Annotated in this window: 67 protein-coding genes and 1 pseudogene (2 of these 68 running past the window's edge); 22 read left to right on the plus strand and 46 right to left on the minus strand. The window is 42.2% G+C overall.

Annotated features, from left to right (window positions below):
• The 9 genes from IWA51_RS01390 to IWA51_RS01430 form a co-directional block, all read left to right on the plus strand.
• Positions 1-25, plus strand: partial view of a putative hydro-lyase gene (locus IWA51_RS01390; protein ID WP_198442873.1) — the final stretch only. 773 nt of this gene lie to the left of the window's left edge; the window shows 25 of its 798 coding nt (coding positions 774-798); its start codon lies beyond the left edge, outside the window; its stop codon occupies positions 23-25.
• Positions 26-46: 21 nt separating this feature from the next.
• Entirely contained in the window at positions 47-817 is a 771-nt protein-coding gene (locus IWA51_RS01395; protein ID WP_198442874.1) for a LamB/YcsF family protein, read from the plus strand.
• Positions 818-837: 20 nt separating this feature from the next.
• Entirely contained in the window at positions 838-3,030 is a 2,193-nt protein-coding gene (locus tag IWA51_RS01400) for a methyl-accepting chemotaxis protein (protein ID WP_198442875.1), read from the plus strand.
• A 225-nt stretch (positions 3,031-3,255) separates the two neighbouring features.
• Positions 3,256-4,422: an ABC transporter substrate-binding protein gene (locus tag IWA51_RS01405; RefSeq protein ID WP_198442876.1), complete on the plus strand. Its 1,167-nt coding sequence runs from the start codon at positions 3,256-3,258 to the stop codon at positions 4,420-4,422.
• Between the two features lie 109 nt (positions 4,423-4,531).
• Positions 4,532-5,446: a branched-chain amino acid ABC transporter permease gene (locus IWA51_RS01410; protein WP_198442877.1), complete on the plus strand. Its 915-nt coding sequence runs from the start codon at positions 4,532-4,534 to the stop codon at positions 5,444-5,446.
• 19 nt (positions 5,447-5,465) lie between these two features.
• Positions 5,466-6,536 (plus strand): branched-chain amino acid ABC transporter permease, encoded by a 1,071-nt coding sequence (locus tag IWA51_RS01415; protein ID WP_198442878.1) that lies wholly within the window; start codon positions 5,466-5,468, stop codon positions 6,534-6,536.
• Positions 6,529-7,302 (plus strand): ABC transporter ATP-binding protein, encoded by a 774-nt coding sequence (locus tag IWA51_RS01420; protein WP_198442879.1) that lies wholly within the window; start codon positions 6,529-6,531, stop codon positions 7,300-7,302. Before IWA51_RS01415 ends, IWA51_RS01420 begins: the two co-directional genes overlap by 8 nt.
• An 18-nt stretch (positions 7,303-7,320) precedes the next feature.
• Entirely contained in the window at positions 7,321-8,061 is a 741-nt protein-coding gene (locus IWA51_RS01425) for an ABC transporter ATP-binding protein (protein WP_198442880.1), read from the plus strand.
• 363 nt (positions 8,062-8,424) lie between these two features.
• Complete coding sequence (locus IWA51_RS01430; protein ID WP_198442881.1) at positions 8,425-9,165, plus strand: SDR family NAD(P)-dependent oxidoreductase; 741 nt, start codon at positions 8,425-8,427, stop codon at positions 9,163-9,165.
• 25 nt (positions 9,166-9,190) lie between these two features.
• On the opposite strand, the gene IWA51_RS01435 is transcribed toward IWA51_RS01430, so the two are convergent.
• Positions 9,191-9,976, minus strand: a complete 786-nt coding sequence (locus tag IWA51_RS01435) for a YhfC family intramembrane metalloprotease (protein ID WP_198442882.1) — start codon at positions 9,974-9,976, stop codon at positions 9,191-9,193.
• Between the two features lie 217 nt (positions 9,977-10,193).
• Entirely contained in the window at positions 10,194-10,703 is a 510-nt protein-coding gene (locus IWA51_RS01440) for a GyrI-like domain-containing protein (protein ID WP_198442883.1), read from the minus strand.
• Between the two features lie 288 nt (positions 10,704-10,991).
• On the opposite strand from IWA51_RS01440, the gene IWA51_RS01445 reads away from it, so the two are divergent.
• The 3 genes and pseudogenes from IWA51_RS01445 (at position 10,992) to IWA51_RS01455 (ending at position 12,969) form a co-directional block, all read left to right on the plus strand.
• The gene (locus IWA51_RS01445) at positions 10,992-11,243 is read left to right on the plus strand and encodes a site-specific integrase (protein WP_198442884.1); all 252 of its coding nucleotides are present in this window, start codon (positions 10,992-10,994) and stop codon (positions 11,241-11,243) included.
• A gap of 51 nt (positions 11,244-11,294) precedes the next feature.
• Positions 11,295-11,504 (plus strand): annotated as a pseudogene (locus IWA51_RS01450) (tyrosine-type recombinase/integrase); the annotation flags it as partial.
• Between the two features lie 208 nt (positions 11,505-11,712).
• Complete coding sequence (locus tag IWA51_RS01455; RefSeq protein WP_198442885.1) at positions 11,713-12,969, plus strand: hypothetical protein; 1,257 nt, start codon at positions 11,713-11,715, stop codon at positions 12,967-12,969.
• A 30-nt stretch (positions 12,970-12,999) separates the two neighbouring features.
• Here the strand turns inward: IWA51_RS01455 and IWA51_RS01460 are convergent, their stop codons facing one another.
• Both IWA51_RS01460 and IWA51_RS01465 read right to left on the minus strand, forming a co-directional pair.
• A complete protein-coding gene (locus tag IWA51_RS01460; protein ID WP_198442886.1) occupies positions 13,000-13,212 on the minus strand; it encodes a ribbon-helix-helix domain-containing protein in 213 nt (70 codons plus the stop codon).
• Positions 13,213-13,556: 344 nt separating this feature from the next.
• Complete coding sequence (locus IWA51_RS01465; RefSeq protein WP_198442887.1) at positions 13,557-13,757, minus strand: DNA-binding protein; 201 nt, start codon at positions 13,755-13,757, stop codon at positions 13,557-13,559.
• A gap of 437 nt (positions 13,758-14,194) precedes the next feature.
• On the opposite strand from IWA51_RS01465, the gene IWA51_RS01470 reads away from it, so the two are divergent.
• Positions 14,195-14,689 (plus strand): hypothetical protein, encoded by a 495-nt coding sequence (locus IWA51_RS01470; protein ID WP_198442888.1) that lies wholly within the window; start codon positions 14,195-14,197, stop codon positions 14,687-14,689.
• Here the strand turns inward: IWA51_RS01470 and IWA51_RS01475 are convergent.
• The 22 genes from IWA51_RS01475 to IWA51_RS01590 form a co-directional block, all read right to left on the minus strand.
• Positions 14,686-18,597 (minus strand): phage tail protein, encoded by a 3,912-nt coding sequence (locus IWA51_RS01475; RefSeq protein WP_198442889.1) that lies wholly within the window; start codon positions 18,595-18,597, stop codon positions 14,686-14,688. The genes IWA51_RS01470 and IWA51_RS01475 overlap by 4 nt on opposite strands.
• Positions 18,575-18,943 (minus strand): NlpC/P60 family protein, encoded by a 369-nt coding sequence (locus IWA51_RS01480; RefSeq protein WP_198441895.1) that lies wholly within the window; start codon positions 18,941-18,943, stop codon positions 18,575-18,577. Before IWA51_RS01480 ends, IWA51_RS01475 begins: the two co-directional genes overlap by 23 nt.
• Positions 18,943-19,404, minus strand: a complete 462-nt coding sequence (locus IWA51_RS01485; RefSeq protein WP_198441896.1) for a hypothetical protein — start codon at positions 19,402-19,404, stop codon at positions 18,943-18,945. Before IWA51_RS01485 ends, IWA51_RS01480 begins: the two co-directional genes overlap by 1 nt.
• Entirely contained in the window at positions 19,401-19,745 is a 345-nt protein-coding gene (locus tag IWA51_RS01490; RefSeq protein ID WP_198441897.1) for a hypothetical protein, read from the minus strand. Before IWA51_RS01490 ends, IWA51_RS01485 begins: the two co-directional genes overlap by 4 nt.
• Entirely contained in the window at positions 19,742-22,306 is a 2,565-nt protein-coding gene (locus tag IWA51_RS01495) for a hypothetical protein (protein ID WP_198442890.1), read from the minus strand. Before IWA51_RS01495 ends, IWA51_RS01490 begins: the two co-directional genes overlap by 4 nt.
• A 253-nt stretch (positions 22,307-22,559) precedes the next feature.
• Entirely contained in the window at positions 22,560-23,117 is a 558-nt protein-coding gene (locus IWA51_RS01500; protein ID WP_215905257.1) for a Gp15 family bacteriophage protein, read from the minus strand.
• 80 nt (positions 23,118-23,197) lie between these two features.
• Positions 23,198-23,719: a hypothetical protein gene (locus IWA51_RS01505; RefSeq protein ID WP_198442892.1), complete on the minus strand. Its 522-nt coding sequence runs from the start codon at positions 23,717-23,719 to the stop codon at positions 23,198-23,200.
• Between the two features lie 4 nt (positions 23,720-23,723).
• Positions 23,724-24,137 carry a hypothetical protein gene (locus IWA51_RS01510; RefSeq protein ID WP_198441901.1) on the minus strand — a complete coding sequence of 138 codons (414 nt, stop codon included), beginning with the start codon at positions 24,135-24,137 and terminating at the stop codon, positions 23,724-23,726.
• Complete coding sequence (locus IWA51_RS01515) at positions 24,124-24,483, minus strand: minor capsid protein (RefSeq protein ID WP_198441902.1); 360 nt, start codon at positions 24,481-24,483, stop codon at positions 24,124-24,126. Before IWA51_RS01515 ends, IWA51_RS01510 begins: the two co-directional genes overlap by 14 nt.
• Positions 24,480-24,821 (minus strand): hypothetical protein, encoded by a 342-nt coding sequence (locus IWA51_RS01520; protein ID WP_198441903.1) that lies wholly within the window; start codon positions 24,819-24,821, stop codon positions 24,480-24,482. Before IWA51_RS01520 ends, IWA51_RS01515 begins: the two co-directional genes overlap by 4 nt.
• Positions 24,821-25,207: a hypothetical protein gene (locus IWA51_RS01525; protein WP_198441904.1), complete on the minus strand. Its 387-nt coding sequence runs from the start codon at positions 25,205-25,207 to the stop codon at positions 24,821-24,823. Before IWA51_RS01525 ends, IWA51_RS01520 begins: the two co-directional genes overlap by 1 nt.
• Before the next feature lie 125 nt (positions 25,208-25,332).
• Positions 25,333-26,226 (minus strand): hypothetical protein, encoded by an 894-nt coding sequence (locus IWA51_RS01530; RefSeq protein ID WP_198441905.1) that lies wholly within the window; start codon positions 26,224-26,226, stop codon positions 25,333-25,335.
• A gap of 12 nt (positions 26,227-26,238) precedes the next feature.
• Positions 26,239-26,790, minus strand: coding sequence for a phage scaffolding protein (locus IWA51_RS01535; protein ID WP_198441906.1), 552 nt, complete (start codon positions 26,788-26,790; stop codon positions 26,239-26,241).
• 92 nt (positions 26,791-26,882) lie between these two features.
• Complete coding sequence (locus tag IWA51_RS01540) at positions 26,883-27,335, minus strand: hypothetical protein (RefSeq protein ID WP_215905252.1); 453 nt, start codon at positions 27,333-27,335, stop codon at positions 26,883-26,885.
• Between the two features lie 52 nt (positions 27,336-27,387).
• Complete coding sequence (locus IWA51_RS01545; protein ID WP_198441908.1) at positions 27,388-27,663, minus strand: hypothetical protein; 276 nt, start codon at positions 27,661-27,663, stop codon at positions 27,388-27,390.
• Positions 27,664-28,113, minus strand: coding sequence for a hypothetical protein (locus IWA51_RS01550; protein WP_198441909.1), 450 nt, complete (start codon positions 28,111-28,113; stop codon positions 27,664-27,666).
• A complete protein-coding gene (locus tag IWA51_RS01555; RefSeq protein WP_198441910.1) occupies positions 28,095-28,442 on the minus strand; it encodes a hypothetical protein in 348 nt (115 codons plus the stop codon). Before IWA51_RS01555 ends, IWA51_RS01550 begins: the two co-directional genes overlap by 19 nt.
• Positions 28,443-28,493: 51 nt before the next feature.
• Positions 28,494-28,769, minus strand: a complete 276-nt coding sequence (locus IWA51_RS01560) for a hypothetical protein (protein WP_198441911.1) — start codon at positions 28,767-28,769, stop codon at positions 28,494-28,496.
• A gap of 1 nt (position 28,770) precedes the next feature.
• A complete protein-coding gene (locus tag IWA51_RS01565; RefSeq protein ID WP_198441912.1) occupies positions 28,771-29,457 on the minus strand; it encodes a hypothetical protein in 687 nt (228 codons plus the stop codon).
• Positions 29,454-30,845, minus strand: coding sequence for a collagen-like domain-containing protein (locus tag IWA51_RS12770; protein WP_215905253.1), 1,392 nt, complete (start codon positions 30,843-30,845; stop codon positions 29,454-29,456). The genes IWA51_RS01565 and IWA51_RS12770 overlap by 4 nt, the downstream gene beginning before the upstream one ends.
• 3 nt (positions 30,846-30,848) lie before the next feature.
• Positions 30,849-31,235, minus strand: coding sequence for a hypothetical protein (locus tag IWA51_RS01585; RefSeq protein WP_198441913.1), 387 nt, complete (start codon positions 31,233-31,235; stop codon positions 30,849-30,851).
• A complete protein-coding gene (locus IWA51_RS01590) occupies positions 31,235-31,384 on the minus strand; it encodes a hypothetical protein (RefSeq protein WP_198442893.1) in 150 nt (49 codons plus the stop codon). The genes IWA51_RS01585 and IWA51_RS01590 overlap by 1 nt, the downstream gene beginning before the upstream one ends.
• Before the next feature lie 50 nt (positions 31,385-31,434).
• Between IWA51_RS01590 and IWA51_RS01595 the strand changes: the two genes are divergently transcribed.
• Entirely contained in the window at positions 31,435-31,740 is a 306-nt protein-coding gene (locus IWA51_RS01595) for a hypothetical protein (RefSeq protein WP_198442894.1), read from the plus strand.
• A gap of 220 nt (positions 31,741-31,960) precedes the next feature.
• Here the strand turns inward: IWA51_RS01595 and IWA51_RS01600 are convergent, their stop codons facing one another.
• From IWA51_RS01600 to IWA51_RS01685, 17 genes are all read right to left on the minus strand, one after another.
• Positions 31,961-33,649 carry a phage minor capsid protein gene (locus IWA51_RS01600; RefSeq protein ID WP_198442895.1) on the minus strand — a complete coding sequence of 563 codons (1,689 nt, stop codon included), beginning with the start codon at positions 33,647-33,649 and terminating at the stop codon, positions 31,961-31,963.
• A gap of 3 nt (positions 33,650-33,652) precedes the next feature.
• Positions 33,653-35,029 carry a phage portal protein gene (locus tag IWA51_RS01605; RefSeq protein WP_230402624.1) on the minus strand — a complete coding sequence of 459 codons (1,377 nt, stop codon included), beginning with the start codon at positions 35,027-35,029 and terminating at the stop codon, positions 33,653-33,655.
• A 53-nt stretch (positions 35,030-35,082) separates the two neighbouring features.
• Entirely contained in the window at positions 35,083-36,363 is a 1,281-nt protein-coding gene (locus IWA51_RS01610) for a PBSX family phage terminase large subunit (protein WP_198441920.1), read from the minus strand.
• On the minus strand, positions 36,363-36,794 hold the full coding sequence (locus IWA51_RS01615; RefSeq protein ID WP_198441921.1) for a hypothetical protein: 432 nt from the start codon (positions 36,792-36,794) through the stop codon (positions 36,363-36,365). The genes IWA51_RS01610 and IWA51_RS01615 overlap by 1 nt, the downstream gene beginning before the upstream one ends.
• A gap of 93 nt (positions 36,795-36,887) precedes the next feature.
• A complete protein-coding gene (locus tag IWA51_RS01620) occupies positions 36,888-37,199 on the minus strand; it encodes a hypothetical protein (RefSeq protein ID WP_198441922.1) in 312 nt (103 codons plus the stop codon).
• A complete protein-coding gene (locus tag IWA51_RS01625; RefSeq protein WP_198441923.1) occupies positions 37,189-37,530 on the minus strand; it encodes a DUF1064 domain-containing protein in 342 nt (113 codons plus the stop codon). The genes IWA51_RS01620 and IWA51_RS01625 overlap by 11 nt, the downstream gene beginning before the upstream one ends.
• A 22-nt stretch (positions 37,531-37,552) precedes the next feature.
• Complete coding sequence (locus IWA51_RS01630; protein WP_198441924.1) at positions 37,553-37,840, minus strand: hypothetical protein; 288 nt, start codon at positions 37,838-37,840, stop codon at positions 37,553-37,555.
• 27 nt (positions 37,841-37,867) lie between these two features.
• On the minus strand, positions 37,868-38,671 hold the full coding sequence (locus tag IWA51_RS01635; protein WP_198441925.1) for a helix-turn-helix domain-containing protein: 804 nt from the start codon (positions 38,669-38,671) through the stop codon (positions 37,868-37,870).
• The gene (locus IWA51_RS01640; RefSeq protein WP_215905254.1) at positions 38,664-39,320 is read right to left on the minus strand and encodes a hypothetical protein; all 657 of its coding nucleotides are present in this window, start codon (positions 39,318-39,320) and stop codon (positions 38,664-38,666) included. Before IWA51_RS01640 ends, IWA51_RS01635 begins: the two co-directional genes overlap by 8 nt.
• A 279-nt stretch (positions 39,321-39,599) precedes the next feature.
• On the minus strand, positions 39,600-40,691 hold the full coding sequence (locus IWA51_RS01650; RefSeq protein ID WP_198441928.1) for a DUF6291 domain-containing protein: 1,092 nt from the start codon (positions 40,689-40,691) through the stop codon (positions 39,600-39,602).
• 10 nt (positions 40,692-40,701) lie between these two features.
• Entirely contained in the window at positions 40,702-40,989 is a 288-nt protein-coding gene (locus tag IWA51_RS01655) for a hypothetical protein (protein ID WP_198441929.1), read from the minus strand.
• Between the two features lie 4 nt (positions 40,990-40,993).
• A complete protein-coding gene (locus IWA51_RS01660) occupies positions 40,994-41,422 on the minus strand; it encodes a hypothetical protein (RefSeq protein ID WP_198441930.1) in 429 nt (142 codons plus the stop codon).
• Entirely contained in the window at positions 41,364-42,200 is an 837-nt protein-coding gene (locus IWA51_RS01665; protein ID WP_198441931.1) for a hypothetical protein, read from the minus strand. Before IWA51_RS01665 ends, IWA51_RS01660 begins: the two co-directional genes overlap by 59 nt.
• Positions 42,197-42,349, minus strand: a complete 153-nt coding sequence (locus IWA51_RS01670; protein ID WP_198441932.1) for a hypothetical protein — start codon at positions 42,347-42,349, stop codon at positions 42,197-42,199. The genes IWA51_RS01665 and IWA51_RS01670 overlap by 4 nt, the downstream gene beginning before the upstream one ends.
• A 12-nt stretch (positions 42,350-42,361) precedes the next feature.
• The gene (locus IWA51_RS01675) at positions 42,362-42,739 is read right to left on the minus strand and encodes a single-stranded DNA-binding protein (RefSeq protein ID WP_198441933.1); all 378 of its coding nucleotides are present in this window, start codon (positions 42,737-42,739) and stop codon (positions 42,362-42,364) included.
• An 81-nt stretch (positions 42,740-42,820) separates the two neighbouring features.
• Positions 42,821-43,741, minus strand: coding sequence for a DUF1351 domain-containing protein (locus tag IWA51_RS01680; protein WP_198442896.1), 921 nt, complete (start codon positions 43,739-43,741; stop codon positions 42,821-42,823).
• A 143-nt stretch (positions 43,742-43,884) separates the two neighbouring features.
• A complete protein-coding gene (locus IWA51_RS01685) occupies positions 43,885-44,055 on the minus strand; it encodes a hypothetical protein (protein ID WP_198441935.1) in 171 nt (56 codons plus the stop codon).
• 256 nt (positions 44,056-44,311) lie between these two features.
• On the opposite strand from IWA51_RS01685, the gene IWA51_RS01690 reads away from it, so the two are divergent.
• The 8 genes from IWA51_RS01690 (at position 44,312) to IWA51_RS01720 (ending at position 52,942) form a co-directional block, all read left to right on the plus strand.
• Positions 44,312-44,509 carry a type II toxin-antitoxin system HicA family toxin gene (locus tag IWA51_RS01690; RefSeq protein WP_198442897.1) on the plus strand — a complete coding sequence of 66 codons (198 nt, stop codon included), beginning with the start codon at positions 44,312-44,314 and terminating at the stop codon, positions 44,507-44,509.
• 7 nt (positions 44,510-44,516) lie between these two features.
• The gene (locus IWA51_RS01695) at positions 44,517-44,942 is read left to right on the plus strand and encodes a type II toxin-antitoxin system HicB family antitoxin (RefSeq protein ID WP_198442898.1); all 426 of its coding nucleotides are present in this window, start codon (positions 44,517-44,519) and stop codon (positions 44,940-44,942) included.
• Between the two features lie 59 nt (positions 44,943-45,001).
• Positions 45,002-45,145, plus strand: coding sequence for a hypothetical protein (locus IWA51_RS01700; protein WP_198442899.1), 144 nt, complete (start codon positions 45,002-45,004; stop codon positions 45,143-45,145).
• A gap of 238 nt (positions 45,146-45,383) precedes the next feature.
• On the plus strand, positions 45,384-49,352 hold the full coding sequence (locus IWA51_RS01705; RefSeq protein ID WP_198442900.1) for a phosphoribosylformylglycinamidine synthase: 3,969 nt from the start codon (positions 45,384-45,386) through the stop codon (positions 49,350-49,352).
• Between the two features lie 15 nt (positions 49,353-49,367).
• On the plus strand, positions 49,368-50,381 hold the full coding sequence (locus tag IWA51_RS01710) for a thioredoxin family protein (protein ID WP_198442901.1): 1,014 nt from the start codon (positions 49,368-49,370) through the stop codon (positions 50,379-50,381).
• Between the two features lie 6 nt (positions 50,382-50,387).
• Positions 50,388-51,146: a CNNM domain-containing protein gene (locus IWA51_RS12620; RefSeq protein WP_230402682.1), complete on the plus strand. Its 759-nt coding sequence runs from the start codon at positions 50,388-50,390 to the stop codon at positions 51,144-51,146.
• A 31-nt stretch (positions 51,147-51,177) separates the two neighbouring features.
• A complete protein-coding gene (locus IWA51_RS12625; protein ID WP_230402683.1) occupies positions 51,178-51,684 on the plus strand; it encodes a transporter associated domain-containing protein in 507 nt (168 codons plus the stop codon).
• Positions 51,674-52,942: a hemolysin family protein gene (locus IWA51_RS01720; protein ID WP_198442902.1), complete on the plus strand. Its 1,269-nt coding sequence runs from the start codon at positions 51,674-51,676 to the stop codon at positions 52,940-52,942. The genes IWA51_RS12625 and IWA51_RS01720 overlap by 11 nt, the downstream gene beginning before the upstream one ends.
• Positions 52,943-52,958: 16 nt before the next feature.
• Here the strand turns inward: IWA51_RS01720 and IWA51_RS01725 are convergent, their stop codons facing one another.
• From IWA51_RS01725 to IWA51_RS01735, 3 genes are all read right to left on the minus strand, one after another.
• A complete protein-coding gene (locus tag IWA51_RS01725) occupies positions 52,959-53,603 on the minus strand; it encodes a cytidylate kinase-like family protein (RefSeq protein ID WP_198442903.1) in 645 nt (214 codons plus the stop codon).
• A 138-nt stretch (positions 53,604-53,741) separates the two neighbouring features.
• Positions 53,742-54,734 (minus strand): omptin family outer membrane protease, encoded by a 993-nt coding sequence (locus tag IWA51_RS01730; protein ID WP_198442904.1) that lies wholly within the window; start codon positions 54,732-54,734, stop codon positions 53,742-53,744.
• Positions 54,731-55,467 carry the 3' portion of an RluA family pseudouridine synthase gene (locus tag IWA51_RS01735; protein ID WP_198442905.1) on the minus strand. The gene runs 31 nt beyond the window's last position, so only the last 737 of its 768 coding nucleotides appear in the window; the start codon falls outside the window, past its right edge; it ends in the stop codon at positions 54,731-54,733. The genes IWA51_RS01730 and IWA51_RS01735 overlap by 4 nt, the downstream gene beginning before the upstream one ends.

Consider the following 55,467-nt stretch of genomic DNA (forward strand, 5'->3'; position numbering starts at 1 on the left):
TCCGAATGCAATGCTTAAAAACTGATTTTTTTAAAGGGGGTTATAAATGTTTAAGGTAGATTTGAACTGTGACCTGGGAGAAAGTTTCGGCAACTACAGAATTGGTGATGATGAAAATGTGATTCCGCTTATTTCTTCTGCAAATATTGCCTGCGGATTCCACGCCTCTGATCCTGTTGTTATGCAGCGTACAGTAAATGCTGCCGCAGCGTCTTCTGTCGGAATAGGTGCTCACCCGGGTTATCCTGATCTTATGGGATTCGGCCGGCGGTTTATGAAACTTTCTGCAGAAGAAGCAGAAGCTTATGTTATGTATCAGATAGGGGCTCTTTCATCTTTTGCCGCTGCTGCCGGTAAATGTATACAGCATGTAAAACCGCACGGTGCTTTGTACAATGCTGCGGCAAAAGATTCCGTCCTGGCAGATGCAGTTTGCCGTGCAATAAAAAAAGCGAGCCCTGAATCTATTCTGCTGGCGCTTTCGGGAAGTGAAATGGTCGAGGCTGCCCACCGTAACGGACTGCGTGTTGCCTGCGAAGTTTTTGCTGACCGAGCCTACAATGATGACGGAACACTTGTTGCGCGTTCTGAGCCTGGTTCTGTGATTACAGATGAAAATGAAGCAGTGTCGCGTGCAGTGCGTATGGTTCGCGAAGGAATTGTTGTTTCGCGTTCGGGAAAAAAAGTTGCGGTTCAGGCAGACAGCATATGCGTTCACGGTGACGGAGCCAAAGCGCTGGCCTTTGTAAAAAAAATACGTTCTGTGTTTGAAAGCATGCAGATTTGTATTCGTCCTCTTTGCGAAATTATTGAATAACCTGTTCTGGGAGTTGGAAAATGAAACTTAAGAAAAAACTTGCGGTTGGATTTTTGGGCGTTTCGCTTATTCCGTTTGCTGTCGGAATGTTTCTTTTGTACAAAAATATCAATTCTGCAATTTATGCAACCGGAACTTCCAGCGTTGCAAAATATACTTCATCGTTTGCAAATGAACTTTCGCGCTATTTTGACGGCTGGCGGAATTCTGCATCTCTATTGAGCCGCATTCCTGTCGTTAAGGGAAAAAACTGGCAGGAACTGAAACCTATTCTTACAAAAGCTGCGTCTGCCCACAGCGATATAAGCGGGTTTTTTATTGCCAATACCGACGGTTCTTTCTTGTATACAGGGGCACAGGGAAACCCGGCACAGAATTTTCTTATTACTAAAAATGATTCCGATCCTCTGTCACAGCCTAAAAATGTAAGTTCGCACGATTACTTCAAGCGTCTGGTAAAAGATAACATTATTAACCGTGAAATGACTCTGGTGTCTGAACTCTTTATTGCTTTTTTTGACGGAAGCAAAATGTTTATTGTTGGTTCAACAATTATGGACGGTGATGACAATGTAAACGGAATTCTTGGAATTGCAGTTACTACCCGGCAACTCGAAAGTTTTTATAGCAATATGCTTTCTGATTTTAAGGAAAGTTTCGGCAACGAGGCTGAACTTATAATTACCGAAAGCGGCGGAACTGTCATGACGCGGTATGCGTACGATACGGCTGTTAGCAAATACAAGGACAGTGCTCTTTCTGACAAGGGACTGGTGCTCAGAACAAGTCTTCCTTCAGAAATTGATGCAGCCATGACAAAACTTTCGTCACCTGAAAGTTCTGTTGTAGAAGGTGGTGAAAAATTCCGCTACAAAAACAAAGATTATTTTATGACCAGAAGTTCTGTGGAAGGAACAGACTATAATGTGTATCTTCTTGTTCCGCAGAAAAAAATATTCAGTGTTGCATACACTTTGCGCCAGCGTGCTCTGCTTCTTGGAATTATAATTGCGCTTGTTGCAGTAGCGGCGGCCTTTGTTCTGGGACGACTTATGTCAAAGTCGCTGGTAAAAACTTCGTTTGCCATACGCGATATTTCTGAAGGGGAAGGCGACCTTACGCGAAGGCTTACTGCAAAGTCTCATGATGAAATAGGAGATATTGCACGCTTCTTCAATACTTTTATGGACAGTCTCCACGGAATGATTCTGAGTCTGCGCAATGAGTCAGAAAAAATGTCCGATGTTTCAAAAGATCTTGAAAACAGAACCGGCGAAATTAAACTGAGTATGCAGAAAATTTCTTCGAGTGTTGAGGATCTTAAATTCCAGTCGCAGGAACAGAGTGCGGCCAGTGAAGAAACCGCGGGAACAATCGAGCAGATTTCAAAAAACATAGGTCTTCTTACCGGAAGAATCGAAGAAGAAATTCAGGCTATTTCAAAATCTTCTGCGGCAGTAAACCAGATGGTTTCCAATATTTCTTCGATAACCGCAACTTTGGGAAAGGCCGAAGAAAGTGTAAGTACGCTTGAGCAGGTTTCTCTTGTAGGAAAGTCTGGAATTCAGAAAGTGCAGAAAATTGTAGGCGAAGTTTCGGGACAGTCTTCCCATCTTTTGGAAACAAACAAACTGATTAACGCTATCGCCTCGCAGACAAATCTTCTTGCAATGAACGCGGCTATTGAAGCAGCGCATGCAGGGGAAGCGGGAAAGGGATTTTCTGTTGTTGCAGATGAGATACGAAAGCTTGCAGAAAATTCTTCGGCACAGTCAAAGGTTATTGCAGAAGAACTCAAGAGCGTTGTAAAAAATATAAAAGCGATTGTAGATGCTTCTGCCGGTGCTGAACATGCATTTGATGACGTAACTGCACATATAGGCGGAACAAAAGAAATTGTGGGCCAGATTGGTTTTGCCATGCGTGAACAGTCAGAAGGCAGCAAACAGATTATAGATGCACTTGAAGAAATGCAGAATGCTACTGTAGAAATACGTGACGGTTCTGTTGAAATGAAAGAAGGAACGACGACGATTATTACCGAGATGAAAAAACTTACGTCTGTTTCGGCGCAGGTGCTTGATAATTCAAATGCAATTTCAAGTGCTGTAAGCGATATTGGAAAAGCAATGGACGTTATTGGCGAAGATTCGTCTGAAAATAACCGCGGTGTCGAACTTTTGAATTCTCTTACGGGAAAATTCAAGCTGTGAAAAAAATATAAGTAAAATCCGGGAGTTCATTTATTTTGTGAATGATTTCCGAATTTTACAATAAGAAATGCTTTTTTTTTGTTTTGCAAGGTTGAAAAAAATCGTGCAATAAATTAAAACAAAGAAAGGTAAGCAACAAAGCCGTTGCAGACTAAATTGCCGTATGGCAGTTTAACTCGCGAAGGGCTTTGTTAATTCGGCTCTTCGCAAACTGAGGAGCTGATTATGAAAAAAATCGAAAAAATCCTTGCATTCGGTCTTATGGCCGGAATCGCCGTGGGCGGAGCCTTTGCCGCTAAAAAAAACAAGACAATCAAAATTGGATTCAATATTCCTCTTACAGGAGACTCTCCAAAAGTAGGTGAGGGTTCAAAATGTGCCGGTGAAATGATCAAGAATGAAATCAATGCTGCCGGCGGTCTTGAAGTAAAGGGACAGAAATATCTGCTCGACTTTGTTTATGCAGACAACGAACTTAAGCCCGATTCAGCAATCCAGAGTGCATACAAACTTATCCAGCAGGACAAAGTTCTTGCCGTTGTAGGACCTGATGGTTCCGGACGTGCTATTCCTGCAGGTGAAATTAACAACGAAGAAAAGACACCGATGGTTTCACCGTGGGCAACAAACCCTGCTGTTACAAAAGACAGACCTTATGTTTTCCGCGCATGTATTCTTGATCCGTTCCAGGCTCCTGTTGCTGCAAAGTTTGCCAGCGAGCAGTTCGGCTGCAAAAAGGTTGCCATTCTTTACAACCTCGAAGATGACTACTGCAAAACTCTCGCTGAACTTTTCAAGGCATCATGGGAAAAGAATTACGGTTCTGTAGTTGTATTTGAAAGCTTCGGACAGAAAGACCAGGACTTTTCTGTTCAGCTTACAAAAATTGTAAACTCAGATGCAGAAATGCTTTATCTTCCTGACTACTACAACCACGTTGCACTTATTACAAACCAGGCAAAGGACCTTGGATGGGACAAGCCCTGTATGGGTTCTGACTCATGGGGTTCTGCAGATTTGTTCCCGCTCAGTAAGGGTGCTGTAACAGGCTATTACTTTACAACACACTATGCTGCTGCCGGTGCAAAGGGAAAGACAAAGGAATTCATTGACAAGTACAAGGAACTCTACGGATACGTTCCTGATGATGTAGCAGCACTTTCTTACGATGCAACAATGCTTATTCTTAAGGCAATCCAGGACTGCGGAATTACAGGCAACCTCAAGAAGGATCGCACTGCAATCAAGGATGCACTCGGAAAGATTACTGACTACGAAGGACTTACAGGAAAGATGACCTTTACTCCGGATGGAGACCCGATTAAGGAAGCTGTTGTTGTTCAGGTTTCACCCAAGGGAGAATTCACTTTCGTAAAGAGCCTCAAGCCGTGATCGTAAAAAGATACAGTTTGTAAATAAGAAAAGTATTTGCACGGCCGGTTTTCAAAAGCCTTGTTCCGGTCGTGCAATTTCCATGATGTTTTTTAATAGGGGGTTAGGAATGCTGTCATACTTCATTCAGAATATATTCAATGCTCTACAATGGGGTAGCTTCTATTCAATGATTGCCTTGGGCTATTGTCTTGTTTACGGCGTTCTGCGTCTTATAAACTTTGCACACGGCGATATTTTTATGACATCCTGCTACATTGCATTTTTTGTAGTAGCGCTGCTCACATCACATTTTGCGGGGCTTTCGGGAATTCCGCTTTTTATAATAACACTTGTCGCGACTATGGGACTTACAGCTCTTCTTGGAGTGGGAATTGAGCGTGTCGCATACCGGCCTTTGAGGGCTAAGGGCGCCAATCGTCTTTACGTCGTTATTACCGCTCTTATGATAGGATTTATTCTTGAAAACGGAAACCTTGCAGTTCTTGGTGCAAGTTCCAGAAGTTTCCCTGATATTCTTCCAAAGCATGTCTGGAACATAGGACCGGTTACAATCACCAGCCTTAAGGTTCTTGTTATAGTAAGCGCGGTCGTCGTTTTTGGAGTGCTTCAGTTTATTGTACAGAAGACAACAATCGGAATGTCAATGCGCGCAATTTCTTATGACAAGTTTGCGATTCCGCTTATGGGAATTCCACTTAACGCAGTAATTACATTTACATTTGCGCTCGGTTCTGCACTTGCCGCAATTGCCGGAATTCTTTTTGGTATGTCATATCCTGTTCTGGACCCGTACATGGGAATGATAATAGGATGGAAGGCCTTTATTGCAGCTGTTGTAGGCGGAATCGGTGACATTAAGGGTGCATTCCTTGGCGGATTCATGCTTGGATTTATCGAGATTTTCGTTACTGCCTTCCTGCCTTCAAGCTACAAGGATTTGGTTTCGTTTGTGATTCTTCTTGTAATTCTTACGATTAAGCCGACGGGATTCTTTGGTATTGCAAAGAGTACAAAGATTTAGTTCAGCCGGGAGAATAAAAATGACAAATAAGCAAAGAAAATACATATTTCCGGTAATGACGGTTGTTTCGATTGTAATAATTACCGTACTTGCAAAACTGGATTTAATAAACAATTATTTTCAGACAATACTAACGACAATCTGTATAAACATAATAATGTCTGCCAGCCTTAATATCGTCAACGGCTACATGGGGGAATTTTCATGCGGTCACGGCGGATTCATGGCTGTAGGTGCATACGTATCTTCTGTACTTGGACTTATTTTGTTCAAGGACGGAAACGCAATTACCGGAACAGGACTTCTTCCTGAAGGCCTTGCTCTTATAGGATTCCCGATCTGCATTATTATAGGCGGACTTGCTTCAATGCTGGTGAGCCTTATAGTTGCAATCCCTTCTTTTAAGACACGCGATGACTATCTTGCAATCATTACAGTTGCCGCAAACTTTATTATAACCACCGCGCTCAATAACATTCCAATCGTAGGTGCAAGCCGCGGACTTATGGGAATGAGAAGTGTCATGAACGGAATGGCAGATGTAATAGATATTCCGTGGATTCTTGTCTGGGGAATGATTTTTGCTGTGGTTGCCGTAGTTTCAATTCATTTCCTTATGAGTTCAACTTTGGGAAAAGGAATAAGCGCTGTACGTTACGATGAGATTTCTGCCGAGATTATGAGCGTAAACACAAACAATATGAAACTCATTGCATTTACATTCTCATCTTTCCTGGCCGGAATTGCAGGTGGCCTTTTTGCACATCTCCTTGGTTTCATTAACCCGGCATCATTCGGAATAATGAAGTCAACAGAAAGTCTTGTTATGGTTTACCTTGGCGGAATGGGAAGTCTGAGCGGTTCCGTACTTTCTGCGGTTGTGTTTACAATTCTGCTTGAACTTTTAAGACCTGCCCAGATTCTTAAGTGGGTAATTATTCCGCTGATTCTTATTCTTATAATGGAATTCCATCCTGAAGGAATTATGGGAACAAAAGAACTTACCCAGGTATTCCCCAAACTCAGGAAACTGTTTGCGCAGAATTCAAATCATGTAAGAAGACAACAGAAGGAGGCCGCAAGTGTCTGAACCTTTGCTTAAAATAAATCACCTTACACACAGATTCGGCGGACTTCAGGCCCTTACCGACATAAACGTTGAACTTACAAAAGGAGAAATTGCCGGTCTTATCGGTCCGAACGGTGCAGGAAAGACAACGGTATTCAATCTTGTAAGCGGATTCTATGTTCCGTCTGAAGGAGACATAATTCTTGACGGTACAAGAATAAACGGTCTTAAGCCGCATAAAATTGCCGAACTGCAGATTGGAAGAACTTTCCAGAACATTCGCCTTTGGAGCGACATGACTGTTCTTGACAACATCTGCATTGCCCAGCATTCAAAACTCGGCTATACAATCAAAGACGTTTTTCTGAACTCAAAAAAATTCAAGGAAAATGAAAAGCGCATTTACGATTCAGCATGGGAACTTCTTGAAAAGTTTAATCTTGCTGATTCTGCACTTGATTATCCAAAGAATCTTCCGTATGGAATCCAGCGCCGTGTAGAAATTGCGCGTGCACTAAGCCTTAACCCAAAGCTTCTTCTTTTGGACGAGCCGGCTGCAGGTTTGAGTACAACAGATTTGGACGGACTTATTGAGTACATTAAATGGATTCATGATACATTCGGAATTACAATCTGGATGATTGAACACCAGATGCAGGTTATCATGACTTTGTGCAGCCAGATTCAGGTTGTGGACTTTGGAAAGGAAATTGCTCAGGGAACACCTGAAGAAATCCGCAATAATCCGGCTGTAATCAAGGCTTATCTCGGAAACGAAGAGATTTAAGTTCCATGGAGGCAAAATATGCTGCTTGAAGTAAAAGATTTAAAAGTTTCATACGGAAATATCGAAGCTCTTCACGGAATTTCGTTTAATGTAGATAAGGGAGAAATTGTTACTCTTATAGGCGCAAACGGAGCCGGAAAAACTTCTACACTGCTGTCACTTTCAAGACTGTCCAAGCCTGAAGCACCGACTGTAAAAGAAGGGGACATTCTGTTTGAAGGAAAGAGTATTCTTAAGACCGAACCCCATGTGCTTATCCAGAACAAGATGATGTGTCTTGTTCCTGAAGGAAGACATATTTTTGGTAACCTGAGCGTTGCTGAAAATCTTCAGATGGCAACTTACGGACGCCGCCATGATGTAGGTCACGATGCAAGAACTTCAGAACTTTACGATTTGGTTTACGATCTTTTTCCAAGGCTTTACGAACGCAGAAAACAGAGAAGTGAACTTCTTTCGGGAGGTGAACAGCAGATGCTTGCAGTAGGCCGTGCGCTTATGACTGACTGCCATTTTATTATGCTTGATGAGCCCAGCATGGGACTTGCACCAAAGCTTATGTACGAAATGTTCCGCGCGTTAAAAAGACTCAATGACCAGGAAAACATGACGCTTCTGGTTATTGAACAAAACGCAAAGGTTGCACTTGAGTTTGCACACCGCGGATACGTTCTAAGCACCGGAGAAATTATTGCTTCGGGAACAAGTGAAGAACTTCTTTCCAACGCAGATGTAAAAAAGGCATATCTTGGTGGCTGAGCGCGCAGATTAATTTTGTCTATTTCGCAGGAATAAATTCTGCGGAGTGATTTTTTAGGCCGGAAGACGAAAATGTAACCCCGTCGTCTTTCGGCTTTTTTTTGTGCTCTTCTATGTTATCCCACGCATATTTGTTAACGGACAAAAAAATTAACGTAATGAAGGCGTAGCGCGGCGACGACGGGACGGCCCGAACATCTGCAGGTGCGGAGCGCCGAAGCCGTTCGGGAACGGCACGGTGTCGTCGGGACACGCCGTTCTTAACGAAAAAGGTGTCTGTCCGTAAACAAATATGAGCGCGCGCCGCTATCTTAACGCAAGTGGCAATTTTGTTTATAATGAAGTCAACATACAGGGGGTACTATGTTAAAAGGAAAAGTGGCCGTTGTTACCGGCGGAACCCGCGGAATCGGGTTTGAGACTGTAAGGCAGTTTTTGCTTAACGGCGCAAAAGTGGCACTGTGCGGCAGCCGTGAAGAAACAGTTGTAAAAGCTGTGGACAAGCTCAAGACCGAAAATGCAGCGTTTGAAGTAGAGGGATTTTTCCCGAATCTCAGTAAGGAAGTAGAAGTTGCCCAAATGATGGCAGCTGTTAAAGCGAAGTACGGAAAGATAGATATTCTTGTAAACAACGCAGGAATTTCTTCAAGTACACCGCTTTTGAATTACACAGAAGATGAGTTCGACAAGATTTCAAACTTAAACATAAAGTCTGTGTTTGTATGTTCAAAAGCCGTTGTTCCATATTTAAAGGAAACAAAGGGTGTCATTCTAAATACAAGTTCAATGGTAAGCATGTACGGGCAGCCAACAGGTGTAATGTATCCTGCAAGCAAATTTGCAGTAAACGGAATGACGCTGTCTCTTTCGCGGGAACTTGCGCCTTTGGGAATACGCGTAAATGCCGTAGCACCCGGAATTACCGAAACAGACATGGTAAGCGCTCTTCCGAAAGAAGTAATTGAACCGCTTATAAAAACAATTCCGCTCGGAAGAATAGGAAAACCTGTAGATATAGCAAATGCATTTGTATTCCTTGCAAGTGACATGGCTTCATATATTACAGGTGACATTCTTCATGTAGACGGAGACGCACGCAGCTAGTATCAGGAATTTTATAAAACAGCAACTAATTCTGTTTTTGTGCGGTAACTGCCAAACGTTTGCGTATATAAAGCGTTGCAAAGGCAAGTGCCGCACATCCTGCAAGAAGCCAAACTTCGCAAGCCACCAGCGGAAAAACTTTTCTCTGGTACAGCGCAGCTCCTATATCAACAACCGCATGGCTTGCGATTGCAAAGAAAAGAAGAGAAATCTTTTTGTAAACCACGGAATAAAATACATTAAGCGTAAAAAGCACGTGAAGTACCATGCAGACAACGCGTTCCAGAACCCACAGAAAACCGGTGAAGGCTGTAAAGTTTGTAATTGTGTCAAGAACTGTTTCAAACCCCGGTGTATTGTCAAAGTCAGAAGCCGGAAGTCCAGCTCTCAAGGCAATGGAAACTGAAAGGTAAGTAACTGTTGCTGCCAGTGAAATAATCCAGACTTCAATTCCGCCGTGCCCCAGTCCGTAAGTGATTGCGTTGATTTCTGTACGGTTGTCCTTAAGAAAAAAAATCATAATCAGATAACGGCCGACTTCTTCAAAAATTCCCGCCATAAGAATTCCGTAAATAACAAAGGCCGCTGTATTTGAATTGATAAAACGCGAAACAGCATTATCCTGAATTATGCAGAAGTAATGTACAGCCAGTTCAAGAACACGCGCGCTTACAATAAAACCTACTGTGCCAAGAAAAAAATAACGGAGGGAAACTTTGGACTTAAACTTTTTTTTCCAGACAACAGAAACGACCAGAGGCAGTGCAAAAAGAACCGCCGATGTAACAGACAAATTTAAAATATTATACATAAAACACCCCCAAAAATAAGTGTATAATATGTCATTTTTCTTTTCAAGTGGAATTGCGCAATCGGCAAAATAACAGGCATATTCACGCTTGATACCGGCCGCTGTTGTTTCCCAAAACGAACAACCGTACAGGAAGCAACAGTTTTTTTTAAGCTGCACAAGAATTTAAAGTTTTAACAACAATCGTTGCTTACGCGCACTTCATGACGGAATCTTTTTATTTTTCTTTTACAGGAATCCAGATGGCGCTTTTGTAATCAGAGTCGCTTGGTTTTCCGTCCGGGCTGTACCATTCAATATTCAAACCGCAGGCGATGTTGTACTTGCTGTTTGTCGGAAGCCATTCATTAAAGATTGCAGTATTTACACTTTGAAGCGAACCGGGCATAGGGCCTGTACATTCAAACTTTGCCCATTCACATTCCGGAAGCTGGTAAGTCGTCATTTCTGCCGGAACATCGCCGCCCTTGTAACAACCTGCAATCATGTAATTAAAGTTTCCGTCTTTGCCGTCTTCAATACAAATTCCGAACATTCCGATCTGGTTTTCTACGATTGCTTTTTCTACAGGAGTTTGAGGATCTTTACCTTCGCAGAGCTGCTTTGAATATTTTTCATAAACCTCGTCCCAGAACTTTGGAATTTCTGTATAACTTGTTTTCATATTGAATACGCGGCTAAAACCGATTACCTTGAATGATTCCATTTTATCAATTTTATAGTCCATTTCATTTCCTCAGACTACTTTAACCTGAATTTTTAACGGCATAAAAACTTTTATTCTGGAAGTATCTCCTTTAACAGAAGTCGGCGGTGTTCCGTGAAAACGGCTGAATACGGTTGAAAAACTTTCAGAAGTTTTCCAACCGTATTTCAATGCTGCGTCCAGCACTTTTTCACCGCGCGCAATGTCAATGGCAGAAAGATAGAGTTTTCTGATTCATTTTCATATCCGGGATAAACAACTGTCTTAATTGCCCGGAAATACCAGTTACTAAGTTCTGTATAAAAACACTTGTTCAATAAAAGAGGGAAGGGCGACAAAGACAGGTGCACAATGCTTCCCGGTGCTTTGAAAGCGGAAATCCAGAATCAGATGGAAAAGGTAAAAAAGATTCATAATCAGGATCTGAAGGACGGATTCGGTGAAGTGGAACTGCATGATTCAATAGCGAAAAAATATCCGACCGCTGCAAAAGATTTCCGCTGGCAGTGGCTCTTTCCCCAGAAATCACGGTGGCACGACAAAAAGACGGGCAGGGAATAGCGGTATCATCTTGACGAAAGCCTCATGTAGCGTGTCGTCTACAATGCGGTCCGTGAAGCCGGAATCACCAAGCGGGGAAACTGCCACACATTTCGGCATTCTTTCGCAACACATCTTTTAGAAAACGGCTACGACATCCGCACTGTCCAGGAACTTTTGGGGCATTCTAACGTAAGAACAACAATGATTTACACCCACGTTTTGAACAAAGACCCTGTAGCCGTAAAAAGTCCGCTGGACGGTATGTTCTGTTTTTTTTGACCTTTTATTTGGTCTTATGCGTATCCGTATAAGCTGGGAAGATTTTCTCTTAACTTCTGTATAGACAAAGATTTAGATATTTTAACAAAAAGTTTTATACTGACAGATTTTGATGTCAAGCCCTTTTTTTTAAAATTGACAAAATTCACTAAAGTTTTTTCTATAGCCGTTCGAAGAATGAGATGGGTGGGTCTTTTTTGGAGGAAATATGAAAAGACCGAATCTGCTTGAACTTAAAAAGAAATACATTCCGCTTCGTGCAGCCGGCAAAATCACAAACAAGGAACTTGCCTATTACCTTCATATGACAGTACAGCACAGTTCTGTTCTGGTTTCCAGATACAAGAAAGAAGGAGAAAGTTGTTTTATAAACGGACATACAGGCTTACACTATAATCCCAACAGAGCAAAACAAGAAATTCGCGATAAAATTGTTCAGCTGTATAAAGAAGAAGGTTGTATCGCAACTTTTGCAAACTTTGCACGTGACATAAAAGACTTCTACCATATCAACTGTTCTGCGCGTGTTGTAGTGTCCGCGTTAAAAGAAGCCGGAATAAAATCACCTAAAGCAAGAAAAACACAGCCAACAAAAGCAAGCCACCGCCCGCGCCCGGAAAGAAAACACAAAGGAAGCCTTGTCCAGATAGACGGAACCCCCTATGATTTCTTTATGGACGGGACAAAAGTTACTGCAGTGGGCGCAATAGATGACGCTTCTCACTCTCTTTTGGGAATCCATTTCAGTATTGCCGAATCCAGGATGTCTTATTTTGAACTTTTCCATCAAATGGCAGAAAAGCATGTGCTTCCGGAATCCTTCTATACCGACTGGTCAAGGAACTTCATTTCTGTTGCAAGAAACAATGCCAAAATGTCGGTAGAAGAAAGAATTGAATATGCCAAAGACCACAAAACCGAATACATGAAAATCTGCGAAAAACTCGGAATAAAGACAATCTTTGCTCTTTCTCCCGAGGCAAAAGGCCGTGTTGAGCGTATGTGGCAGACTCTGCAGCTTAATCTTCCGATAATGTTCAAAAGGCGCGGAATAGACACAATAGAAAAAGCAAACAAAGCAGCTTCATGGATATGCGAATGGTGGAACAAATACTTTTCAATAGATCCACTCGAAGAAGAGGAACGGTACATAACTCCACCGTCAGACATTGACCTTGAAGACCTCTTTTCAGTCCACAAAGAAGTAACAACAAGGCATGACGGTATATTCTCTTACTGTGAGCACGATTTCAAGATAGACGGTCTTTCATGGGGCGGAGAGAAAATCAATCTTTCAATCAGTTACAGAAACGGCTTCCGTGTCTTCTGGCACAATTCCTGGCGCCGTGCAAAACTTCTGGACGGACTCCAGCGTACATACGGCGACACATTGTCCAATACAGAATATGAACTTCTTGCAAAGACACTGGACGCCGATATGCATACAAACTGCGTGTGCGTGTAAAAAAGCCCCGGGCAATTCCGGGGCAATTGATTAGTTTAATATTGAATCAATAATAAATCTACTTACTGACTTGCCAGAAGCCGCCGCGAGTTTTTTAATCTCTTCTACTTCACTTTCAAGGCAAGATATAACTATTCGCCCGGTATTATAACCAGTTTTTGATTTTGAAGCAGTTTGGCTCCCCTTAGGTCTGCCTTGTCCACTTCTTTTACCGCCCCAGTTTTTATGTTCAACTGTTTCCATTTTTCTTATCCTTAATTTTTAGAATTATTCTTGTAACAGTGCATATTGTTGACAAAGCAAACAAAATACACAAAATAATTTGTAACGAATTACTCATAATTGACGCTCCTTATAAATAACAATATAATATAAGGGCAAGTCTACGAAACTTGCCCTTGTTGATTACCGTTTCTTGTATCGGTCAATCAACTCAAGAATAAATCTTACGATGTTCGTTATTGTTTCGACCAGTGCGAACACCGTAAGAACTTTTTCAAGGATTGTCATATTTTATTACCTCCTGATCAACTCTTGATAATTCTATATTATACTATTTGTTTAATTTTGTCAATAGTAAATCAAGATTATTCTCCCTTACTTCTGGGAACACCTTTTTTCCAACCTTTGCCTGTTCGGTTTTCAAAACGTTTGCAGTCGTCTTCAGTCCAGTTAAAGGGACTTATTCCGTTAATTGGCTCTCCACGCTGTACACCATTATTCTTTGCCCAACGTGCAACGGAAGCAATACAGACACCATATTTTTCAGATACTTCTTTTGTAGTCATAAAAAAACTCCTTTCACGGCGGAATAAAATCCGCCCAAATAAATTAAAATTGAATTGCAAAAATCAAAAATGAAATTGACAATGCAAGTAACATTATTGAAATAATAGAATCTAAAATAAGTTTAGTTTTATGCACTTGAAACTCCTTATAAAAAAAATTATTATAAAGGTGCTAGATTTTACTCTAGCACCAACTTGTTACAACTTCAGAGCGAAGATGAAACAAGCAACTGCGAACAGGAGCAAGGCGATAATTTTAACGCTCTTGTTCGCTAACTTCCAAATTTTTAGAAGTCTTTTCATTTTTACCTCCTTATGTATATAATATATATCGTTATATATTATTAGTCAAGAGGGTTTCATAAAATATTTGATTTTTTTTAGTTTATTTACATAAATATATTAGTTAATGGATTTTGATTTTCAAAGAGGTTTTTATGAAAAAGTATTTTATTTTATCTATAATTTCTGTTGTGTTTTCTCTTGTTTCCTGTAATTCCCTTTTCGATTCTGTATTAAAAAAAGATACCAAAATCTTAAATTCTTCAAGCCATACCGTTACTTTTACGTTAGAAAATTATAATGCTGAATCTTATACGTTAGCTTTAGGCGAAAGTATAACAAAAAATTTGTATTCAGATCCGCGTCTAATTTTTGTTAACAATCCACGGGTTTCTGTTTCATATGATGATTCTTTGGTTACCATTCATGATTCAATAAAATACTCTTACACATTTACAAATCTGTTGGGCAAGAAAGTAATTATCAGTGAAGAAGGAAATTATTTGGGTGACACTTACGGTTATACATTAACTTTGGATGGTCAACAACAGAGGACTGCAAATGTTTATTCTCCCAATCCCAAGTTCACGTGCTTTCTTGACGACACGTCTACGGATGTTTCCGATTTTGTAATTATTACAAAAAATTAAGACAACCTTAAAAAACCATTGCTGTCTACCCATACATAATTATTTACAGAAGGAGCCGCTGTTGGAATATTCATAAACTTAAGAGTGGCTCCCGTCGTTGTTATTCCTATTTGCAATTTCTTCCCAATCGTTCCTTTATAAGTTCCTGTTATATTATTATAGTATCCATCGATTCTTCCAATTTCTGTGCTGCCATTATAAAAAATTATTTCTGCCCTGTACAATCTCCCCGATAAAGATTTTGTTATATTAAATTTTGAAAAATATACGCCTCCTAAATATCCTTGTTTACTTATAAGCATACTTCCGTGAGTTCCGACTATATATTCAGACGCTATGGCCCATACATAAGTGGTTGAAACATAGTTTTTTATATTTGTATCACCTTCTGGGGTTGCATTAGAAGCAATTATAGTTTCAGACGAAATACTGCCCCTAAATGTGCTATTGCCGTCTATGTCAATATTTGTAAATATTCCATTCACAGCTTTAACATTATTGAATTCGGAACTTCCATTTCCATCTATTTTGAACCCTGCAAGAGATTCATTGTAATTAAAACTTCTTACAGATCCTTGTGACCCAATAACGATATTTTGTGCGAAAAGACTATCTACATCTATCAAATCTGTTTTGATTTTCCCGCCGTCAATTATCGATGTCGAAGTTCCGCCGTTGTTAAATACAACCTGTTTTGCGTCAATATTAAGTTCCCCAACAGCAACCTTTATCTGGTCTGCGGTTAGTTCAATCTGGCTGGCAAGAAGGCCGCCTTTGACACACGCGTCCCACAGTGGCTTGACTGCCGCCTCCGGGTCAGCATTCGCTTTGATTGCGTAACTACCTTTAATCGCAGTGCCCGACGCGTCTGCAAGCTGTTCATACACTGCCGCAACAGCCGATTCCGAAGATTTCTTCACCATTTTGGCACGCGTGTCAGAGTCAATAACAACAGGCAGTTCAAGAGAAAGCGACATATGCCCTTCCTTGTCACCGCCTCGGACCATAGCACCAACGTATGAGCTCTGTACAGAAACTGTTGACTGTAGAGTAGATATGTTTGTGTTTGCGTCTTCCAAGTCCGACTGGTCAGCCTTTGTCTTAACGGTAGCCGATATTTCTGTCGCAGTCTGTTGCAGAGTAGATATATTCGTATTCGCTTTATCCAGTGCCGACTGGTCAGCCTTTGTTGCAACGGTAGCCGATATTTCTGTCGCAGTCTGTTTCAGAGTAGATATACTCGTCTTTGCTTCGTCCATGACGACGTTCATATCCTCGTCTTTGATTTCTGTCATTGAATTGGCAGTTTTCAGCGCTTCATCTACCTTGGCAAGAATAGCGTCAACAGATGTTCCGTCAAAGTCTATTTTGTGCACATTCGTAAAATGGTTGCCGTGGGTCATTGCGTTGACGGCTTCCTGCGCCGCATCAATTCCGCCCTTTTCTGCTGCCTGTTCGGCAGCCTTTATTACACCGTCAAGAATATTGCTCTGGTCTGTTGTTCCGCCGGTCTTATTGGGTCTGTTTGTTACATTCGATGTATAGGCGGGTATTGTTCCGTATTTGTACATTTCGGGAACATAATCTTTGAGCGTAAGAATATAATTCCGTCCGTTCGGTTCCGCGTCCATAATCTTCATGCGGCTTCTTATCTGCGTAAACTCTCCGTCAGTGTCGAGCCGGCCGAAAGATATTGTATCGCCATGCCCCGGAAGAACATTGTCGCTTATTGAAACATTACTTGTAACCTTAAGTGTATGGGTTCTTGCAGTGCCTTCCGCATTGCTTACCTTAAGATAAAGAACGCCCCTTTCAGTTCCTGCGCACGCATTCACGATAATTCCACATGCGCTGTCTGTAGGGAAGTCTACAAATCCGTCAAGGTTAATCTTTGAAAGAACCCCGCCCGAATACTCCGCGCTCTTTATTGTTGTACTTCCAAGTCCTATGGCAAGAGCTTTGTGCTGTACGTCCACACAGTCAAAAATAGGATAGTATGCACCGACAGGGCCCACGTTTACCGTCATGGTTCTTGGCTGTGCACTTTCTGCCGCCATTTCGCGCCATGCGTACTTGTAAATATGGTCGTGCGTTGTAATGTAGTCACGGCTCAACTTGGTCAGCGTGTCTGTTGCCGGATCATAATCTCCGCCGTCACGCATGAATGTTTCTGTGTCCGAACTGTATTCTGCATCCGAGTTAAGATAAGTACAGCGTCTTCCGTCTGTCTGTCTTTTGAACTCCTTGCTCATCTGGAACGAGATTATATTGTCACTGTTAAGAAGTGCAACCGCATAGGAGCGCGCACTGTCTATTACAACTTCAATCTTGCCTGTAGACGGGTCATAGACAAGAGCGGCATTTGCATTCTGTAAAAGTGTCTCAATGGTATTCTTCTTTGTGGTGCCGTCAAGAATGGCGCCGTCTGCATAAAAATTGTTTGACTTACAATATTCATAGAACGCGCCAAAAGAGTCCAGATCCAGTTCCGAGTCTTCGTATTTGCTCGGTGAATGAGTATCACTCGTAAGCACTTCAAGAACCCAGGAAGCAAGGTTCCGCGTCGGTGTTTTGTCTGTACTCCAGGATGTTCCGTTCCAGGTTCTTGCGTAGGAAGTGCAGGTCACATTGAAGGCGTCAAGATTGTCTTTAGTGTTTGTGTTTGCAATCATGCGCAGTGCAATGCGCGTACACTTGTCAGAAAGATTGTCTTCGAGAGGCTTTGCCGCAACCAGTGCCGACTTGCTGCTCTTTTTTGCATCATAGCATTTTGTCTGTACGGCAAGAAGGTAAATCGTGTCATTTGCATTGCTTTCAGCTTTCGCCGTTGTGCGTTTTACCCTTACAGCCATATTCGAGCCGAACGCCTGTTCCGCGGTGAATGTCTGTGTTGCAACAAAGCGCATCTGTTTCTTGGTTCTGTAACTGAATGTATTCGAGTATGTCCCGTTCTGGTTAAAACCTTTCGAGAACCTTTCCCATACAGGATTGCTGGCGTCTGTACAGTATTCCACTGTAAGCGTAATGTCCTGATTCTTCCACCCGTCGTCATATTTACGGCAACCGTCAAGAAGAACTACAACTTCAACCTGCATTGCGTGTTCCGGAAGATTTTCAACAACGCCTGCTTCCCACTCTTCCTGTATCTCCTTACCTTCATCAGCGTCAGATCCGTCAAAATATCTGTGCGGTATTTCTGTATTAAGTTCGTTGCTCACCCATTTCTCGTTGAACCTCGAATCGAGCGTGAAGCTTCCGCTCTGTATAATTTCAACGCGGTTTTCACTGTCCCCGTATGTTCCTTCGGCTATGGTGGCCGTTCCGCTCAATTTTCCGTCAGCCCATGACTTAAGGTCCGTCGTCCCCAGCGAGATTTTGTTGATTGCGGTTTTTGCATATCCTATTTCCATGACTGCATTGTAATAACTCTTTGAACCGTTTGCTCCGCCGAAAGTATAGAATGGCGAAGAAAGAAGATACGGCGTCATAAGAGTCTTGCCTATAATGAACGGCAGCGTATTGCCTGTAGCAATCTGGTTTTTTGAACCTTTGACAAAAGGAAGCTTCGCGCGTGTCTCTGCCGCCGCCTTTGCAGCTGCAGCCTGTTTGTCCATTTCTGCCTGCATTTTGTCGTTCTTGTCTTTCTGCTCGAGTGCAGTACCGAATGCGCAGAATCCGAGTATCGCCGCACCGCCAACGACAATGGCAGTGACGGGGTCTTTCGGCAGACGGCGAATAAAGATAACGTCATCTTTTTTTGCGACATAATCTGCCTTAAGTTTTTCACCCTTGCTTATAATAAGACTTTTTTCTAAATCAATGCCTTTTACAATGTCGCAGATTTTTCCGTCATTATTGTAAATGTCGCAGTCTTTGCCGACTCCGTTATAAACGTATATCAATGCCATAAATATTCCTTACCGGGAGTACCCCGATTCTGTTTATGCGGCTTCCGTTCCGCGTTTCATGTATGAATTCTTTATTATTAATACAGATCCCTATATGCAGGTTTCCGTTATCCGCCGTCATCTCCAGAAGCGCACCTTCCCGCGGTTTTTCTATTCTGTGTACATTCAGAGTGGGGGCGTACACGTCTGCAAGTTCCGCATTGTGGTTTTCATATACCACATCATTCAGCTTGTACCCGAATCTTGCAGCTGCTTCTATCGCAAGGCCGTAACAATCCATGCCGTTATGGTCTCTTCCGTGGTCCTTGTACGGAATGCCAATAAGGTCGTCAATATCTGCCGTCATTACGCATTACCCGGATTGTTTTCGTTGTCAAATACCACCGGCGGAAACGTCATCGAAAGTCTGTCGTCATTCGTGAAGCTCATCTGCATCTGGTATCCGTTGTTTATGGTAACGCTTCCGTACTGGTGTCTGTAAAAAGAAAGCGGTTCTACGTCAGTCCCGTTTTTGAGAATGCCGACAGCATTTACCGACATCGTATGTGTCGCAAGATCTGCCCATGCAGAAAGAGAATTGTCTGCAACAGAAACGTCAAGGCTTCCGCCCTGAACAACTCCGCCCCTGACCTTTGGCGGTGTATATTTGAATGCCGCCGCCTTGTACGTCTTGCCCAGATAAACAACGTCTTCATTGTTGTTTACCAGGTAAATTGTCTCATAGCCCGGCGCAATAAACTGAACAAGATACGGCAGTGAAAAAGAACCGCCTTTGTCCAGCGCGTCGTATATATCTCTTTCCGTCATGCTTCCGTAAACTCCATAGCCCATTCATTGTATCTCTGTCCGCTCCCTTCCGGCACAGAAGACAATCTGTATTCGGTATTATAATCACCGCCCGAAAGGTCCCTGAATAAAAATGTTCCGGCACCACCGCCCAGACTTATTCTGAACCATGTGTCAAAAAGTTTTTTCTCTGCTTTTGTCCATCTGAACTTTACGGAGAATTTTCTTATTGTTCTTGTATTCCTCGCATACGTGACAATGCGGCCGCTGTCATATTCCTGTGACTGCGTGTTGCCCACATAACCGACTGTTACTCCGTATGCCTTATTGTTAACGCCCGAAGGCCATGCAATCGCACTCATAATATCACCGTTCCCGCCTGTCTTGTATTCATACCTGCTATTCCGCCGTCGTATGAACCGTTGATAAAGCCTTCGTTTATATGTTTATCCAGTATGTCTATCACAACAGAATAGTCATTTTTCTGTCTGGCAATCGCATTTACCCTGTCGCTCTGGCTGTTGTTGATTGTAATGTCCATTCCCTGTCCGCGGCCTGCCATAAGTCCCAGAGCTTTCATCTGTCCCTTCGTGAATATACCTTCGCCCGAATTGACCATAGCGGGAACTTTGTCACCGCTGTAACTCGTACCAGGAACAATACCACCCGTTGCAAACTTCGGCGGTGTAGGTTTGGACTGTGCAAGGGAAGCAAGCTGTACCGCCCCGGACACTCCAATCAGAGCGCCGTTAATAATTCCCATAGGGTATCCCTGTGCAAGCGCCTTTGTAATACCTTCCGCAATGTTGGCTGTTGCCGTCGCTACACTCATAGTCCACTGCGCCATTTTAACCTTGTATTCTTCCTGCGCCGCTTTCTTCTGAATCTCATTCAGCCTGTCGTAGTATTCCTCTTCATTCAGTTCGCCGCTGGCATACTTCTTTTCTGCTTCCGCGGTTTCAAGGTCCGCCTGTGCAGAAATATTGTCGCTCATCATTTCGCAGGCACCGTCCACAATATCCTGTGTCTGCTGCATTACACTTGCAATGTCTCCTGCAACTTCCGAAATCTTTTCCCTTTGCTTGTCCAGGGACTCGTTATTTGCATCTTCTATTTCCTTAAGAATTGCCTTGTGTGCTTCTGCCCACTCTTTGTCAATTTTTGCCTTCTCTTCGGCAGTAATCTTTTCTTTATCAAGTTCTGCATCAAGAAGGGCAAGGTCTGCTTCAAGGGCGGCTTTCTTTGCTTTATGCTGTGCACTTTCGGAATACTGCGACTTCACGTCCTCCGCACTGCGTTCAGCCTCTTTTGTAGTGTCTTCAACTTCGGATGCAGCTTTTCCCAGATCCTGAATTATCTTGAGCCGCCTTCCCACCGCGTCTTCAAAACTCATTCCCTGGAAAGCCGGGTCTTTCATCATATCAAGAACTACAGCCATCGCCGCTGTATATTTTCTCTGCGCCTTTGTTTTCTCATCTATCTGCTCTGTACTCGCGATTTCTTCTCGCCTTATGTTTTCGGCTTCTTCTGCAATGGCCGCGTCTATCTTTGCCCTGTATGCATTGCGTGTTTCAAGGGCCTGTGCCTTTTCTGCCTCGCTCTTTTTAGTTTCTTCTGCTTTTTTCTGCGCTTCATTTTCAAGAGCCAGCTGTTCTTTCTTTGCTTTTGTTTCTTCAACAATGGCGTCATATCTTCCGGTTTCATTGGCTTTGATAACGCCGCTATAATATGCAAGCTTTTCTGCATCCTCTCTGGTCATGTCATAGAAATTTGCAATATCAGAAATTCTCTGCTCATTAAGCTGGTCCTGAGGCATGTAATTGTAAGTCATTGAATCAAAAATTTCCGATATTTCTTCTGCCATGTGCTCAATCTCTGTAGCAGAAAATTTTCCCGAATTAAGAAGTGCCTGTCCGGCAGACTCTGCAAATATTGACTGAATACTTGCGGCCGCTTCTTTTGCCGCCTGTTCCGCAGCTCTTTTTGCTTCCTTTGCCGCTTTCTTTGCGCTCTCCTTCGCTTCTTTCTCTGCCTTTGCAGCTTCTTCTACAGTCTTTCCGCTTCCGCCGTTTTTTCCGTCCAGAATCTTTGCAAGTTCAACGCCTTCTGCCTGTGCTTCAATAATCGCCTGTTTTGTTTCAACAGACTTGTTCATCGCGTCAACAACATTCGTCAGAAGTGTCTGTGCAGAATTTTTTACATTGTCCACGGCAGGAGCAAAGTTTCTTCCAAGTGCTTCCTTGAAGTCTCCCCACGTATTGGAAAGTCTTTGGGAAGAACCTGTTGTCTGTGCAACACTTTCGGCCATGCCCTTGTACTGGCCTGCAATAACCTTTACTGCCTCACCGTTCTTTAACTGTTCCGTTGTAAGGCTTTTTATCTGCGGAATACTTTCTCCCAGTTCTCCTGAAAGTCCGCCATAAGTCTTGTTAAGATTGCGCACCGCACTTTCAAGGCTCATAGTACCGCTTGCAGCAACATTGATTGAAGCGGCCATAATGTCCATAATTTCCTGTTCCGTTCTACCACTTGCGGCAAGCTGTGCCATAAAAGGAAGAAGTTCTTCATCGCCAAAAGTAGAAACAGACTGCAGTTGTGAAGCATACGCTTTAAGATTTTTTACAGACTGCCCGTCAAGATAAGGATTATTCTGTGACGCCGTCTGAAGCTGCGTTTCAGCCCCAATCTGTACACGGTAAGCGTCATTTACAGCTTTTATTCCGGAAGCAACACTATTAACTGCCTTTGTTACCCCGGAAAAAGCAACCCCGACACCACTAACGGTCGCTCCTATATTAGAAAGCCCTTTGGCTATTTTATTGTCGGCGAGTTTTGAAAGTGTTTTTTGTAATCCTTTTATTCCTTTTTCAGCACCACTTGTATCAATTTCAGTTCCAATGCTTACTTTTCCATCGTCTGCCATTATCTTGACTTCTCCTTATATTGTGCTATACTCACTTTAGTGAGGTTGCCTATGAGTTCTTTTATTTTCTTTACGGGCATTGCTGTCATTGTCATACTTTATCTTCTTATGCATAACAAAATTGACTAAAACACCAAAAAGGAACGTGAATTATGGTCACTTTCATTTCAATAATCATCACCGCAATCCTTGTTAAACTCGCTTATAATTGGTGCAAAAACCACCTTGACGACGATGTCGAAGGCTTTGCCGACTAAAACAGCGCATTAAACGCGTCCAGTTTATCCTGCTCGTCATCAGTAAGCTCGTCGTCCAAACTCCACGCCTCGCGCAATCGTGTCATCGTTGTTTCATACTTTGTTCTGTCATAAGGATTAAAACTCCTGTAACCTATAACATCAGTCAGCTTGCAGTCTTTCAACCCCGCAACAAGAGCGCGAAACTCATACCAGTGCATATCTGCATTCAAAAGATTTATTCCGTAACATTGCAAAAAGGCAGAATAAATCAAATCACTGTCTGCCGTGTAATCAAAAACTTTTTCACCGTCGTTTGAACCAGTCTCTTTTGGAAATTCAGTTTTTTTACAGTAAAAGTCATACAGAGCTTCAAAACCTTTTACCAGGTCTTTCGGTTTTTCAAACTTATACAAAAACATAAACTCACTCATATATTTCTTTTCAGCCATAAGACGGTAAAACATAAGACCGTACCTGAACGAAGTTTGAATTTCGTAACTTACGCCGTCAATCAATACGCATTGAGCCTGTTTGCTTTCAACTTTTGTAAGGTCAATTAATCCCATATACATATAGTCATTTTTAAACAAAAAAAGCCCTCCGGCACAAAGCAGGAGAGCCTTTTTTACACTTTTTTTAATTTTAACTTTTTTTACAAACCGCTGCCGTCAGCAGTATAAGAGCCTTCTGTAAAGACCGGTGTTCCGTCAGTAACAGTAGCATATCCTTTTTCAATGCCGCCGTTAAAGTACAAATCACAAGTCAAAGTACCTGCCACACTGTCAAGTTCGTTTGCAACAAAGCGCGCATTCGGTGCCTGCCAAGCCTTAAAGTGAGTTTGTTTTTCTGCTTTGGGATCCAATCCTTCCTGAAAGAACACAATAAGAACAGGCATAGAAGCGTCGCTTCCAACGTCCATATTGAAGAACTTCGGAAAAATCTTTTCATAATCCGGTTCGCCTTTGTACATAGTCAAAGCCTGGTTCAAACTCGGTGCATAGTGATCAAGTTCCGTAGTCGGTGTTTCGTCCGCTATGTAGTCAAATTCATTTGTAACCGGATTCATCGAAAGATTGAACGCAGTTGATTTTCTGATTCTTGTCCACGAAGTTTTGCCTTCTGCAGTGTCACCTACAAAAAGCGCAATCTTGTGTTTTTTAATGAGTTCACCCATTTTTTTATTCCTCCAATTCGTTTATATCATACTGGCAGTCTATCGCCGTAATATAAGTTGAATACTTTTTTTCATCAGTCCCCAAAAACTGTGCAGTAACTTCATCTGCAAAATCAATGTCGCTTCCGTCTTCACTTACAAGCGTCATTCCGCTTAAGTCAGTAACAATTTTTTCAACAAGGTTTCGCGCCGTCGTTGCGTTTTTCATACATACAGAAAAGTTTATATTGCACGTTACGCGTCTGTCCGGAGCGTCCGCTTCATCATCAATAAATGCTTGTACAGAAACAGGCAGAACAGAAATCACAATCGAATCAATTTCACCTTCCGGACGCATGTCATTGAAAATCTTTATCTTTTCCGGAACAAACTTTTCAATATGCTTTTTTATAGCCTTGAGTGCTTTAGATGTATTCATCTATAAGTTTTCTCCATTTTTTCAAAAATCTTGCCTTTGCCGCCTCAAACCACCGTGAACACGCGTTCGGGTTATCCTGCTTTGAATGGTCAAAATCATCTCCATAATATTGCGCTTTTGCATAAGGTGTGTGCCAGATAACTTTACCGCTTCCCGGAACAGTATTCATAATTCCAGACTTTTTGAGCGTCCCCGTGTAAACAGGAATAAAATAATTGGAATCCTTGAGCACCTGACTGTCGAGCGCTTTCTGTGCCATTGTTGCATTTTCTGCCACACGTTCCATAATGCGCTTTTCATCAACATCAACTTTAATATTTGAAAAAACAATTCTGCGCTTATTCATACAAGAGTAGCCTCATAATGGTGTATAACTCCCATTACCTTAAACGGAACAACACTTTGAACAGTGTACTTTGTGCCGGTCCAGGTAATTCCCATATCAACTTCCGGAACAAAACAAGTGCCGTCAGCCCACTTTGCGCGCCCATCACAAATCAAAAGCATAGAATCAGTAAAAATCTTGCCGCCGTTACCGTCAGAAATAGTCTTTCTTATATTGGTTACCGCAACATTCGCCACATTTTCCGAGACTGGTACTCTGTTCCGATCCTCGTCATAAGTCCAGCTTTTTTCTGCAAGAACACTATCGCAAAGCCATTTTTCGGGAATAAGTTTTGCCATTATCTCACTCCAGGAACATAATCGCAGTAAAGGCGGAGCCACTTCATTTTCTGCTCGGCAACGCTCTTTGCATTCTTGTCAACAAAAGAATCAAAAACTTTTCCGCCGGTAGAGTAGGAATAAGCGCCAAGACTTTCAGAAGCAACCGCATTGTCAGCCTTACCGCTTTCAATAAGAGAAGCCTTGTAATCAACTTCACACATCATACAGACCGCGCTGTCAATCCCGTTTTCTTCACGCTCAAAAACAAGACCGTCAGCAACAAGATTTTTTACAAAAAGAATATTTTCAGTCTTGTAAAGGTCAAAGGAAGCCTCATCCGGAACAACAGCCCGCCCCAAAGTAGAAGAGTAGAAAGTATAATTTACATTGTCGAACTGTGCCAAAATAAGGCCTCCTTTTTTTATTTCTTTCCTTTGTCCGATTTGTCATCAGACTTGGAAGGTCCGTTTGTTTTCGGTTTGCCGGGTACAGAAACCCGACCTATAACTTTCGCCATAGGTCAGCCTCCTTACGCTACAGAATGCAGATAAATACCCGCAGTCTTGTTTTCGTAAACATCGCAGAGAGCGTAGTTTCTGTAATTGAACTTCCAACCGTCCGCGCTCTGGTTTTCTTCCGGAGAGAAAACAGAAGGAACAACGTGTTTCTCAAACTGAATGACTGCCGATTTTTCAACAATCATAAAGTTGATGTTCTGACCGGCGGCAGTTTCAGGATCTGCAGTAGCCGCGTGTTTTACATAACCGCCCTCGGTCTCTCCGGAAGTAGTACCGTCAAGCTGGTCAATTGCCGTGTAGAATCTTGACTGCGGAACAGTTACAAGACGGCTTCCGAAATTTGCGATAATTTCACGGCTCTTTGTTGTGTCCATTGCTTCAATCAATCTCTTGATTGTTGGTGTCACAAAAAGAATGCGGCTTTCTTCCGGAACTTCATCGTCGTCCATTTTGCTCATTGCAGCAGTGATTGCTTTAATTGCATCTTCACCGGTAGCAAGAACACCCTTTGCAGAGTTACCTGCTTTTCCTGCATACACAGCAAAACGGAAAGCGTCAATTTCAGGAACAACCTTTACACGAATGAATTCAGAAGAAAGGCGTCCGAAAGCAACACCGGCTGTTTCTTCATTGTCCATAGCGTCAATCGTAAACGAACGGCCGCGGTCAAAGTTTGCCTTGATAGTTTCGTTGGTAAGCGTAACATCGCCTCCAACGTAACCCGAATTTCTTGAATAGTCCGCAAGTCCCTGCATAGAGATTTTCGGAACAATAAACTCATTTGCGCCGGCACCGTTTGCGATGTTGGCAGCATTTGAATCAAGAACAGCACTTTTTGAAGCGTTCTTGTAAACTTCATCAAGAAGCGAAATATACTTCTTGAACAATGCAACTGCATTTCCCATTTTTTACTCCTGTTATTTTAACGGCGGCAATCCCATAATTTCGCGTGTTCTTGCCACATCGTCATCTTTTCTGTCAGCTCCAGTCTGCGTCATACTCGGTACAGTAGGAGGAGACGGTTTGTTTTCATCAAGCAAAATGTTCTTCTGGTCCTTAATCAGTCCGCCAAAAATATCGTCAAGACTTTTGCCCTTGCTTTCGTTACCGTTCAGAGCTTCTGCAAGTTTACCTGCAATAGCGTCTCTCGTAATAGAATTGACAAACTTCTTTTCAGAAAGATAGTCTTTTACTTTTGCCTGTGTTTCCATTTCTGCAATACGTTTTGCAGAATCCGCTTCCTGTGTTTTTAACTTTTCCGAAAGTTCAGCAATCTGCTTTTGCAAGTCTTCCGGCTTCAATGCTTTGAATGCTTCAAGTTCTTTAGTCGCGTCTGCAAGATTCTGTTTGAGAGTGTCCCTGTCAGAATACTTTGCTTTTTCGCGTTCAATGTCCTTGCCGCTTTCTTCCTGAATCTTGGCAATAACTTCTTCAGTAAGTCCAAGACCTGTTAAAAACTCTTTTGTCATTTTTCCTTCCTTGAGTTGATTTATAGAGCGCCACTGCAGCGCTTTCGAAGTAAGAAAAGTTTTGAGCCATTCTCACGGGCTTATATATATAGTCATTTTTGTTTCAAAGAATCAGATTCAGCCAATAAGGAATCTTTACATTGAGTTTGATTCTTAAAAATATCAGACATATTCGTATAATTATCGCCATTGTAAGTGCCAGCGCCGCTACCGTTATTATCTTCGCTCTGGTCGCCAGCTTCTTTTCGTATACGCTCAATGTCACACTGTAATCGTTCAACTTCACGTTCGTAGCCTGTAAAGAGGTATTCAAGTTTTTCAATTCCGTCTTCAATACTTCTACTTGTTTCGATGAGCTTTCCAATTCGTTCTCTGCTAGAAGAAGTTGCTCCGTCAAGTGCGTTGACTGTTGCTTCAAGTTTTCCAGCTGTTCGTGAATTTCCGTCGACAATGTCTGTATGGGTGATTTCTGTACTTCTGCACCCTGTGCAAAACAAACAGAAGCAAAGAAAAAAAACAGACATAAAACTAATTTTCTTAAACATCTCATTTTGTCTCCCTTTTTGTAAAATAATATTTTTGACTTGCGTCTACATTTCATTGTTCTCTTTCCTTTTTTCCTGCAACTTTCTGAACAACATTACCGCCAATATAGGCAATAAGTTCAGTCCCAAACATAAGCCCAAGCCCCGTAAATCCCTCCGGCAATGAAAAATCCATAAAAACGGCAATTCCCTCAATTACAACAACAAGCGTTGCAAGAATCCCGCACCAAACAGTCAAAATCCATTTTCTTGACACATACTTTTTCTTTTCTGCGTCAGAAAGACATTCTTCAATTTTCTTGTATTCTTCGTAAGTCTGCTCTGCCATTTATGCTTCCTTTTTGTGCGGCTTTAAAATACGCTGGGACGCAATCTTCCCGTATTTTGCCGTAAGAGAATTTTCAATCGGCTCAAAATCTTTCCGCTGGAAGTGAGACAAAACATTTCCTGTTTTTTTTCGTTCCCACCTTTGAACACAATACTCACCGTCCTTCGTTGCGTAAAAAGCCGCTTCTTTCCTTACATCCCACTTTACGCCCGTCATCATCTCAAGAAACAATCCCGGGTATTCAACAAAGAAATTGTTATCGTCGTTTCTGTCGTCCGCGTTGTAATGAATGTAGCCTCTGTCTACCGCGTCAAACAAAGAATCAAGAACATCAATATGCTTTCCGGAATATTCTTCTGCAATATCAATAAGACAAAGCGCATAACACCCCGCTTCTCCCGCTTCCGACAAAAAAGTCTGTATTCCGTTTCTTAATCTAGTTTTTGACATTTAGTTGCTCCGTAAAGTCTTTCAATCATTTTGTCCAGTTTAAGGTTCATATGCTGAACTTCCGTTTTTGTGTCTGCTACCGTCTGTGCCATAGAATCAATCTTCGTAGAAAGCGTCGCAATAGCCGTATTGTGAACATTCACATCATGATACAGCCCCTCAAACTTCACGCGCGTTTTTTCACGTTCTTCTTTGTCACGGCTTTCATTTTCTGCAACACGCTGTTCCATTTTTCCGAACCTCACCGAAAGACGCGCCATTGTGCCGAGAATTGATATAATGAATCCTGCCACCGCAATGGCACAGGAAATAATCGCAGTAGTACTCACTTGTTTCTCCCACACTTATAGTCATTTTTACATTGCTGCAAGTTCAGCCTGTCACGGCACAATCAAAGCATGTTCCATGCTTCTGTCGTGATATATTTCAGGGTAATTTGTTACTACTTTATAGTCTGTATCAAAACAATTATTGTCTGACATATACATAAACGGTCTGCCCCAGAGTTCAAGACAGTCTCTTATATCTGAAGCTGCAAGTTCAAATCCTTCAGGTGCTTTCTGACAAAAAGCGTCAAGTATGACTTTTTTGTCAACAGGTTCATACATTGATACATCTGTATCTTTAAGTTTTACTGAATCATAAAAAATAATCATTTCAGTCAATTCCTTTCATATAGTTTGCATACAAAACAGATGATACATCTTCATTTGATTTTAATTTATTGTAGATTTCTTCAAACAAAGACTTGTCAAAGTTTGGTTTCTTTTGGAAGTGTACAGTATTGCCTAGATGTGCCACACCCTTAATTTCAAGTGGTGATAAAGTATCAGAAAAACAGTCATTCAAAATTATCTCATCTTGAAAAATTGCTCCTGTTTCAATAATAGGCAGATTTTCAAGTTTTTCAGAAGCATTTACGATATTCCCGACATAACACAAACTTCTTGTGTAAAATGTTTGACCGTTATCACCTTTGACTGCTTTGCAAGCCAGTTCAGTTGTATTGCTGAATTCTATCGGTGCAAAACAAAATACATCGGTATCAAAGAAAAGAAAATCATTGTCTTCCTGCATGGCACGGAATAGATTATATATTCCTGTCCCCGTATAAGAATATGATTGTGTAAGTTTTTTTGAAAAAGTATCGCTCCAGTCATCAAGAATAAAGTTAAGATTTACTCCATCGAGGTATTGCAGAAGCGTTTCTTTTGTTTCTTCCGTATCGTAATAAATATTAAACTGGGTGTCAGGGTTATGAATATGTACAGACAGTATGCTTAAAACTGCATCATAAATCCATTTTTCAGAAATAAAATTGGCAACTGAATAATATATTTTCATATAAATTTTACTCCAACATCAAAGTGATGACTGTTATTATCAAGAGTTTTGTAAACTACTGTTCGTCTAATAGTTTTGTTTGTTGCAGTGGAATATACTCCATCTACTGCAATAATATAATTGAACCTTAATTCATAATGTGGACGAAAACCTGATGAGTTTTCTACTTTTGTTAGTTGAATATAATACAAACCTATTAACGGACCCTCAAAATGATACGAATCTGGGAAAATATCTTTGATATAATCTGAACCAATTTTTATCGGTCGCATGGCTCGTGTTGTTCCTGAAGGTATGTAATTGACAAGAATATTTACAAGCTGTTCTGTTGTATAACTACCAGCCGCAATATCAGGTACCTCACCATGAAATTGTGTAACATATTTCCAAAGTTTGTCCAGTTTCGTCTTGTCTGCTGCACTCATCAATCCTGCTTTTGTAGTAGTGGCTACATCAGTAACACCGGGTACCCCCTGCTTTCCCTGTGGTCCTTGAGGGCCTGTCGCACCAGTTGCTCCCCGTGGCCCAGTCGCACCTGTCGCACCCTGCTTTCCCTGTGGCCCTTGAGGCCCTGTAGCACCTTTAATTGAATAAGACGCAGTACAAGTAATACTTACATTTGTTCCGCTTACCGCAGTAACTTTCCAATAACAAATCGAAGAGTTTCCTGCACAAAAATTAAATGCAGTTTCTCCTACAACCGGTGTTCTGTTGAATTGTGATGTAGTTGCTACAGCGGAACTGTCTTTTGAATAGCTGCCAATAAAGTTAACAGTCAACGCGAGCCCTGTTTTTCCAGTATCACCTTTCGCGCCAGTAGCGCCTGTTGCTCCTTTCGGTCCCTGCGCACCTGTATCACCTTTCGCACCAGTAGCGCCTTTTGGCCCCTGTGGCCCTGTCGCGCCAGTTGCTCCACGTGGTCCTGTCGCACCAGTGCTTCCTTTGGAACCGTTTTTAACGCTGAATGTGCTTGTTGTGCCGTCTGTCTTTTTTACAGTGATAACGTTCGTACCACCGTCAGCAGTGCTTGCCGTAGTCTGTTCTACAGTCTTTATTCCCACACCTGTTGCTCCTTTCGGTCCCTGTGCACCTGTTGCTCCACGTGGTCCAGTATCACCTTTCGCGCCAGTAGCGCCTGTTGCTCCTTTCGGTCCCTGCGCACCTGTATCACCTTTCGCGCCTGTAGCACCACGTGGTCCTGTCGCGCCCTGCTTTCCGTTTCTCACATTAAGCAAAGATTGCTGTCCGTCATGGAAAGTTGCAGTCCACGTGTTTATGCCTCCGCTTTCTGTACTTTCCACTGTCTGTTCAAGTCTGATTGTTTTTTCATTGTAAGAGCGCGGGATCAGAAGATTGTCCGCTCCCGCTCCTGATATAACACTTGCCATACATTACCCCACAAAACAAACGTTTATTCCGGTCGCTCCGCTTTTTCCTGCATTAAAATCTATGCAGCGAACACGAATACCGGTTACAGAGTTTGCAATCATCTTCACGCGTGACGATGTATATGTTGCACTGTCACTTTCTACAGGTGACCAGTACACCGTAGCCCCGTTTGACCCGTTCCCATCCGAACCCAGATTGTCTACAAGGTTGCCTGTAACTTCGATTGCAAATGTTGCACTTGCCCCAGTCGGAATATTTACAAACACGCTTACAGCTGCAATCCTGTCGGGCGGAGAACACCATATGCATTTGCCTGCACCTATGTTTCCTTCATAAGAAATACCTGTCGTTCCGTTTCTGGAACGCGGCGTTACTCTCGAATAGTCCATTAACTTTCACCTTCCTTTTTTTCTGCCGTTGTTTCTGGTTCCGCTTTCTGTGCATTCAGCAAAGCATGAAACAGCTGAACCCCTGTATCTTTCTGCAGAAGATAATTGATAAGCGCAGAATAGGTCTGCTCATTTATAATTCTGTCCATACACCTATAGTCATTTTTAAAAATTGACTATAAGGGCAGAGGTAAAGCAAATGAAAAGATTTTTAATTTTCTTGTTGGGCTGTTTCTTGTTTTTTGGGTGTGAATATAGTCTAAACCGCACCGTAGACAATTCTGAAGGAACAGGTATCCCCAATAACGTTGCACACATTGAGTTCTGGAATGGCGGAAGTAAAATCGCGGAAGCCAACAATGCTCACATCACAATAAAAACAGAAGCAATGTGCAACCTGTATGGCAAAAATGTCTCTTTTTATAAATACATTGTTGACACAGACAAAGGCTCCGTTACAATCATTGACAGTGAAGCCCTTGCAATTTTATATGTGGTTTATTAGCTCTTATATTGCCGATGTAAATGAAAAAGGGGAGTTTGTACTTTAATGGGTTGCATAAATTACTTTATCAGCAAAATTACAATCTCTTATACGTTTTGATGCATGATACAAAATATTATTCTTTTCTGTTTCAGAATCAGAAAGAAACCCGGATACTGAATCAAAATATATTTCGTCGGAATCTTTATCAATAACGATTATCCCGTCAATACCAACAGCACTAACTTTGTAAGAGATTTTTGAGCCGTTCTCTGATATCTTTTTGAATGTCATCATCTGTTAAATCTCCTTTCTTTAATTTATACTCCCAAGGGTAAAGTTTGTCAGCCTCTAAGTGTGCTTTTTCTTGGCTGTAACCATATTTTTTTATTAAAGTTAATTCCGTCAATTCATGTCCAAGTAAAATTTTATCAATTTCTGTTGGATTCCCTTGTTCCAGTCTTTGCCAAGCGTGAGCTATATCGGCAGCGGGGGCAAATAATTCTTTATAACCATTCCCTAAATCATGCTCTTCCTTAAAAACATGATTCCTTATTTGTTTTACATCTTCAACAGAAAAACCTGAATTTTGTGCAACCTTTTTCACATCACTTTCAGATTTTCTATTTCTTATAGAATTATAATATGTATTTGCAAAATTTTCTTGTCTTATATTTTCTTCAAACGGGTCTTTCTTTTTGCCACCTGTAACTGTTTTACTTTCAAAAAGAGCTTTCGGCTGTTTTCCGCTCTTCGTGCCGATATACTCACGCTCGTAATCTCTTTTTAATCCTGTTTTGTCCGTAAAGTCCTGTGCTATTTTCTGCCATTCACCGAGCTTTACGCGCGCGCTTGTATCGTCCACGCCGCCCGCTTTCTGAATATCTGCCGTGCGTTTCCACTGTCTTATCTTTCGTTCAATCGCTCTCTGCTTCTGCCGTGCTTCGTACTTCGTCATCAACTTGCCGTTGTACTCAACATCTTTTTTGTTCATTTCCTTTAAGTCTTTACCGTCATAGTGTTTTTCCATTCCGGGAAAGTATGGATAATAAGAGTGACGGCAGTTTATTCCACAAATACCAGTTGCAGTTCCTGGCTTACAGACTTCTTCAAAAGAATCATAAAACACACCGTCAACTTCTCTTGCTTTACCGCGCACATAAACTTTTCCCTGCCATGCTGCGTGTTCAGGACGTGCTCCCTCGTGTGCGTCAACTTCTACAAGTTCAACACCCAAATCTTCACAATTACGTTCTGTAATTTCTGCACAGGTTTGATTTATTCCTGTCATAACATTCATTCTTACAGCCGCTTCAATCGAAAGACTTCTTGTTTCTTTTTTGTAATTGTAATTTACGCTTGTCCTGTCATTCTTCGCAAGTGAGTTTACGCTCTGCTTTATTGCACTGTCATAATCAAAAGCCCCGGAAGCAACTTTCATATAAGCACTGTTGCATTCTTCAACAAAACGGCTTTCCGCATTGCTTGCAATCGTCTGCGTAAGACGCACAAGACCTTCATAATCTGCCTTAAACTGATTATTGATAATGTCAGTAGTAGCCGCGCCCTTTGCAATCTTCCCGTCAGAAAGTTTCATGACAGTAGCTTCAAGGATCTGCTTCTGGTTGTCGCTCAAATGTGCTTTATTGTACTGCGCCAAATCTTTCTGTGCAGATTTCTGTACAGCTTCTTCAAAAAGCCTTTTGAGTTCTTTCTGTGCCTGTGCATTGTATTTTACAAGAGCCTTGTTGATAGATTTTTTAAGACTTCCCAGCTCGTCAAGAATCATCATCTGCCATTGTGAAGCGTCAGTAACCTTACCGAGTTTTGAAACACGGCGCGCAATATCGCACGCAATGTCCGCTTCAAGTTGAGAATAAATCTTTACCATTTCATCGGGAAGTCCTGCAAGATAAGACGGAGTAAGCATTCGTTATTCCTTTCCGAATATATCTTCAATGCCCTGTGTCTGTGCCTGCGGAACATTTACTTTTGCAGTTTCTTCATCTTCGCCCATAAAGTCGCGCCTGTATTCCCACGGAGCGCGTACTCCGGAAGCAATTTCCTGAAGTTCAATCTGTTTTGCGGCAGTAATATCTTTGCGTGTCGCGTCATCATTCCATTTGATTACAATAGTTGAATCAGCACTTCCCAAACCGTAAGCGGCTGCCATATAAGCAAACACATCAGCGCAAGTCTGGTACTTCACTTCAATTTCATCTTCAATCTTGTCAACGATTGCGTAAAGTTCCTGTCTTCCGCCGTTGTACTGGGTAGCCGTCTGCTGAACACTTTCCGCGTCAGAAATAGTTCCCTTGCCGATATTCATTGTAAGTTCAATGCGGCGCAATATCTGCTGGAACATTGCATTCTGTTCAGCTGTACGAAGAGTAGGAGAGACTTCTTTTACTTTTGCATAATCAAGAGAGCCGTCACCTTCAACCTGCATAATAAGACGGTTTAAGTCTTCGTTTCCTGTAATATACGAACCTACAACCTTGTTGCCTTTTTTCTCGCGTTTAACAAACAAATCACGATCCGCCCACATTTTGCGTTCACCCGATTTCTGCTCCCAGTTCATTCGCTCAAACTGTTCATCTGCACATTTTACCAGGTAAGGAACGCCTTCCGCTCCGATAAGAGCAACAGGAACATTTGAACCGTCAATCTTGTTTACACAGTGGCTTCTGAATTCAATAATCATCGGCTGTTTTACATTATGCCACGTATATTCTTCTGTAAGATTTTCAGTCTGCGGACAACTTGCAAGCGACACTTTGCGCAAAGTCTGCTCATCATTATTATAAAGAGTGCATTTTACAGAGTGATTTTCGTTTTCATACAGATGTTCTTCAGTCAGCAAAAACTTGTGCTGCCCGTTGATAATCTGTTTCAAAATAAGAGCACCTGTAAGCGTTCCGTCAAAATCGTATCTTGTCGGAAGATAATTCCCAAGCGGAATAAGCTGATACTGCAACTTCCCGTTAGAAAAAACAGGACGCGCCACGCAACCGCCAAAAAGCGTAATATAATCGACAATCTTGTCAACATTGTCATTAAGATGATACATCGCTTTTTCAATAGCAGGATTATTCACTTCAAGCCCAATCTCACGCGACACCATCATGTGAAGTCTTCCTGCAATCTGATCAAGTATTCCGCAAGAAGGAGACTTTTCGTTCCAGGGCGCATGACCGCTTGCCATATCTGCCCACAGATTGATTGCCCTGTACATCTCATTCGTGATGTTTGTTTTTATTCCTGTAACTTCTTCAACAGTGTATCCGTGAAAAGCATTCAGTATATTCATAAAAAACCCCTTAATCTTCTCAAACATATAGTTCCTCTCTGTTTATAGTCATTTTAACCGCCTCTTCTTCTCCAGACAGATTCCATTGCATAGCGCACCGCCGACATACAGTGGTCTGCCTGTCCTTCCGGGTATCCGCTCAATATTTCGCCAGACTTTCTGTCAATTTCATATTCATACAAAGAAAACTCATCTGCACTATGCGGAGCCCTTGCAGGATCAATTACAATTTCATTAAGACTTTGAAGCCATTTGTAGCCCGGCTCTCTACTGTGCGGTCCTTTGATTGCAGCTTTGATATTCCAGCCGTAAAGAATAAAATCTCCGATACTCTTGTCTTCCGCACTGTCGACAACAATTCTGTCATTCTTGTAATTCACTTTACAGTGCCCGTTTACATCAGTTCCGTACCAATTCAAAAGATGTTCTTCAAGCGCGTTGCTTGCCTGTTCGTTTCCGTGCTTCAAAAGTTCAAGTTCATCAAAAATGTAAAGCGTTTTCTTTGCAGGATTATAAGCCATCTGAACATAAGCAAACGGGTCAGGGTAATATCCCCAGTCAATGCCGTAAAAACAGTAATCAAAAGAATCAATCTCTTTCTGCGTAATTTCACGGAGTGTTACATTTTCAAAAACGTTGCGCCCTGTTCCTGTCGGCTCACCCAAAAAAATATTTCTGTACGCTCTTTCATTTCGTTCTTTAAGAGAAAGCGCTTCTTCAAAAAAAGCCTGCCCAAGCCATTCCTGTGGAACTCCGCGGTAGTCTGTCCTGTGAATAAGAGTGTTTTTCCGAGACGATTTGAACTCTTTATTGCACCAGTTTCTTGCAGAAGAAGGAGGATTAAAACTGTAGAAAATCCAAAACTTATCCCCACCGCGCATTGTTGAAAGTTTAATAGTTTCCACATCTTCGGCAGAAAATTCTGTAAGTTCTTCAAACCACGTAATCGCAAAATAACCGCGCTTAAGTTTTATCGATTTGATTTTCTTCGGCTCATCAGCACCACGGAAAATTATTCTTTGCCCTGTCTTTGTGTAAATAATTCTAAGAGGTGACTTTGTAGCCTTAAAACGGTCAGTAAGTCCCAGCACATCGATAGCCCAAAGCAACTGTTCATACACAGAATCAGAAAGAGTGTCTGCAACCTTACGCAAAACAAGCGCGTTAAAGTCGGGATTGTTTACCATAAGCCAAATAATCGCAATCGACAAAAACGACGACTTACAAGAACCGCGTCCGCCTTTTTCGCAGTATTCTGTAAACTTGTGATTTACAATATCGCGAAAATCATTGTTGAACATTGTCGGAAAAATAGTGTTTGAATCAATCGTCATTATTCTTTCCCGTCAACAAGCCTTAAAACAAGTTTATCATCGCTTTCTTCCGTTTCTTCAAGCTTTGCGTTTTTACCCGTCATTCCGTTTATTTCAGCTGCAATCTTTACAGCCTGAACGCGCGTTGTATTGTCCGGAACTTCTTTTTTTTCCGGTCTAATTACAAGTTTAGTCGCTTTCATCAAATGACCGAGTTCTGCAAGAGTAGTTTTCTTTCCAACGTTGAACAAATCACACTGGCGCGAAAAGGGAAGTGAATCAAAAAGTTTTTCACCATTGCGGAAATAAAGATAAGCCTTTGTATTGGCAGTTGAATCTGCGCAGTTCGGGTGAGATTCTTTATATATTTCTACCTGGCTTTTTTCGTCGCCTGTTCCTTTTGCAAGAAACCAGCGTACATAATCTGCCAGAATATCCTCTTTTTTGCTCATTCTTTTCCGTATTTATTCCCGTAAATTCATTGAATTTTTCGTTTTTTTTTGCGTATTTCTACAGTTTTTTCTGCTTATTTATAGTCATTTTTGTCAGGTTTTCGCGTTTTTTGGTGTATTCGTTTTAAGCCATTTTTCTTCAAGTTTGCGTGTCTCAATACTTTTGTAATGACTTGAAAAATGATAACCGCCGCAGAAAATGCATTTATAAATTGCTTTGGTTTTTTTATTCACATGACTTATGTAGGGCAAATCGCCGTTTGCTTTGCGCTGGTATTCAGAACCGATTGATTTTCTTCGTATTTTGTTTTTTCTGTTTACATACCTGGAATATTTAACGCAGTCATTGTAAGAAGAAAATATTTTCTTTTTTGTTATTTCGCAGATTCCGACTTCACACTTCATGGATTTCAATTCCGTACTTTTCAAACATCCATTCGCGCTTTACCAGGTATTCTTTAGTGCGGAATCCTTTTACATCTTCCACGACTTGCCGTTTGTTAATGCAGTCGTAATAGACAAAGTCGGCAACATATTTCTTGCCGGAAGTCATTCTCTTTTCGCCAGTCCTGCGATGAGCTTTTGACAAAACAAAAGGCACCTGCAACTGCAAGTCAGAAATCTTCCCAGCGCGTGCAAGTACCTTAAGTTCACAATATCGGCTTCCTTCCTTTTGGGAAGCAAACCGTATTCCGTCGATTGTTACAGGTTTTGCATGATATTTACTAAAGTTCAAAAGTTTCCTCCTGAACTTATAGTCATTTTTCTTTTAACTCCCATTCCGAATATTCTGAATCACATTTATCATAATGACCTTCTTCCCTACTAGCATATTTACAGTTGGTACAGTTCTTCATTTTTGCATTCACGCCATCTACAGCACGGCAGTGAAGTTTTAATTCTTCAATCTGTTGTGCAAGCTCTGCATTTTCTTTTTCTGCCTCTTCAAGTCTTTTGCAAATAATTTCAAACCCCAGTTGAGTATAAGCCTTTTTTAACTCCAACGAGATTTTATTTTTCAAATATTCCAGTTCTTTATCAGTCATTTTCACAATCCTTACAATTTTGCGTGTCTAAATCCAGATCCTAAAATCTTTTTTGAGTTTTGATCTTCCTGTTCCGTTAACAATCTTTTTATTATACCGCCGTATAATATGCGGGCTTGCCCGGAATAACGCCCCGGGAGCTGACAGCTCCGCGGCCAGTGTTTCCGCTTCCTGTTGTGAAAATCCGCAACGAAATACCCACCAATGACCGTCCCTGAACTCATCGACTTTGTAAAACTCCATGCGTGGGCGTACTTTTATTTCTTTTTTTTCACTGCTGCTATTTCCCTGATGTTCTTTTTCGCTACTGGCTACAAGCTTATTTTTTAACCAATCTTTCAACTTTGCGAAGTCTGAATTATTGATCCAGCCGCGCCGGTTTTTTCTGAATGTTTTAATTTTCAATTTATCTGCATAGTTGTAAAATGTTGAACATGGCAAACCTAAACGCTCTATAGCTGTAGAAACCGGCAGCGCGTCAAAATCTCCGGCGGCATCAGCCTGCATTTTTTCAAAATCGGAGCGCTTTATATATTTCACGCGTCCGAACAATTCGCATTTTATTCCGGCTCTATTAATTCTCTGATAGAGCGCGCCTCTGTCTATTCCCAATTGGGCCGCAGCATCGTTTATGCCGATACTATCCGGGCTCCGCTTATATATCGCCTTCAACTTTTCAAAATCTTCAAGCGATATACTACTGTAAGCTTTGCCCATGATTTTCTTTTGAGCAACCATTTTAAACCCGCGATTTTTGCAATAATAATATAAATTATTTTTTGGCACTCCCAGCTCGTTCGCCGCTTCCTGCAATAAAATATATTTATTCATGACGCCCCTCTTTTTTATATTCCTCGAAATTCCTTTTCACTTTTCTTTTTTCGTCCTCGGAAAGCAAGAAAAAATTTATGTTGTTTTTTATACAGTAATCCTCCAGCTTTTGGGCTTTTGTCTTGCTGTACATCGTTTTTTTTACCTGAAGATACAGATACGCTATAAAACTGGTTCTTATCTTCAGCCTGTTTTTTAATATCTGCTCAATCACAAGACTTGCGCTGTCTACAGCCAGCTCTTCCTTATGATCAATACAAAAAATCAGCTTCTTTTCCTTCGCCTCCTTGCTTATGATTTTTCTTGCAATCTCCAACAGAAGCAGGAATATCTTGTCAATCTTTTCCGGCATTCCGTGGTAGTATTCATACTGCAAATTCATAAGCCTCTGGTTGTCATTTTCCGGGGCGGCAAAAAAGAGCAAGTCATCAATCTCTTTTTTCTCCTCCTGCTCATAAAAATCAAAGTCAAGAAAATACTGAAAACCGCATTCTGTTTTCTCTCCTCTCATCTTTAATTTCCTGTAAGTTTTGCAGCCTCTTCCCTGAACACCTTGCAGCACATCCTGCACTTGCAGTATTCCCAGTCCTCCTTGGCGCAAGTGTAGAAAGGGTTTCCGAACATCCGGCAGTATGATTTTTCCTGGCACTCAAAGCATCTTCCGCCACCGCGATAGAATTTGTCCGACAGGTCTTTCGGAATCGGATAGTCTACGTTAAGCCGTATAAAATTGCCTGGTAATTCATACCCGCATTTGAAGACAAGGCTTTTGGAAAAACGGCTTTTGAGCAGGTTTCCTGTTTTCTCGGCATCGTCAGCTTTCGCTCTTCTCCAGCAGGTGTAGCAGACTGTCTGGCTTACCGGGTAACTTGTGCCGCAAACCTTGCATTGCTGCCATGCCATTAGTTTGACTTCTTCCTGTCCGTTTTCAGTTGCTCTTCTGTCCGCCATAGCTTCCTCTCATTTCGTTTTCAAAGTCTGACTTCAGCTTCTGTCCGTAGCCTGAAAGGCACTTCTCGTACTGGAATCCAAAATAACTTGCGCCAGTCGGCATTCCTCTCTCGACCCATTCGTTGTGGTAATGCTCAAAGATTTTTGGAATAAAGCGCGGATCGTCTTTCATTTCATCAAGAAGCTGTGTCTCTATCTGCTCCGGCGTTTTCCGTGTTTCTTCCTGGTTGTTGGTTCGGACTCCAAACCTGTTTTTGTCAAAATTGGCAGGGAGAAGGTCATAGAACCACTGTTTTTGCACAAGCTGGTAGAAGCCAATCTTCTGCCTGAATCCGCAGTACGTGCCGGGGTTTGAGTAGATGTCCGTGAAATTCCTGCAAGCCTGGATTATGTCGTCGCTGTGCACGTTCTGGAGCTCTTCCTTCCTGTGGATTACAGAAAGTGCGTTCTTGAAATCAGTTTGCAGAAATGAGATTTCGTTTTCTCTTGCGCACGGAAGCCTGGCTTTTTTGAAAATCTCAAATATTTTTTTTGAATATTCAGTTTGAGAAGGAGAGAGAGAGCCAAAAACAACTTCGCTTGCATTAAGATTATGATTCTCTCTCTCATTCCCATTACCATTTAGATTATCATTATGATTAAGATTATGATTATTAAGGGTTGTTTGGTTGTTTTCGGGTTGTTTTGGTTGTTTTTCTTCAAAACAGGTTGTTTCGGTTGTTTTTAGGTTGTTTTCAACTTTTTCTAGTTGTTTTGGTTGTTTTTCATAATTTGAGTTGTTTTTAGAAAAATCAGTTGCTTCGTTGTTTTCTTCATTATTGAGATTCTTTCTTTGTGCGTTCTGGTTTCCGCTGGGTGCGCCTCCTTTTGATGATTTTGAGTTGTCGATAAGGTCTTTCATAGGGAGCCATATAATCATCTCTATCTCATTAAGGTTTTCCGGCTCAATTCCGAACATTCCATAGTTTGTGACCGCCTCGTAGAATTTCAGTTTCATTTCCGGGGTCGGCATTAAGTCAATCTGTTTTTTTGTTGTCTCTGAAAAAACAAAACTTTTAAATTTATTCATTTATTTCCCCTTAAAATTTTTTTATTTCTTTTTCCACAATTTCCTTTACAAGACGCAGGCATTTGCCTGGATTATTCCCGATGTTGCACAGTTGATTACATCCAAGACTGCATACAATCGCTATGTTCATCGGGTGGTCGATAATCCACGCTCCCCATTTCGTCCTGTTCGGCTTTGTGTTGGCTATCCTGTGCGCTCCCTGCCAGCCGTTCTGTGAAAGCTGCTTTCCGCATACTTCGCACCTTCCGTCACAACTTGCAAGTGCTATAAGCCTCTGTTGCTTTTCATTTTCGTTCACCCGATTACTCCTTCAGTACAATCTGCCAGTCCGCTGCCAGAAGGTGCGCCGCTTCTATCAGCTTTGCGCATTCCTCCGTGTTGCATTCGTGCTCGCTTTTCGGCAGAAGGTAGCCGTTGATTATCGTGTAAGGGTACTCAAGGGCTTCAACCGCCTTCATCTTTACGCAATACTTTATTTCTTCGTAGCTGTGTTGCGTTATGTTGCACAGTTGCACTATGTGTCCGTTCAGGTGGTGGTTCTGGCTTTTTGCTCCTGTTGTTCTGGGTTTGTATGGCGGTTTTATCGTAACCTGCACAAAGTCGTTGTATTTCTCACGGCAGGAAATAAGAATCTTTTTCAGAGCCTCCCGGATTCCCTCGTCTTCTGGAATCTCAAGGCACAGAAATCCTTTTCTGAAAACTCTTTTCATTGTGATTCTTATTTCCGCCATGATTCTTTATCTCCTGGAACGGAAGGTCTTCCGGAAATTCTTCAGCCGGAGTGTTCTGTTGCGTCCGTTCGGTGTAAAGCTCCGAGAGATAATCAATGACCTGCCTTGCAGTCCGGATCTGTCTCCATGTTCCGACCTTCGCGCATTCCTCCTTGGAGAATACAAGCGAGCCGTCGGAGAATTGCTTTCCGAGAAGGTCGTTGATAATCTCCCTTTCTTCCTGCGTGTCAGGGCCGCCTTTCATCTGTGGAGTTGCCTGTGTTGCCTGTCTTTGCAGTTGCGGCTGACTTGAACGGTTCGGGCTGGTGTTGTTGCTTGGCTGCTGCTCCTGCGGTGTGTCCTTGTACTTCAAGCCGTCCCAGCGTCCGGCGTATATGTCGGCCGCAACGCCCAGCATTTTAAGGCTTGTACTGAACGCGTCTGTAACCGCCATTTTGTATCCTTCATCGTTGGATTGCAGTCCCGCGTTGAATGCGTTCACCAGCTTGCTTCCGCCGATTCCGACTATAGCGTCTGACCATTCCTTTGTGTCCGCATTTCTGATGAACACCGCCACCTGCGCAAATGCCAGGACTTCATCTTTCGCTCCTTTTTCTGTCCACAGTTTCTGGATTTCATATTTCCAGCCGATTCCTACAAGTCCGAATTTCTCGGTCATGGCCTCATACCGCCACTGCGGATTTATATCCGTTTTTCCTTTTAAGTTTCCGGCTGTAATCTGCCTTAAGGCTGTTGCCGGCGGCTGACTCAATGATCTGTATATTTCTATTGCGTTCATTTTATCTCCTCAATCTCAAGGATTCTGTATTCGCACTCATCTAAGCCGTAGATTTTCTTGCATTCCGCTACGCTTCTTACGGTACATTCCTGTTGGCTCCATTCTCCGTGAGTCCATTTATCGCGGTATTCAAAAACAATTCTTACCATTGCTGTTTCTCCTTAATTTCCGTAGTATCCGTAGTCGTTGTTCTGATGCTGGCTGTCGTTGCCGGAGTTTCCGCCAAGAAGCTGGACGTTTTCCGCGCCGACTGTCACACGGCTGAAATTCTGACCGTCTTTCTGCCACCGCTCCTGCTTTAAAAAGCCCTCGACCGCTATCTGCTTTCCTTTGGTCAGGTAGGGCCGGAGGCTTTCCGCCATTTTTCCATAGATTTTCACATCAAAAAAACTTGCCTCATCGACCCACTGGCCGTCCTGTTTCCGGCTTCTGTTCACGGCGATTGACATGTTGCCGATGGGCGCGCCGCTGTTCGTATATTTTATGTCGATGTCTTTAGTCAGTCGTCCTACAAGGACTGTTTTATTTATATCTGTCATATAAGCTCCTTCTGTCGGGATAAAGCGCCACACAAAGTTTATAAGCCTTGTGTGGCCTTAGGTTTTACCCTGACTGTCTTTCTATTTTGTGTACACTCCAGAACCCTTGTCCTGAAGCTCCGAGTAGGTTATACCGTGGTCGGACATATAGCCACGCAGGTCAAGAAACTGGCTGCGTGTAAGGCTGAAAACGAGGGCGTATTCCTCCAGTGTCTCCGTTTTCTCCGGCTTTATCTCAAGCCCGAGTGCGGCGCTTGCAAGGTCGGAGGATTCATTCTCGCTTTCCGCCTTTTTCTCCTCCTTCCATTCGTCCTTTTTCTGCTCCTGGATTTTCTTGAAGCGTTCTACTTCCTCGCGCTCCCTCTGCTCTCTGGCGAGCCTTTCGCGGTTCGCCTTGAGCTGGTTCGCTTTCTGCATGGCTTCTGTTATGGACAGTGTGTCAAGGTAGACCGTCTTAAGAAGTGATACGTCTTCCTGCGGGAACTGTTCCAGAATTTTGAGTTCATCAAATGTTTTCTTCTGGATTGCGTCGATTTCGGCAAGAACATCTTTCAGCTTCGCGGTCTTGTTCGTCCATTTCTTGATGTCTGTTATCTTGGCTAAGTCAGTAATGTCGAAGAGAGAGAAGCCTGTTTTATTCCAGTAGTCCTCTATTTTCTCCCATTTTTCGCCGCACTCCCTTTCTTCCTCCGCCTTGACAATCTCATCAAGACCGGCACTTGCGGCTTTTATTGCCTTGCAGGTTTCTGTGATTGTGATCTTGAACTTGTTGAACGGCTCCATGTACTCGCGCTCAAGTTCAAGCCTTTTTGAATTCAAGGCTTTGTCGGCCTTGTTTAAAAGGGCTTTGTCGGCTTTCGCCTCGTCAGCCCTTCCGATGTAGTTCTCCGGTGTGTAGTCTTTAAGGTGGGTCAGGACAACCTGCCTGATTGCCTCTGCGTTGCTTTCCAGCGTTCCAATTGTGAGGCGGATCTGAAGTTCAAGATCTTTACTTTCAAGCATGTATAGCCTCCTTGATGTTACTTTTCATACAGTAACCTCCTGTTTTGTTTTTTCTGAATGCGGGTGGCCACCTTTATTCAATATCCTGCGCCCCGGAGCGGCCGGGCAAGAATCCTCTTACGCAGAATTTTTTAAATAGGGATTTAAATCTCTTTTTCCCCTTCCTCAATCGTTAGATTGCGTGCCTTTTCTTTGAATCCGTTGCTTGCGTTTTTGTGGAATTGTGCGAGAGCTTGCTCGCCTTTTTTTGCGAACTCGATAGCGATTTGTGTCTCTTTGTCGCTCTTGTTCATGTAGTATTGGTATTTTGTCATTTTCCCCTCCTTAACCCTGGGAATAAAAAAAGACTTCATGGTTGTTGGATTACCATGAAGTCTTAACTATCCGCTGGGATAGCCTCTTGCAGAGGGGCCAGCGACTTTGGTTAAGAAAGCCGCTGAAAAATCCAACACATTTCAGCAGCTCTCGCCTGATGTGTTAAGAATAAACCAGTCTGCGTACAGTGCGGGCAAATTTTCTTGATACATATAATAATATGTGTTAAACTAAAGTGGTGTGGGGAGGGAACCGGTGAAAAGTTATTCTTCAAGAGAAGTAATTAAATTGATTGAAGCCGACGGCTGGTATTTGGTTAATACGGTCGGAAGCCATCACCAGTATAAACATCCCACCAAGAAAGGTCGCGTAACTGTAAAGCATCCGTGCAAGAACATACCGAGACCCACATTAAAGCGTATTGAAGAACAGTCAGGACTTCTGTTCAGGTAGGTGAAAAATGAAAAAGCCAGAAAGATACTTTTACCCGGCAGTTTTTACTTATGAGAAAGGGCAGGAAATTGCCGTTGATTTTCCGGATTTGGAAGTTGCAACTTCAGGAGTTGACGACAAGGATGCATTGCTTTCTGCACGTGAATTACTTGGTTGTGTAATGTTTGGACTTGAAGAAGACGAAGAGAAAATCCCGGAACCTTCAGCTCTTGAGTCAATAAAATTGGAAAAAAATCAGAAATCAATGCTTATTGACGTATATATGCCTTCAATCCGCATGGCTCAGGTTAATAAATCTGTAAGCAGGACAGTCACTCTTCCTGCGTGGTTAAATGCAGAAGCACAGGAAAACAACGTAAACTTTTCGCAGGTTTTACAGCAGGCATTAATGAAGATGTTTGGAAACGACAGTAAAATTGCAGGCCAGGCATAGAATCGTGTAAAACGGTTTTAATAATGTGGAATATGCGAGACTGTTTATTGGAGGTAATTATGGAAGAAGTAATGACAAAAGAATTGACTATTTCTAAAAAAAAGTTGGAAAAATTATCTCCTGATGAATTGAATGATCTTGCGGAGACTAAAGCAAATTTTATCATGCAGCATCTATTAGAATCAACTGAAAAAATTCAATAGGCAGAGGTTGCTGCAGGAATATACAATTAAAACAATATCAGAGGCGGATCGCGGCGACGGCGGGACGGCCCGGACATCTGCAGGTGCGCAGCGCCGAAGCCGTTCGGGATCGGTACGCTGCCGACGTGTTCCGCCGCTCTTAACGTAATAAGCGTATGTTCCTGAAAAGCAGGTGCGTGCAGGAGACAGCAGGTGATTTTACATTGAACAAACGCATTTTTTTCTATATAATATGCGAATGTTTCGTATCTATGTTGAAAGAAAGGCCGGCTTCCAGAATGAAGCGGCGCGGATTTATTCCGAAATAACAGGTTTTTTGGGTATTAGTGGTGTTACCGGCGTTCGCTATTTCAACCGGTACGATATCGAGAATGTTACTGATGCAGTTGCAAGAGCAGCCGCAACACGAATTTTCTCTGAGCCTCAGGGTGACATTGTAACATACGATGCTCTTTCAGTCCCTTCAGGAACAACTGAAATTATTTGGGAATATCTTCCGGGGCAGTATGACCAGCGCGCCGACAGTGCGGAACAGTGTCTTTCTCTTCTTAGGGAAAGCATGTCAAAGGAAGTTAAAGTCGGCTCTGAACCTCCGCGCGTAAAATGTGCAAAGATTGTTCTTCTTGAAGGAACAGTTTCTGCAGACGAAGTAAAGAAAATTGAATCTTATCTTATAAATCCGGTAGACAGCCGTCTTACTGATGACAAAAAGCCTGAAACACTTCAGATGAAGTCTGAAGTTCCGGCTGACATTCCTTCAGTAGAAGGCTTTAATGCCCTTGATGATGCGGCACTTGAAACTTACCGCGAAAAGCTTGGTCTTGCAATGGATTTTGCCGACATCAAGTTCCTTCAGGATTATTTTAAGTCAATCAACCGTGATCCTACATTTACAGAAATACGTGTTCTTGACACTTACTGGAGCGACCACTGCCGCCACACTACGTTCAACACTATTCTAAATGACGTAAAGATTGATGACGGTCCTTATGCAGAGCTTTTTAGGAAGTCACTTGACGGTTACAATGTAATGCGCACCGACCTTTATGCCGGCCGCAAAGACAAGCCTGTTACACTTATGGACATGGCCTGCATCGGTGCAAAGTATCTGCGTAAACACGGAAAACTCGACGACCTCGAAGTAAGTGCAGAGATCAATGCATGTTCAGTTTATATAGACGTTCATTATACAACAGACGCTGCAGGAAACAAAATAAGCGCAGATTCTCCTGACGCAACAGAACGCTGGCTTCTTCAGTTCAAGAACGAGACACACAATCATCCTACAGAAATTGAACCTTTCGGTGGAGCCGCAACTTGTATCGGAGGCGCAATCCGTGATCCGCTTTCGGGACGTTCATGGGTTTACCAGGCAATGCGTGTTACCGGAGCTGCAGACCCGACTGTTCCGCTTTCAGAAACACTCAGCGGTAAACTTCCACAGATGAAACTTACACGCGAAGCAGCCCAGGGATTTTCTTCTTACGGAAACCAGATTGGTCTTACTACAGGACAGGTTACCGAGATTTATCACCCCGGTTTTGTAGCAAAGCGCATGGAACTTGGAGCTGTTATTGCGGCTGCCCCTTGTGATCAGGTAATGCGTGAAGAGCCCGAAACAGGTGACATTGTTATTCTTCTTGGAGGCGGAACAGGACGTGACGGTATTGGAGGAGCAACAGGTTCTTCAAAGGTACATGATGTTAAGTCTGTTACAACCGCTGCTGCCGAAGTTCAGAAAGGAAATGCCGTGGAAGAGCGCAAGATTCAGCGTTTGTTCCGCAACAAGGACGTTTGCCGCATGATACGCCGTTCAAATGACTTTGGTGCGGGCGGAGTTTCTGTTGCTGTAGGTGAACTTGCTCCGGGGCTTGATATAAACCTTGATGCAGTTCCCAAAAAATACGAAGGCCTTGACGGAACAGAACTTGCAATTTCTGAATCACAGGAAAGAATGGCTGTAGTTGTACGCAAGTCTGACGTAGAAAAATTTATTGCCGCAGCAGATGCAGAAAACCTTAACGCAGTTGTAGTTGCAACTGTAACAGATACAAACCGTCTTGTAATGAAGTGGCGCGGAAAAACAATTGTTGATATTGACCGTTCATTCCTTGACGCAGCCGGAGCAAAACATGAAGCTGTTGCAAGAATAGAATCACCTGCCGCACAGAAAGAGTCACCTCTTGTAAAGCCGCTTGAGTCGGTAGAAAAAATTCTTAATGAAAATGAATCAGAGCCCGACATGAAAAAAGCATGGCTTGCCGATATGGAAGACCTGGCATGCTGTTCACAGCGCGGACTCGGAGAAAGATTCGACGGTTCTATCGGTGCAAGTTCTGTACTTATGCCTTACGGTGGAAAATACCAGGGAACTCCCGAAGCCGGAATGGCAGCTAAAATTCCGGTAGTAAGCCCGCGTGAAACTTCTACTGTAAGCCTTATGTCGTTCGGTTATGATCCGCGTGTTGCACAGTGGTCTGCCTGGCACGGAGCACAGGTTGCCGTTCTTTCTTCCCTTGCAAAAATTCTTTGTCTTGGCGGAAACCCCGAAGAATGCAGACTTACGTTCCAGGAATTCTTTGGACGTGCTGTAGATGAAAAAACATGGGGTTACCCTGCTGCAGCACTGCTTGGTTCAATTGATGCACAGAAATCTATGGGAACAGGTTCAATCGGAGGAAAGGATTCAATGTCCGGTACTTTCGAAAAACTTAATGTTCCGCACACACTGGTATCTTTTGCAGTAGATACAGAAAATGTTTCAAACGTAACTTCTGGTTCATTCAAAAAAGCCGGGGATTCAGTTTACCTTGTAAGTGTTCCTTATTCTGCAGAACTTGCCCCTGATTTTGAAACCTTCAAGAAAAATGCACGCGCACTTTATGCTCTTAATTGTGCAAAGAAAATAAGCGCAATGTATCCTGTCGGTGCCGGTGGAATAGCAGAAGCCGTAAGCAAGATGGCTATGGGTAACCGCATTGGAATTTCGCTGGACACAATTCCTCTTAGTGCAACTGCTGCCGGTCTTGAAAAAGATGCAGACGCTTCTGATTTGTTTACTCCGCTGTACGGTTCAATAATTGTAGAAACTTCCGAAGATCTTGAAGCTTCTTCTGACTTTGCCTGCGGAACTGTTACAAAAATCGGTGATACACAGGCAGACCCTTCTGTTACTATAGAAGATGAAGAAATTCAACTTTGCGAAATTGAACAGGCCTGGGAATCAAAACTTGCAAAAGTGTTCCCTCCGATATCAGGTGCTGCACTTCAGAAAGCGCTTCCTGACTTTGCACTTGCTGAACATAAATCACTGGCAACCGCAAGAAAGAGTTTCTCTGTAAAAAACAACAGCGTTAAGCCGCGTGTAATTATTCCTGTGTTCCCCGGAACAAACTGTGAATACGATATGGCGCGTGCGTTTAACCTGAACGGTGCAGAAACAAATATAATGGTTTTCAGAAACAGAACACCTGATGAACTTGCAGAATCGCTTGAGGAATTCAAAAAGCAGATTTCAAAGTCACAGATTCTTGCCTTTGCCGGCGGATTCAGTTCCGGTGATGAGCCTGACGGAAGCGGAAAATATATTGCAAATGTTATACGCGAACACAGAATTGCAGATGCAATAATGGATCTTCTTAAAAAACGCGACGGTCTTGTTCTTGGTATCTGCAACGGATTCCAGGCTCTTATCAAAACAGGTCTTGTTCCATACGGTGAAATTCGCGAGCCTTCTGAAGATATGCCGACGCTTACATTCAACAGAATCAACCGCCACATAAGCCGCATTGTACGTACAAGAATGGTGAGTGCAACAAGTCCGTGGGCACTTTCAAAGAGTGTTCTTGAGTCACGCATTCATCTTGTTCCGGTAAGCCATGGTGAAGGACGCATTGTAATTGACGAAGATCTTGCGCGCAAACTTTTTGCCAGCGGTCAGGTCTTTACACAGTACGTTGACGAAAACGGAATTCCATCTGTCACCGAGCCTGACAATCCCAACGGAAGCCTTTTTGCAATAGAAGGACTTACCAGCCCGGATGGTCGTGTTCTTGGAAAGATGGGACACAGTGAGCGCACTATGGGAAATGATGCAGACGGAAGCAGTTCTGATCTTATAAAGAATATTGCCGGTGCATCTGCCGGAAACGCAAACGAAAGTTCCTGCCAGAATATTTTCTATGCAGGCGTTTCGTACTTTAACTGATTGGGGTTTTATTTTATGAAAAAGAAAATGGTTAGAATTTTTGCAGTATCTGTTATTGCACTGGGCACTTTGTTTGTAAGTTGCGATAAAGATACAAAGAAAGAAGATGCTGCAGGAAAATCTGCTGTTACATGGACTACAAGTTTTGAAAAGGCAAAGAAGCAGGCAACTGCAAAAAACCGCGAGATTTTTATTCTGTTCTCGGGCGATGACTGGGTTGACTCTTGCATTCCGTTCAAGCAGAAGATTCTTTATACAAAAGAATTTGCACAGCAGTTTGGAAAAAAGTTTGTATTCCTGAATATTGATTTTTCACAGAAGGAATATGCACTTGCAGATGTTGCAGAAGATGCTTCAAAAAAAGAAAAGAAAGCTGCAGAAAAAATTGCCGCTGAGTATGCAGACAAGACTGTTCTTGCAATGACATACAACGTGCGCTCTTATCCTGCAGTTTATATTCTTACGCCTGAAGGATATGTAATTTCACAGCTTCCTGTCGGCGAGACTGTTCCGGAATATACTGACTTTGCAGATTCCCTTGCTTCTGTAGAAGAAACCTGCGTTGAATTTAGAAAATATTCTGCCGATTTGAACAAAACTTCCGGTGTGGAAAAGATTGCCGCAATAAAGGCTTTGTATGAAAATACACTTGCAGACTGCGTAACTCCGCTAAGACCTCTTGTAGAAGAAGTTGCAGTTCTTGATCCCGAAAACAAAAGCGGCGAGCGCGGACTGTTTGATTTGTATCAGGCAAATTTTCTTTCATACGATGAAGCTGTTTCGGGCGGTGACGTTGCAGAGCCTTTTGTAAATGCCGTTAATCTTGGCAACATGAATGTTGAACAGCAGCAGAATGCCTGGTTTACCGCAGCATTTATGCTTGCTTACAGCAACAGCACTGATTTTGACAGAATGCTCGAATATCTGAACAATTCATATGATTTGGATCCGACCGGTGAACATGCAGATACAATTCTGAATGCAATTGCGGTTACAAAAAATATGAAAGAAAAAATGGGGGCACAGTAGAAGGCGATGGACTCTTCACAACCACCGTCGGCTTCCATGTGGGCGCTTCTTGCAGTTGCAGGGGTGCTCATACTTCTTTCAATGATTTTTTCTGCAGCAGAAAGCGCATTCCTTTCTATTAACAAACTAAGGGTGCGTTCTCTGCGCAATCAGAAAAACCGTCGGGCAATACTTGTCTGGCGGCTTCTTAATGGAAGAGACCGTCTTATAAACACACTTCTTGTGGGCAATAATATTGTTAACATTGCCTTGTCATCTATTCTCACTTATGTTTCAATAAAAATGTTCGGCAGTGCAGGAGTTGGAATAGCAACTTTCTGTGCAACAATGCTTCTTTTGATTTTTGGAGAAATTTTTCCGAAGACAGTTGCAACCCATCATCCCGAACCGATTGCCTTTTTTTTCTGCGGATTCATTGCCGTACTTGAAGTTCTGCTTTCTCCTTTTGTTGCGGTCTTTACTTTTCTTTCGCGTATTACGTTAAAAATTTTTAAAGTAGACGCTTCCAAAAAGAAAGTTTCGTTTACAGAAGAAGAAATAAAAACTTTTCTTGACGTGGGACTTGAACAGGGAGTTCTGGAACGCAATGAAAAAACAATGATGCGCCGCGTCTTTAAGTTCAGCGATTTGGAAGCTAAAGATATAATGGTTCCGCGTAAAAATATAAAGGCAGTTTCAATAGATGACTCTTACCAGAAAATAGTTGAATATTCCGAGCGCATAAGACTTTCACGCTTTCCAGTTTACGGAAAAAAACGGCATTGATGATATTCTTGGAATTCTTTATGTAAAGGATTTGCTCTGTTATAAAAACAGACCCGAAGAGTTCAGCGTAAAAAAAGTTATGAGACCGCCGCTTTTTATTCTTGAAACAAAAAAAATGTCCAGTATACAGCAGATGCTCCGTGAAAACAGACAGAGCATGGCAGTTGTAATAGATGAATATTCTGGAACTTACGGTGTTCTTACAAGCGAAGATCTTGTGCGCGAAATTTTTGGCCCTGTTGCAGATGAATACAAACCTTATGCAAAACGTGTTGAACTTACGCTCAGAAATTTGCAGAATGCAGAAGTCGACGGACTTTCAAGACTTATAGACATAAATGAACAGCTGGGAATTTCATTGTATTCACGTCGATGTGAAACTTTGGGCGGCTACATATGCGAGACTTTGGGAAGTATTCCGCGCGTAGGTGATAGTATTGTTCGCTCGGGATATAAATTTATTGTAAGCAAAATGGATGACAAACGCGTGTCCCGTGTAAGAATAAGGGAATGTAAAGAGGCAGGCAATGAACAGTAATTTAAAAATTCTTCTTACTCTTATTCTGATTATTGTTCTTTTGTGTATGGGTGCTTTTTTTTCTGCGACAGAAACTGCGTATACAAGTCTTTCAAGAATTACAATCAGGCAGATGCTCAAGTCGAATGCGCGCAATTCAAAAAAAATTGCTTTCTTAAAATCAAAGCTTGACAAACTTATTACAACAGTTCTGATAGGAAATAATTTTGTAAATACACTTAACTCTTCTGTTGCAACGGCTTTTGCACTTGAAGTGTTCGGTCCTGAATATCTTTCTGCAGCAACAGCAGTTATAACAGTGCTTGTAATTGTGTTCAGTGAAATTATTCCAAAAACATATGCAGGAATAAAATCGCAGTCTATGGCACAATTTGCGGCTACTCCGGTAATTTGGATTCAGCGTATTTTCTTTCCTGTAATTTGGATATTTAGCGTCTTTACAAACTTTATAGATTTTCTGGAACACAAGATTATTAAAACAAAGCGGCCTCTTATTACCGAAGATGAACTTAAAACTCTTATAGACGTTGGTGAACATGAAGGAACGCTTGAGCAGGACGAACGCAAAATGCTTGACCGCATATTTGAATTTTCGGACTTGAACTTGCACGACATTATGCGCCACAGATCTCTGGTGCGTTATGTTAACGTAAATGAAACGCTTGATAATGTAATAAAACTTTTTGTTGAGTCGGGGTATTCCAGACTTCCTGTTTACGAAGACAATCCCGAAAATATAATCGGAGTTCTTCATTACAAGGGCGTTCTGTTTGCATCAAAACCAATTACTTCGAGCCGTGATTTTATAAGAATCTGTATGCGGCCGGTAATGTTTGTACCGGAAACAATGTCTGCGATTGATCTTCTTCACGGTTTCAAAAAAGAAAAAAATAATTTTGCAGTTGTTGTAAATGAATACGGAAGCATGGCCGGAATCGTTACGATGGATGATATTCTGCATGAAGTTTTCGGACGCATGACTGACGAATACGGATATGCGGAAGTCGCTCCAGAAAAGCGCGTAACTGTTCTTGGCACAAATGAATTTCTTGTTCCCGGAGATATGAAACTTGATGATTTGAATGACGTGCTTAATCTGAATCTTTCGAGCGAAAATTTTGACACGCTCGGAGGCTGGCTTTTGGAAAGATTTGATGAACTTCCACCGATTGGTGCTGTATATAAATGCGACGGAAACATCTATATCGTAGAAGACCAGAGTTCCCGCCGTATTCAGACTGTAAGAATAAAACTGTAGCTTTACTCAAAAAACTTCAGGAATGTTTTGCGACTTCAATAATCATTTCTGCAGTTTTTTCGAGGCCGAGAAGCGAACTGTTTATAAGTAAATCGTAATGGTCGCGCTTGCCCCACGTACGTTCGGTAAATGTGTTGTAGTGGTTGGCGCGGCGCTTGTCTATGAGTTTTACATCACGTTCTGCAGTTGCAGGATCAAGGCCTTTCTGTTCTATTGCGCGTTTTACTTTGTCTTTGAGCGGTGCGTAGATAAAAACGTTAAGTACGTCAGTTTTGTTAATCTGTTCGCAGTGGCGCAGGATGTAGTCGGCGCATCTTCCTACGATGACACACGGGCCTTTTTTTGCAAGTTCGATAATTACATTGCGCTGTGCGTTAAAAACCTGGTCTGCCAGCGGAACAGAAGGATTCTGTGTATTCATTCCGATGTGCGTTGTTCCCGGGGCTGCATAACTTGCTCCCAAAAGAAGGGTGTAGAGCCAGCCCGAAGAAATATTCTGCTCGGTTTTTTTTATAAAGTCTGGTGATAGTCCTGAATTTTGAGCGGCCATGTCAATAATTTCTTTGTCATATAAAGGAATATTGAGCTCCTTTGCAACGTAGGTTCCGATTGTGTGACCACCGCTACCGTATTCTCTGCTTATTGTAATAATTTTTTTCATCCAGGGTTCCTCCTACAGAAGATTTTTAAACTGAAGTTTTATAACTTAAGGTCAATCTATAAAAATTGCATTTTTTAAGAACCAACCTTAACTAAATTATATCACGATTAAATAAAATCGGTAAGATTATTTTTTGTTTTAGAATAAAATTATTTTAAATCCGGTGCTGAAGTCAAAGAAAGAAAAAGAAGAACCGCAGTCTTTTTTTGAAGAAATAAAGTCTGAAAAATACTTTGAACTGTAACTTTTGACGCGTGTGTTTCCGTCGATAGTGGATGTATCAAGAATCTGTGCACTAATGCAAAGTGAAAGGCGTTTTGTAAGTTCTGTTTCAAGTCCCAGCGATGCTTTTATTCCGCAGAAAAATCCTTCCATTAAGTCAAGAAAATAAGTGTAGCGCAGTGCGTGGTAATCAAGAGACTGGATGTTTGCATAAGGGCATGCGGCAATTTCAAAAAGAATTTTGGTTCCGCGAAAAGTATCCCATTTGAGTTCAAGACCTGCCCAGGTAAAATATTCAATTCGCTGAAGGCTGAGTACTGTTCCTGTCATGGATTCTTCTTCTGCTGTTTCGTATGAGGAATATGTATTTGTTTTTGAATCCTTAGCGCCGTATTTTAGTATGCCACCGTCTGCCTGGTAATGGGAATATGTGTATTCAAGTTCGGCAAATGGCGATATGCTGAATGAGTGCGTTTTTTTTAAACAGAATAGTGCGCGCGCCGAAAGAAAATAATCTGCGTTAACGGTGCATGTGCTTTTACTGTAGTTTGTGCATATTTTCTGTAAGGTGGTATCGCGCGTCAGTTCAAGGTTTTTCCAGTCATAATCTGTAACAAAACCTGCGTCTGTTCCAGGAACCGCCGCGCTCGCCTGTCCGCTAAGAGAAAATCGACCTAAACGGACAGCCGCTTTTGCTCCCCCGAAAAGGATAGGATTCTGCTGCCAGTCCAAAAGACTGAGTGTTGCTCCGTCTGAATATGTGTTTGTGTAAACGTACTCGTACTGACTTCCGCTGCGGATTGTAAAAAATGGTGTGACTTCAAGTCCGAAAAAATTCTGCGCGTTAAGAGATGCGCACTTAAAGAGAAGGACAGCAGTTGTTAAAATTCCTGCGCGCAGTTTTTTCATTTTGATTCAGTTGCCGCAAAAACAAGCGGATCTGTTTTGAATATTTTTGCCAGCTGGTTTCTTACGGCATCAAGATCTTTTGGGTAAGGAGCTGTAAACGTCATTGTCTCGCCTGTACGCGGATGGTTAAGCGTAAGACGGAATGCGTGAAGCGCCAGTCTGGAAAGAAGCGGCCGTTCTTCGAGCGTGTCTCCGTTCCACCTGCGTTTTATATCGCTTAATCTTACCGGCTTTTGGTTACCGGAATAAAGCGGGTCGCATACAATGCCTAGTCCGTTTGCCTGAAGATGCGCGCGAATCTGGTGTGTACGTCCTGTGTGCGGTCGTGCTTCAATCCAGCTGTAGGGTCCGCAGACTCCTATAAGATGAAAATCTGTTATGGAAGATTTGCCGATTTTTTTGTTTACTACAGTGCGGTGTCTTATGTCCCCATCGGGAAGAAGAGGTAATGTTACGTGAAGGTCATCCCACGCCGGGCGTCCGTTAACGAGACAGTGGTAAACTTTTTGTACAGTGCGGTTCATGAACTGTTCTGAAAGTTTTTTGTGGGCTTCTGCGTTTTTTGCATAAATAACGGCGCCGCTTGTGTCTTTGTCTATTCTGTGAACCGCATAAATCTTTCCGAACTCTTTGCTTGCACTTTCGTCAAGGCGTGGGGCGTCGGGATCGTAGCGGTCGGCAGCAATAAGAAGACCTGAGCGTTTGTTCAGGACAACAATATCATCATCGTTAT

Origin of the sequence: Treponema peruense (assembly GCF_016117655.1) — a bacterium.
In the GTDB taxonomy this organism is placed as follows: domain Bacteria; phylum Spirochaetota; class Spirochaetia; order Treponematales; family Treponemataceae; genus Treponema_D; species Treponema_D peruense.

Bases quoted from the DNA above. Each gene is read 5' to 3' on its own strand.
- IWA51_RS01585 (WP_198441913.1), bottom strand. From the start codon at position 31,235: ATGGACTATTCGAGAGTAACGCCGCGTTCCAGAAACGGAACGACAGGT.
- IWA51_RS01685 (WP_198441935.1), bottom strand. From the start codon at position 44,055: ATGACAAAATACCAATACTACATGAACAAGAGCGACAAAGAGACACAA.
- IWA51_RS01730 (WP_198442904.1), bottom strand. From the start codon at position 54,734: ATGAAAAAACTGCGCGCAGGAATTTTAACAACTGCTGTCCTTCTCTTT.
- IWA51_RS12620 (WP_230402682.1), top strand. From the start codon at position 50,388: ATGGACTCTTCACAACCACCGTCGGCTTCCATGTGGGCGCTTCTTGCA.
- IWA51_RS01480 (WP_198441895.1), bottom strand. From the start codon at position 18,943: ATGACGGCAGATATTGACGACCTTATTGGCATTCCGTACAAGGACCAC.
- IWA51_RS01620 (WP_198441922.1), bottom strand. From the start codon at position 37,199: ATGAAGTGTGAAGTCGGAATCTGCGAAATAACAAAAAAGAAAATATTT.
- IWA51_RS01435 (WP_198442882.1), bottom strand. From the start codon at position 9,976: ATGTATAATATTTTAAATTTGTCTGTTACATCGGCGGTTCTTTTTGCA.
- IWA51_RS01565 (WP_198441912.1), bottom strand. From the start codon at position 29,457: ATGAAAATATATTATTCAGTTGCCAATTTTATTTCTGAAAAATGGATT.
- IWA51_RS01550 (WP_198441909.1), bottom strand. From the start codon at position 28,113: ATGTCAAAAACTAGATTAAGAAACGGAATACAGACTTTTTTGTCGGAA.
- IWA51_RS01610 (WP_198441920.1), bottom strand. From the start codon at position 36,363: ATGACGATTGATTCAAACACTATTTTTCCGACAATGTTCAACAATGAT.
- IWA51_RS01455 (WP_198442885.1), top strand. From the start codon at position 11,713: ATGAAAAGACCGAATCTGCTTGAACTTAAAAAGAAATACATTCCGCTT.
- IWA51_RS01560 (WP_198441911.1), bottom strand. From the start codon at position 28,769: ATGATTATTTTTTATGATTCAGTAAAACTTAAAGATACAGATGTATCA.
- IWA51_RS01400 (WP_198442875.1), top strand. From the start codon at position 838: ATGAAACTTAAGAAAAAACTTGCGGTTGGATTTTTGGGCGTTTCGCTT.
- IWA51_RS01660 (WP_198441930.1), bottom strand. From the start codon at position 41,422: ATGGCGGAAATAAGAATCACAATGAAAAGAGTTTTCAGAAAAGGATTT.
- IWA51_RS12770 (WP_215905253.1), bottom strand. From the start codon at position 30,845: ATGGCAAGTGTTATATCAGGAGCGGGAGCGGACAATCTTCTGATCCCG.
- IWA51_RS01675 (WP_198441933.1), bottom strand. From the start codon at position 42,739: ATGACAGATATAAATAAAACAGTCCTTGTAGGACGACTGACTAAAGAC.
- IWA51_RS01505 (WP_198442892.1), bottom strand. From the start codon at position 23,719: ATGGGTGAACTCATTAAAAAACACAAGATTGCGCTTTTTGTAGGTGAC.
- IWA51_RS01415 (WP_198442878.1), top strand. From the start codon at position 5,466: ATGACAAATAAGCAAAGAAAATACATATTTCCGGTAATGACGGTTGTT.
- IWA51_RS01545 (WP_198441908.1), bottom strand. From the start codon at position 27,663: ATGGCAGAGCAGACTTACGAAGAATACAAGAAAATTGAAGAATGTCTT.
- IWA51_RS01520 (WP_198441903.1), bottom strand. From the start codon at position 24,821: ATGGCAAAACTTATTCCCGAAAAATGGCTTTGCGATAGTGTTCTTGCA.
- IWA51_RS01635 (WP_198441925.1), bottom strand. From the start codon at position 38,671: ATGAATAAATATATTTTATTGCAGGAAGCGGCGAACGAGCTGGGAGTG.
- IWA51_RS01515 (WP_198441902.1), bottom strand. From the start codon at position 24,483: ATGAATAAGCGCAGAATTGTTTTTTCAAATATTAAAGTTGATGTTGAT.
- IWA51_RS01630 (WP_198441924.1), bottom strand. From the start codon at position 37,840: ATGACTGATAAAGAACTGGAATATTTGAAAAATAAAATCTCGTTGGAG.
- IWA51_RS01500 (WP_215905257.1), bottom strand. From the start codon at position 23,117: ATGTATATGGGATTAATTGACCTTACAAAAGTTGAAAGCAAACAGGCT.
- IWA51_RS01725 (WP_198442903.1), bottom strand. From the start codon at position 53,603: ATGAAAAAAATTATTACAATAAGCAGAGAATACGGTAGCGGTGGTCAC.
- IWA51_RS01605 (WP_230402624.1), bottom strand. From the start codon at position 35,029: ATGAATATACTGAATGCTTTTCACGGATACACTGTTGAAGAAGTTACA.
- IWA51_RS01510 (WP_198441901.1), bottom strand. From the start codon at position 24,137: ATGAATACATCTAAAGCACTCAAGGCTATAAAAAAGCATATTGAAAAG.
- IWA51_RS01600 (WP_198442895.1), bottom strand. From the start codon at position 33,649: ATGCTTACTCCGTCTTATCTTGCAGGACTTCCCGATGAAATGGTAAAG.
- IWA51_RS01485 (WP_198441896.1), bottom strand. From the start codon at position 19,404: ATGACGGAAAGAGATATATACGACGCGCTGGACAAAGGCGGTTCTTTT.
- IWA51_RS01590 (WP_198442893.1), bottom strand. From the start codon at position 31,384: ATGGACAGAATTATAAATGAGCAGACCTATTCTGCGCTTATCAATTAT.
- IWA51_RS01465 (WP_198442887.1), bottom strand. From the start codon at position 13,757: ATGACTACAAAAGAAGTATCTGAAAAATATGGTGTCTGTATTGCTTCC.
- IWA51_RS01650 (WP_198441928.1), bottom strand. From the start codon at position 40,691: ATGAATAAATTTAAAAGTTTTGTTTTTTCAGAGACAACAAAAAAACAG.
- IWA51_RS01425 (WP_198442880.1), top strand. From the start codon at position 7,321: ATGCTGCTTGAAGTAAAAGATTTAAAAGTTTCATACGGAAATATCGAA.
- IWA51_RS01700 (WP_198442899.1), top strand. From the start codon at position 45,002: ATGGAAGAAGTAATGACAAAAGAATTGACTATTTCTAAAAAAAAGTTG.
- IWA51_RS01440 (WP_198442883.1), bottom strand. From the start codon at position 10,703: ATGGACTATAAAATTGATAAAATGGAATCATTCAAGGTAATCGGTTTT.
- IWA51_RS01530 (WP_198441905.1), bottom strand. From the start codon at position 26,226: ATGGGAAATGCAGTTGCATTGTTCAAGAAGTATATTTCGCTTCTTGAT.
- IWA51_RS01595 (WP_198442894.1), top strand. From the start codon at position 31,435: ATGAAAAGATTTTTAATTTTCTTGTTGGGCTGTTTCTTGTTTTTTGGG.
- IWA51_RS01410 (WP_198442877.1), top strand. From the start codon at position 4,532: ATGCTGTCATACTTCATTCAGAATATATTCAATGCTCTACAATGGGGT.
- IWA51_RS01680 (WP_198442896.1), bottom strand. From the start codon at position 43,741: ATGCTTGAAAGTAAAGATCTTGAACTTCAGATCCGCCTCACAATTGGA.
- IWA51_RS01475 (WP_198442889.1), bottom strand. From the start codon at position 18,597: ATGGCATTGATATACGTTTATAACGGAGTCGGCAAAGACTGCGACATT.
- IWA51_RS01395 (WP_198442874.1), top strand. From the start codon at position 47: ATGTTTAAGGTAGATTTGAACTGTGACCTGGGAGAAAGTTTCGGCAAC.
- IWA51_RS01490 (WP_198441897.1), bottom strand. From the start codon at position 19,745: ATGAGTGCGATTGCATGGCCTTCGGGCGTTAACAATAAGGCATACGGA.
- IWA51_RS01495 (WP_198442890.1), bottom strand. From the start codon at position 22,306: ATGGCAGACGATGGAAAAGTAAGCATTGGAACTGAAATTGATACAAGT.
- IWA51_RS01705 (WP_198442900.1), top strand. From the start codon at position 45,384: ATGTTTCGTATCTATGTTGAAAGAAAGGCCGGCTTCCAGAATGAAGCG.
- IWA51_RS01670 (WP_198441932.1), bottom strand. From the start codon at position 42,349: ATGGTAAGAATTGTTTTTGAATACCGCGATAAATGGACTCACGGAGAA.
- IWA51_RS01460 (WP_198442886.1), bottom strand. From the start codon at position 13,212: ATGGAAACAGTTGAACATAAAAACTGGGGCGGTAAAAGAAGTGGACAA.
- IWA51_RS01470 (WP_198442888.1), top strand. From the start codon at position 14,195: ATGAAAAAGTATTTTATTTTATCTATAATTTCTGTTGTGTTTTCTCTT.
- IWA51_RS01535 (WP_198441906.1), bottom strand. From the start codon at position 26,790: ATGACAAAAGAGTTTTTAACAGGTCTTGGACTTACTGAAGAAGTTATT.
- IWA51_RS01615 (WP_198441921.1), bottom strand. From the start codon at position 36,794: ATGAGCAAAAAAGAGGATATTCTGGCAGATTATGTACGCTGGTTTCTT.
- IWA51_RS01430 (WP_198442881.1), top strand. From the start codon at position 8,425: ATGTTAAAAGGAAAAGTGGCCGTTGTTACCGGCGGAACCCGCGGAATC.
- IWA51_RS01665 (WP_198441931.1), bottom strand. From the start codon at position 42,200: ATGAACGCAATAGAAATATACAGATCATTGAGTCAGCCGCCGGCAACA.
- IWA51_RS01710 (WP_198442901.1), top strand. From the start codon at position 49,368: ATGAAAAAGAAAATGGTTAGAATTTTTGCAGTATCTGTTATTGCACTG.
- IWA51_RS01695 (WP_198442898.1), top strand. From the start codon at position 44,517: ATGAAAAAGCCAGAAAGATACTTTTACCCGGCAGTTTTTACTTATGAG.
- IWA51_RS01405 (WP_198442876.1), top strand. From the start codon at position 3,256: ATGAAAAAAATCGAAAAAATCCTTGCATTCGGTCTTATGGCCGGAATC.
- IWA51_RS01540 (WP_215905252.1), bottom strand. From the start codon at position 27,335: ATGTTTAAGAAAATTAGTTTTATGTCTGTTTTTTTTCTTTGCTTCTGT.
- IWA51_RS01720 (WP_198442902.1), top strand. From the start codon at position 51,674: ATGAACAGTAATTTAAAAATTCTTCTTACTCTTATTCTGATTATTGTT.